Origin of the sequence: Aeromonas sp. QDB54 (assembly GCF_027707385.1) — a bacterium.
Taxonomy (GTDB): Bacteria; Pseudomonadota; Gammaproteobacteria; order Enterobacterales; family Aeromonadaceae; genus Aeromonas; species Aeromonas hydrophila.
Genome location: NZ_JAPCIT010000011.1, coordinates 1 through 57,671, shown reverse-complemented (window position 1 = coordinate 57,671; position 57,671 = coordinate 1). Strand labels below are relative to the sequence as shown.

The 57,671-nt window shown below is 63.4% G+C and carries 44 protein-coding genes and 1 pseudogene (1 of these 45 running past the window's edge); 27 read left to right on the top strand and 18 right to left on the bottom strand.

What is annotated here, in order from left to right; genetic code table 11:
* From grpE to PG881_RS12580, 8 genes are all read left to right on the top strand, one after another.
* Positions 1-474, top strand: the 3' portion of a protein-coding gene (gene grpE, locus PG881_RS12615) for a nucleotide exchange factor GrpE (RefSeq protein WP_011706782.1). The gene continues 102 nt to the left of window position 1, outside the view; the window shows 474 of its 576 coding nt (coding positions 103-576); its start codon lies beyond the left edge, outside the window; it ends in the stop codon at positions 472-474.
* 303 nt (positions 475-777) lie between these two features.
* A complete protein-coding gene (gene dnaK, locus PG881_RS12610; protein WP_011706781.1) occupies positions 778-2,706 on the top strand; it encodes a molecular chaperone DnaK in 1,929 nt (642 codons plus the stop codon).
* A 113-nt stretch (positions 2,707-2,819) separates the two neighbouring features.
* The gene (gene dnaJ / locus PG881_RS12605) at positions 2,820-3,962 is read left to right on the top strand and encodes a molecular chaperone DnaJ (RefSeq protein ID WP_011706780.1); all 1,143 of its coding nucleotides are present in this window, start codon (positions 2,820-2,822) and stop codon (positions 3,960-3,962) included.
* A 263-nt stretch (positions 3,963-4,225) separates the two neighbouring features.
* Positions 4,226-5,716 carry a carbohydrate porin gene (locus tag PG881_RS12600; RefSeq protein WP_270800366.1) on the top strand — a complete coding sequence of 497 codons (1,491 nt, stop codon included), beginning with the start codon at positions 4,226-4,228 and terminating at the stop codon, positions 5,714-5,716.
* A gap of 115 nt (positions 5,717-5,831) precedes the next feature.
* Positions 5,832-6,788 carry an aminoimidazole riboside kinase gene (locus tag PG881_RS12595; protein ID WP_270800484.1) on the top strand — a complete coding sequence of 319 codons (957 nt, stop codon included), beginning with the start codon at positions 5,832-5,834 and terminating at the stop codon, positions 6,786-6,788.
* 83 nt (positions 6,789-6,871) lie between these two features.
* A complete protein-coding gene (locus tag PG881_RS12590; protein ID WP_270800364.1) occupies positions 6,872-8,236 on the top strand; it encodes a sucrose-specific PTS transporter subunit IIBC in 1,365 nt (454 codons plus the stop codon).
* Positions 8,236-9,651: a glycoside hydrolase family 32 protein gene (locus tag PG881_RS12585; protein ID WP_270800362.1), complete on the top strand. Its 1,416-nt coding sequence runs from the start codon at positions 8,236-8,238 to the stop codon at positions 9,649-9,651. Before PG881_RS12590 ends, PG881_RS12585 begins: the two co-directional genes overlap by 1 nt.
* 27 nt (positions 9,652-9,678) lie before the next feature.
* Positions 9,679-10,704, top strand: coding sequence for a substrate-binding domain-containing protein (locus PG881_RS12580; protein WP_029299605.1), 1,026 nt, complete (start codon positions 9,679-9,681; stop codon positions 10,702-10,704).
* A 76-nt stretch (positions 10,705-10,780) separates the two neighbouring features.
* Here the strand turns inward: PG881_RS12580 and PG881_RS12575 are convergent, their stop codons facing one another.
* From PG881_RS12575 to PG881_RS12565, 3 genes are all read right to left on the bottom strand, one after another.
* Positions 10,781-11,509 (bottom strand): MgtC/SapB family protein, encoded by a 729-nt coding sequence (locus tag PG881_RS12575; RefSeq protein ID WP_024945078.1) that lies wholly within the window; start codon positions 11,507-11,509, stop codon positions 10,781-10,783.
* A 203-nt stretch (positions 11,510-11,712) separates the two neighbouring features.
* Positions 11,713-12,087 carry a hypothetical protein gene (locus tag PG881_RS12570; RefSeq protein ID WP_270800356.1) on the bottom strand — a complete coding sequence of 125 codons (375 nt, stop codon included), beginning with the start codon at positions 12,085-12,087 and terminating at the stop codon, positions 11,713-11,715.
* A 416-nt stretch (positions 12,088-12,503) separates the two neighbouring features.
* Positions 12,504-12,689: a YgaP family membrane protein gene (locus PG881_RS12565; RefSeq protein WP_270800354.1), complete on the bottom strand. Its 186-nt coding sequence runs from the start codon at positions 12,687-12,689 to the stop codon at positions 12,504-12,506.
* An 88-nt stretch (positions 12,690-12,777) separates the two neighbouring features.
* On the opposite strand from PG881_RS12565, the gene PG881_RS12560 reads away from it, so the two are divergent.
* From PG881_RS12560 to PG881_RS12540, 5 genes are read left to right on the top strand one after another with little or no spacing between them, the layout of a single operon-like run.
* Entirely contained in the window at positions 12,778-13,095 is a 318-nt protein-coding gene (locus tag PG881_RS12560; RefSeq protein ID WP_011706771.1) for an ArsR/SmtB family transcription factor, read from the top strand.
* Positions 13,092-13,505, top strand: a complete 414-nt coding sequence (locus PG881_RS12555; protein WP_162517969.1) for a YeeE/YedE family protein — start codon at positions 13,092-13,094, stop codon at positions 13,503-13,505. Before PG881_RS12560 ends, PG881_RS12555 begins: the two co-directional genes overlap by 4 nt.
* A 13-nt stretch (positions 13,506-13,518) precedes the next feature.
* The gene (locus PG881_RS12550) at positions 13,519-13,965 is read left to right on the top strand and encodes a YeeE/YedE family protein (RefSeq protein ID WP_045789350.1); all 447 of its coding nucleotides are present in this window, start codon (positions 13,519-13,521) and stop codon (positions 13,963-13,965) included.
* Positions 13,966-14,001: 36 nt separating this feature from the next.
* Positions 14,002-15,051: an efflux RND transporter periplasmic adaptor subunit gene (locus PG881_RS12545; RefSeq protein WP_106553020.1), complete on the top strand. Its 1,050-nt coding sequence runs from the start codon at positions 14,002-14,004 to the stop codon at positions 15,049-15,051.
* The gene (locus tag PG881_RS12540; RefSeq protein ID WP_270800346.1) at positions 15,044-18,241 is read left to right on the top strand and encodes an efflux RND transporter permease subunit; all 3,198 of its coding nucleotides are present in this window, start codon (positions 15,044-15,046) and stop codon (positions 18,239-18,241) included. The genes PG881_RS12545 and PG881_RS12540 overlap by 8 nt, the downstream gene beginning before the upstream one ends.
* Before the next feature lie 60 nt (positions 18,242-18,301).
* On the opposite strand, the gene PG881_RS12535 is transcribed toward PG881_RS12540, so the two are convergent.
* Entirely contained in the window at positions 18,302-20,731 is a 2,430-nt protein-coding gene (locus PG881_RS12535; protein WP_270800344.1) for a diguanylate cyclase domain-containing protein, read from the bottom strand.
* 444 nt (positions 20,732-21,175) lie between these two features.
* Here PG881_RS12535 and PG881_RS12530 point away from each other — a divergent pair, with 444 nt between their 5' ends.
* From PG881_RS12530 to PG881_RS12520, 3 genes are all read left to right on the top strand, one after another.
* A complete protein-coding gene (locus PG881_RS12530; RefSeq protein ID WP_270800341.1) occupies positions 21,176-22,192 on the top strand; it encodes a lipoate--protein ligase A in 1,017 nt (338 codons plus the stop codon).
* 188 nt (positions 22,193-22,380) lie between these two features.
* Positions 22,381-24,075 carry a pyridoxal phosphate-dependent decarboxylase family protein gene (locus PG881_RS12525; protein ID WP_270800339.1) on the top strand — a complete coding sequence of 565 codons (1,695 nt, stop codon included), beginning with the start codon at positions 22,381-22,383 and terminating at the stop codon, positions 24,073-24,075.
* Between the two features lie 227 nt (positions 24,076-24,302).
* A complete protein-coding gene (locus PG881_RS12520) occupies positions 24,303-25,091 on the top strand; it encodes a hypothetical protein (RefSeq protein ID WP_270800337.1) in 789 nt (262 codons plus the stop codon).
* Positions 25,092-25,194: 103 nt separating this feature from the next.
* On the opposite strand, the gene PG881_RS12515 is transcribed toward PG881_RS12520, so the two are convergent.
* From PG881_RS12515 to PG881_RS12475, 9 genes are all read right to left on the bottom strand, one after another.
* Complete coding sequence (locus tag PG881_RS12515; protein WP_270800335.1) at positions 25,195-25,557, bottom strand: copper-binding protein; 363 nt, start codon at positions 25,555-25,557, stop codon at positions 25,195-25,197.
* A 58-nt stretch (positions 25,558-25,615) separates the two neighbouring features.
* A complete protein-coding gene (locus PG881_RS12510; protein ID WP_270800333.1) occupies positions 25,616-28,744 on the bottom strand; it encodes an efflux RND transporter permease subunit in 3,129 nt (1,042 codons plus the stop codon).
* Positions 28,745-28,817: 73 nt separating this feature from the next.
* Positions 28,818-30,335 (bottom strand): efflux RND transporter periplasmic adaptor subunit, encoded by a 1,518-nt coding sequence (locus tag PG881_RS12505; protein ID WP_270800331.1) that lies wholly within the window; start codon positions 30,333-30,335, stop codon positions 28,818-28,820.
* A gap of 283 nt (positions 30,336-30,618) precedes the next feature.
* A complete protein-coding gene (locus tag PG881_RS12500) occupies positions 30,619-31,056 on the bottom strand; it encodes a hypothetical protein (protein ID WP_024945065.1) in 438 nt (145 codons plus the stop codon).
* Positions 31,057-31,237: 181 nt separating this feature from the next.
* Positions 31,238-34,366 (bottom strand): efflux RND transporter permease subunit, encoded by a 3,129-nt coding sequence (locus tag PG881_RS12495; RefSeq protein WP_270800329.1) that lies wholly within the window; start codon positions 34,364-34,366, stop codon positions 31,238-31,240.
* Between the two features lie 9 nt (positions 34,367-34,375).
* Entirely contained in the window at positions 34,376-35,575 is a 1,200-nt protein-coding gene (locus PG881_RS12490) for an efflux RND transporter periplasmic adaptor subunit (RefSeq protein WP_201903570.1), read from the bottom strand.
* Positions 35,576-35,913: 338 nt separating this feature from the next.
* Positions 35,914-36,720: an exodeoxyribonuclease III gene (gene xthA, locus PG881_RS12485; protein WP_041217889.1), complete on the bottom strand. Its 807-nt coding sequence runs from the start codon at positions 36,718-36,720 to the stop codon at positions 35,914-35,916.
* A 111-nt stretch (positions 36,721-36,831) separates the two neighbouring features.
* The gene (locus tag PG881_RS12480; RefSeq protein WP_029304062.1) at positions 36,832-37,794 is read right to left on the bottom strand and encodes an ion channel; all 963 of its coding nucleotides are present in this window, start codon (positions 37,792-37,794) and stop codon (positions 36,832-36,834) included.
* A 54-nt stretch (positions 37,795-37,848) separates the two neighbouring features.
* Positions 37,849-39,495 (bottom strand): tetratricopeptide repeat-containing response regulator, encoded by a 1,647-nt coding sequence (locus tag PG881_RS12475; RefSeq protein WP_024945060.1) that lies wholly within the window; start codon positions 39,493-39,495, stop codon positions 37,849-37,851.
* Positions 39,496-39,818: 323 nt separating this feature from the next.
* Between PG881_RS12475 and PG881_RS12470 the strand changes: the two are divergent.
* Positions 39,819-40,906, top strand: a pseudogene (locus PG881_RS12470) (MFS transporter).
* 189 nt (positions 40,907-41,095) lie between these two features.
* On the opposite strand, the gene PG881_RS12465 reads toward PG881_RS12470, so the two are convergent.
* The gene (locus PG881_RS12465; protein WP_203133376.1) at positions 41,096-42,136 is read right to left on the bottom strand and encodes an FAD:protein FMN transferase; all 1,041 of its coding nucleotides are present in this window, start codon (positions 42,134-42,136) and stop codon (positions 41,096-41,098) included.
* A gap of 329 nt (positions 42,137-42,465) precedes the next feature.
* Between PG881_RS12465 and azu the strand changes: the two genes are divergently transcribed.
* Both azu and PG881_RS12455 read left to right on the top strand, forming a co-directional pair.
* Positions 42,466-42,906 (top strand): azurin, encoded by a 441-nt coding sequence (gene azu, locus PG881_RS12460; RefSeq protein WP_016351438.1) that lies wholly within the window; start codon positions 42,466-42,468, stop codon positions 42,904-42,906.
* Between the two features lie 200 nt (positions 42,907-43,106).
* Positions 43,107-43,310 carry a hypothetical protein gene (locus tag PG881_RS12455; RefSeq protein ID WP_011706750.1) on the top strand — a complete coding sequence of 68 codons (204 nt, stop codon included), beginning with the start codon at positions 43,107-43,109 and terminating at the stop codon, positions 43,308-43,310.
* 25 nt (positions 43,311-43,335) lie between these two features.
* Here PG881_RS12455 and PG881_RS12450 read toward each other — a convergent pair whose 3' ends face one another.
* Positions 43,336-43,893 (bottom strand): HutD family protein, encoded by a 558-nt coding sequence (locus tag PG881_RS12450; protein WP_203133377.1) that lies wholly within the window; start codon positions 43,891-43,893, stop codon positions 43,336-43,338.
* A 282-nt stretch (positions 43,894-44,175) separates the two neighbouring features.
* On the opposite strand from PG881_RS12450, the gene PG881_RS12445 reads away from it, so the two are divergent.
* Entirely contained in the window at positions 44,176-45,144 is a 969-nt protein-coding gene (locus tag PG881_RS12445) for a nucleoside hydrolase (protein WP_203133378.1), read from the top strand.
* 122 nt (positions 45,145-45,266) lie between these two features.
* Positions 45,267-45,602 carry a DUF3634 family protein gene (locus PG881_RS12440; protein ID WP_017410690.1) on the top strand — a complete coding sequence of 112 codons (336 nt, stop codon included), beginning with the start codon at positions 45,267-45,269 and terminating at the stop codon, positions 45,600-45,602.
* A gap of 62 nt (positions 45,603-45,664) precedes the next feature.
* Here the strand turns inward: PG881_RS12440 and PG881_RS12435 are convergent, their stop codons facing one another.
* Positions 45,665-46,864: a c-type cytochrome gene (locus tag PG881_RS12435; protein ID WP_042067417.1), complete on the bottom strand. Its 1,200-nt coding sequence runs from the start codon at positions 46,862-46,864 to the stop codon at positions 45,665-45,667.
* The gene (locus tag PG881_RS12430) at positions 46,861-48,786 is read right to left on the bottom strand and encodes an NAD(P)-binding protein (RefSeq protein ID WP_264098295.1); all 1,926 of its coding nucleotides are present in this window, start codon (positions 48,784-48,786) and stop codon (positions 46,861-46,863) included. The genes PG881_RS12435 and PG881_RS12430 overlap by 4 nt, the downstream gene beginning before the upstream one ends.
* A 636-nt stretch (positions 48,787-49,422) precedes the next feature.
* Here PG881_RS12430 and cyoA point away from each other — a divergent pair.
* The 6 genes from cyoA to PG881_RS12400 all read left to right on the top strand — a co-directional run bounded on the left by cyoA (position 49,423) and on the right by PG881_RS12400 (position 55,824).
* Complete coding sequence (gene cyoA, locus PG881_RS12425) at positions 49,423-50,466, top strand: cytochrome o ubiquinol oxidase subunit II (RefSeq protein ID WP_372240756.1); 1,044 nt, start codon at positions 49,423-49,425, stop codon at positions 50,464-50,466.
* Entirely contained in the window at positions 50,466-52,442 is a 1,977-nt protein-coding gene (gene cyoB, locus PG881_RS12420; RefSeq protein ID WP_024945052.1) for a cytochrome o ubiquinol oxidase subunit I, read from the top strand. Before cyoA ends, cyoB begins: the two co-directional genes overlap by 1 nt.
* Before the next feature lie 4 nt (positions 52,443-52,446).
* Positions 52,447-53,058 (top strand): cytochrome o ubiquinol oxidase subunit III, encoded by a 612-nt coding sequence (locus PG881_RS12415; RefSeq protein WP_011706742.1) that lies wholly within the window; start codon positions 52,447-52,449, stop codon positions 53,056-53,058.
* Positions 53,059-53,388 carry a cytochrome o ubiquinol oxidase subunit IV gene (locus PG881_RS12410; protein WP_005302933.1) on the top strand — a complete coding sequence of 110 codons (330 nt, stop codon included), beginning with the start codon at positions 53,059-53,061 and terminating at the stop codon, positions 53,386-53,388.
* 11 nt (positions 53,389-53,399) lie between these two features.
* Complete coding sequence (cyoE, locus tag PG881_RS12405; protein WP_005302932.1) at positions 53,400-54,296, top strand: heme o synthase; 897 nt, start codon at positions 53,400-53,402, stop codon at positions 54,294-54,296.
* 166 nt (positions 54,297-54,462) lie between these two features.
* Positions 54,463-55,824 carry an MFS transporter gene (locus PG881_RS12400; RefSeq protein WP_203133380.1) on the top strand — a complete coding sequence of 454 codons (1,362 nt, stop codon included), beginning with the start codon at positions 54,463-54,465 and terminating at the stop codon, positions 55,822-55,824.
* Positions 55,825-55,897: 73 nt separating this feature from the next.
* Here PG881_RS12400 and PG881_RS12395 read toward each other — a convergent pair whose 3' ends face one another.
* The gene (locus PG881_RS12395) at positions 55,898-57,580 is read right to left on the bottom strand and encodes an alpha/beta hydrolase (RefSeq protein WP_203133381.1); all 1,683 of its coding nucleotides are present in this window, start codon (positions 57,578-57,580) and stop codon (positions 55,898-55,900) included.
* Positions 57,581-57,671: the final 91 nt, after the last annotated feature.

Here is a 57,671-nt window from a genome sequence, read left to right as displayed (position 1 = left end):
ATTGCCGAGCTTGAGGCACAACTGGATGCCGCCCAGCAAGCCTCCCTCGAGGAGCGCGAGCGTGCCATTCGTGCCGTCGCCGAGATGGAAAACCTGCGTCGCCGTGCGGCCCAGGACGTGGAGAAGGCCCACAAGTTCGCGCTGGAGAAGTTCGCTGCCGAGCTGCTGCCGGTACTGGACAACCTGGAGCGTGCCATCGAGCTGGCCGACAAGGAAAACGAGGCGCTCAAGCCGATGATCGAAGGGGTCGAGCTGACCCTGAAATCCATGCAGAGCTCGGTCGGCAAGTTCGGCCTCAATCCGCTGGATCCGCTCAATCAGCCGTTCGACCCCAATGCCCATCAGGCGATGAGCATGATCGAAAACGCCGAGCTTGCCCCCAACACCGTCATTGCGGTGATGCAGAAGGGTTACGAGCTCAACGGCCGCGTCATTCGTCCGGCCATGGTGATGGTTTCCAAGGCCCCGGCCTGAGCCCCATCGCTGTGCTGAGCCCGCCGCTCGGCGGGCTTTTTATTGGCAAGTGCCCCGGCCGCGTGGTCGCCGGGGGCACAGATAGCCGGTCTTCATCCTGCCAATGGCAATGAATGAAGGCAGGTTTTTTCAGGGCAGGGCTTGAAGCGGCGGCTTGCGACCCCATATAGGATGCAAGGCCACGGCGGCACAAAAAATTTGATGCCGGGAGCTTGAAAGCCAGATTGGCAGCCCCCACCTAGCCGTTAACGCATTAAGGCGAGCCCCTCGCCAGTTTATTCAAAGTATTTGGAGATTCGTCAAATGGGTAAAATCATCGGTATTGACCTGGGTACTACCAACTCCTGCGTCGCTATTCTGGATGGCGACCATGCTCGCGTGATCGAGAACGCGGAAGGCGACCGTACTACTCCGTCCATCATTGCCTATGCCGATGACGGCGAAATCCTGGTTGGTCAGCCGGCCAAGCGCCAAGCCATCACCAACCCGAAGAACACGCTGTTCGCTATCAAGCGTCTGATCGGCCGTCGTTTCGAAGATGACGAAGTACAGCGCGATCTGGAGATCATGCCGTACGCCATCGCCAAGGCTGACAACGGTGACGCCTGGGTAGAAGTCAAAGGCAAGAAAATGGCACCGCCGCAGATCTCTGCCGAAGTGCTCAAAAAAATGAAGAAGACCGCCGAAGATTATCTGGGCGAGCCGGTGACCGAAGCGGTCATCACAGTGCCGGCCTACTTCAACGATGCCCAGCGTCAGGCTACCAAGGATGCCGGTCGCATCGCCGGTCTGGATGTAAAACGCATCATCAACGAACCGACTGCTGCGGCTTTCGCCTACGGCGTGAACAAGGTCAAGGGCGAGCGCAAGGTTGCCGTGTATGACCTGGGTGGCGGTACTTTCGACATCTCCATCATCGAGATCGACGAAGTGGAAGGCGAGACCACCTTCGAAGTACTGGCGACCAACGGTAACACCCACCTGGGTGGTGAAGACTTCGACAACCGCGTCATCAACTACCTGGTTGAAGAGTTCAAGCGCGAGCAGGGCATCGACCTGCGCAAGGATCAACTGGCCCTGCAACGTCTGAAAGACGCAGCCGAGAAAGCCAAGATCGAGCTCTCTTCCGCCCAGCAGACCGACGTGAACCTGCCGTACATTACTGCAGATGCCACCGGTCCGAAGCACATGAACATCAAGGTGACCCGCGCCAAGCTGGAATCCCTGGTGGAAGACATGGTGAAAGACTCCCTGGAGCCGGTCCGTGTCGCTCTGAAAGACTCCGGTCTGGCCGTTGGCGAGATCGACGACGTCATCCTGGTAGGCGGTCAGACCCGCATGCCGATGGTGCAGAAGGCTGTTGCCGACTTCTTCGGCAAAGAGCCGCGCAAAGACGTCAACCCGGACGAAGCCGTGGCCATGGGTGCTGCCATCCAGGGTGCCGTACTGTCCGGTGACAAGACCGACGTACTGCTGCTGGACGTGACCCCGCTCTCCCTGGGTATCGAGACCATGGGTAGCGTGATGACTGCGTTGATCGAGAAGAACACCACCATTCCGACCAAGAAGTCCCAGGTGTTCTCCACTGCCGAAGACAACCAGTCTGCCGTGACCATTCACGTGCTGCAGGGTGAGCGCAAGCGCGCCAGCGACAACAAGTCTCTGGGCCAGTTCAACCTGGAAGGCATCCGTCCGGCACCGCGTGGTCTGCCGCAGATTGAAGTGACCTTCGACATCGACGCCAACGGCATCCTGCACGTCTCCGCCAAAGACAAGGAGACCAACAAGGAGCAGAAGATCACCATCCAGGCCTCCTCTGGTCTGTCTGATGACGAGATCGAACGCATGGTACGCGAAGCCGAAGCCAACGCGGCCGAGGACAAGAAGTTCGAAGAGCTGGTGCAGACCCGCAACCAGGCTGATGGTCTGGTCCACTCCGTCCGCAAGCAGATCACCGAAGCCGGTGAAGCCCTGCCTGCCGACGACAAGACCAAGATCGAAGCCGCACTGAGCGAGCTGGAAAGCGCCATCAAGGGTGACGACAAGGCTGCCATCGAAGCCAAACAGCAGGCACTGCTGGAAGCGTCCCAGAAGCTGATGGAAATTGCCCAGCAGCAGGCTCAGGCGCAAGGTGCCGCCGGTGCTGATGCCGGTCAGTCCTCTTCTTCCGCCAAGGCTGACGACGACGTGGTCGACGCCGAGTTCGAAGAAGTGAAAGACGACAAGAAGTAAGCCCGACCCAGATGGGCGAAGCAGGCTTCGCCCATCGGCTTAGTCAATGAATTTACGGGCGTTGGGTGACCAACGCCCGTCTGCGTAACTGCTGATATAGCAACAGGATAAGTATGTCGAAGCGCGATTTCTACGAAGTGCTCGGGGTATCCAAGGATGCCGACGAACGCGAGATCAAGAAGGCGTACAAGCGTCTGGCCATGAAGTATCACCCTGACCGCAACCAGGGCGATGCCGGGGCCGAAGAGAAGTTCAAAGAGGTCAAGGAAGCCTACGAGATCCTGACCGATGCCAATCTGCGTGCCCGCTATGACCAGTACGGCCATGCCGGCGTGGATCAGAGCCAGGGTGGCGGTGGCCACGGCGGCTTTGGCGGCGGTGCCGATTTCGGCGACATCTTCGGCGACGTGTTTGGCGATATTTTTGGTGGCAGCCGTGGCGGTGGCCGTCGTGGCCCGGCCCGTGGCTCCGATCTGCGCTACACCATGGAGCTGACGCTGGAAGAGGCGGTACGCGGGGTCTCCAAGGAGATCAAGGTGCCGACCCTGGTCCACTGTGAAGTCTGTAACGGCTCCGGTGCCCATACCGGCAGCTCGGCCCAGACCTGCCCGACCTGCCACGGCTCCGGCCAGGTGCAGATGCGTCAGGGCTTCTTCGCGGTGCAGCAGGCGTGCCCGCACTGCCATGGTCGCGGCAAGATCATCAAGGATCCGTGCCGCAAGTGCCATGGCGAGGGTCGCTACCAGAAGACCAAGACCCTGTCGGTCAAGATCCCGGCTGGCGTCGACACCGGCGATCGCATCCGTCTCTCCGGCGAAGGGGAAGCGGGGGAAGCCGGTGCACCGGCGGGCGATCTGTACGTACAGGTACACGTCAAGGAGCACGAAATCTTCGTGCGTGACGGCAACAACCTCTACTGCGAAGTGCCCATCAGCTTTACCGCGGCAGCCCTGGGTGGCGAGATCGAAGTGCCGACCCTGGATGGCCGGGTCAAGCTCAAGGTCACCCCGGAGACCCAGACCGGCAAGATGTTCCGCATGCGGGGCAAGGGCGTGAAGTCCGTGCGCTCCGGCCAGGTGGGGGATCTGATGTGCAAGGTGGTGGTGGAGACCCCGGTCAAGTTGACCGAGTCCCAGAAAGAGCTGCTGCGCCAGCTGGACGAGTCCTTCAGCGGCGCCGCCGCCAAGACCCACAAGCCGAAATCGGAAGGCTTCTTCGAAGGGGTGAAACGCTTCTTCGACGATCTGACCAGCTGATTTTCGCGACCCAGAGATAAAGAGCCGGCCTTGTGCCGGCTCTTTTTTTGTCCCTGTTTTAGCAAGATCCCCGCTTGTTGAGTGGATCCCGATGAGGGATCTTCCTCACAACTTCCGCCAATTCCTGCTGTACGAATGTTATCCCGCTCACACTGTGGCTGAAACGGTTTAGCTGGCATATTGAGTTAGCTAAATTGGTTTAGCTATGCTCTCGTCGTCGATAACAACAGGCCCGACCGGGCAACAGATGACAGGTGAGGACGATGACGATGTGCAAGAACAAGTTGGCGCTGGCGGTAGCGCTGGGATTGGGGATGAGCAGCCCGCTGTGGGCGGCGGATGGCGGTATCGAGGCCCGTCTGGCGGCGCTGGAGGCGCGGGTGCAGGCAGCCGAGGCGCGAGCCACCGCCGCGGAAGCGCGGGCCGATGAGGCCCAGAGCAAGGCAAACGAAGCCCGCGAAACGGCCGTGGTGGCCAAGGCCCAGAGCGAGAAGGTGGACAAGCAGACCGCCGGGGCCCAGGGCTTCGAGTTCCACGGTTATGCCCGCTCGGGCCTCTTGGTCAACGGCAATGGCAACGGGGGCCGCGGCGGCCCCTACGTCACCCCGGCCGGCTCGGTAGGCGGCGCCGTGGGTCGCCTTGGCAACGAGGATGACACCTACATGGAGGCCAACCTGCTGAAGACCCAGACCTTCGCCGATGGCAGCTGGGCCCGCTACAAGCTGATGCTGGCGGACGGGGTGGAGACCAGCAACGACTGGACCGCCAGCGATTCGAGCCTCAACACCCGTCAGGTCTTTGCCGAGATCGGCAATTTGGCGAGCTTCGACGGCCCCTTCAAGAATGCGGTGCTGTGGGCGGGCAAGCGCTTTGACCGGGACAACTTCGACATCCACTGGCTCGACTCGGACGTGGTGTTCCTGGCCGGCACCGGCGGCGGCGTCTACGACGTGCAGCTGGCCGACAGCTGGAAGGCCAACTTCTCTCTCTACGGGCGTGACTACGGCGACATCAGCGCCAGCGGCCTCTCCGACATCGAGAGCTACATCCTCACCATGAACAACCGCGTTGGCAACTGGCAGTGGATGGTGAACGGCCTCTCCGCCAAGGACAACGAGGCACGCACCAACGATGGCGGCGCGGGCCGCGAAGCGGCGAACAAGGGGGCGCACACTCTGCTGGCCTACCACGCCGACAGCTTCTTTGGCATCAACCCCGGCTTCTCCAAGGCGGCCGTGCTGTATGGCCATGGCCTGGGTGCCGAGCTCAAGGGGCTGGGCTCCGACAGCGAGCTGCTGCCGGACGCCGATGCGGTGCGGGTCGCCGTGTTTGGTGCCACCGACCTTGCCCCGCGCTGGCGTATCGCCCCGGCCCTGCTGGCCGAGCAGAGCAAGGATCGTTACGTGAAGGGGGACGAATACCGCTGGGTGACCCTCAATGGCCGGCTGGCCCAGGTGCTGAGCCAGAACGTCGAGCTGGTCTACGAGGCTACCTGGCAGTACATGGACCTGGATCCCAAGGGCTACAAGGGTCGCCAGGCGGTGAGCGGCGACTTCACCAAGCTCACTTTCGCCCCCACCTTCAAGGCGCAGACCGCCGGTTTCTTCGAGCGGCCCGAGTTGCGGGTGTTCGTCACCTGGATGGACTGGTCTTCCGAGCTCGACCACTACGCCAGCAACGATGCCATGGGCCAGAGCAACTTCACCGCCGGCGGTGAATGGAACTTTGGCGTGCAGATGGAAACCTGGTTCTAGTTCGTTATCCCGATCACAAAAATGGCAGCTGGTGCCGGGATCTATTGGTTGGCTAAAACGGTTTAGCTGATAATGCCAGCCAACAGAACAGAATCCGGGTTTGGCAGTCGATCCGATGCAGCAGTGGAGTAGCAAGGTGACGAATCGTGTGTGGGTAATGGGGGATGCGGTGGTGGACTTGATCCCGGAAGGGGAGCGGCACTACCTCCAGTGTCCGGGTGGCGCGCCGGCCAATGTGGCGGTTGGTGTGGCTCGGCTTGGCGGTGAGGCGGCCTTTATCGGCCGGGTCGGTGCCGATCCGTTCGGCCGCTTTATGGCCGACTCCCTGAGCGGGGAGGGGGTGGATATCGCTGCGCTGCGGCTCGATCCTGACCATCGCACCTCTACCGTGCTGGTGGCACTGGATGACGAGGGAGAGCGCAGCTTTACCTTCATGGTGCGTCCCAGCGCCGACCAGTACCTCACTCCGAATGAGTTGCCCCGCTTCGACGCCGGTCAGTGGCTGCTCACCTGCTCCATTGCGCTCGCCAACGAACCGGTGCGCACCAGCTGCCTGCAGGCCATGGCAGCCATCAAGGCGGCAGGCGGGCGGGTCTGCTTCGACCCTAACCTGAGGCCCGAGGTGTGGGGCAACCCGGCCGAGATGCTGCCGCTGGTGCGCGAGGCCATTGCCTTGGCGGATGTGGTCAAGCTGTCGGTGGAGGAGCTGCAACTGCTGAGCGGTCTGGATGATCTGGCGGCGGGGCTCGCCACCATGGCGGGGCCGGCGCTGGTGCTGGTCACCCGTGGGGCGGCCGGTGTGGTGGCCCGTCTGGGTGGCGAGCAGTTGGAGTGGGTAGGGCCCAAGGTGACCCCGCTAGACACCACTGGGGCGGGGGACGCCTTCGTCGCCGGTCTGCTGGCGGCCCTGTCCGGGCGTTCATCGCTGCCGACGCTGGCCGAGCTGCCCGCCATCCTGGCCCAGGCCCACGGCTGCGGGGCGCTTGCCACCACCGCCAAGGGAGCGATGACGGCGCTGCCGACCCGCTCTGAACTGGATAAATTTTTGCGATCAGGCGCAAGCGGCTGTTGAGCTGCGGCTAGAAGCCCGGCTCGACAGCCCCTACTCTCATGTGACTAGGGCCCGCCAGCGTGGCGGGCCATAAGAGGAAGAATATGAATATCAGTGCGATAGCCAAGGATCTGGTGCCCCTGCTCGGGGGCAGGGAGAACATCGTCAGCGCCGCCCACTGCGCCACCCGGCTGCGGCTGGTGCTGGCGGACGACAGCAAGGTGAACAAGGCCGCCATCGACAAGCTGGAGGGGGTCAAGGGGTGCTTCAGCAACGCGGGCCAGATCCAGGTGATCTTCGGCACCGGTCTGGTCAACAAGGTCTATGCGGAGTTCGTGGCGCTGACCGGGACCGGCACCGCCAGCAAGGCGGAGCTGACCGATCTGGCGACGGCCAAGCTCAACGTGGCCCAGCGGCTGGCGCGGACCCTCTCCAACATCTTTGTGCCGATCATTCCGGCCATCGTCGCCTCGGGTCTGCTGATGGGGCTGCTCGGCATGGTGCGCACCTACGGCTGGGTCAACGCCGACAGCGCCCTGTTTGTGATGCTCGACATGTTCAGTTCGGCGGCCTTCATCATTTTGCCGATCCTGATCGGCTTTACGGCGGCGCGGGAGTTTGGCGGCAATCCCTATCTGGGTGCGACCCTCGGCGGCATTCTCACCCACCCGGCGCTGACCAACGCCTGGGGGGTGGCCGGGGGCTTCAAGACCATGGACTTCTTCGGGCTGGACGTGGCCATGATCGGCTACCAGGGCACCGTCTTCCCGGTGCTGCTGGCGGTCTGGTTCATGTCCCACCTGGAGAAACAGCTGCGCAAGCGCATTCCGGACGCGCTGGATCTGATCCTCACCCCGTTTTTGACCGTCATCATCACCGGCTTCGTGGCGCTGCTCTTCATCGGCCCCGCCGGGCGGGTGCTGGGGGATGGCATCTCGTTCGGCCTGAGCGCCCTCTATGAGCAGGCCGGCTGGCTGGCGGGGCTGGTGTTCGGCGGCACCTATTCGCTGATCGTCATCACCGGCATCCACCACAGCTTCCACGCCATCGAGGCGGGGCTGCTGGCCAATCCGCAGATCGGCGTCAACTTCCTGCTGCCCATCTGGGCCATGGCCAACGTGGCCCAGGGCGGCGCTTGTCTCGCGGTCTACTTCAAGACCCGTGACGTCAAGATCAAGGCCATCACGGTGCCGGCGGCCATGTCCTGCCTGCTCGGCATCACCGAGGCTGCCATCTTTGGTGTCAACCTGCGCTACATCAAGCCCTTCCTGGCCGGCTTGTTTGGCGGGGCCTGCGGCGGCGCCTACGTGGTGGCGGCCAAGGTCGGCATGACGGCGGTGGGGCTGACCGGTATTCCCGGCATGGCCATCGTCCAGCCCATGAGCCTCATCCACTACATTGTCGGGCTGGTGATCGCCTTTGGCGCCGCCTTCGTCGCCTCTTACCTGCTCAAGTACAAGGTGGAGTGATGAAGGACGTTGCATTGCTCAACCAGATTGTCCGGTCGCTGCTGGCCGGACAGCTCAAGGCGGCGGCCGATCCCCATCGGCCGCGCTGGCACCTGGCGGCCCCGGTGGGGTTGCTCAACGACCCCAACGGCTTTATCGAGCACGGTGGGCGCTACCACCTCTTCTACCAGTGGAATCCGCTCGGCTGCGAGCATCGCAACAAAAGCTGGGGGCATGTCAGCTCCACCGATCTGTTGCACTGGCAGCACGAGCCAGTGGCGCTGCTGCCCACCGAGGAGTATGAGAGCCACGGCTGCTATTCGGGCTCGGCGGTGAGCGACGAGCAGGGGCGCCTGACCCTCATCTATACCGGCAACGTCAAATACCCGGACGGCAGCCGCACCGCCTATCAGTGTCTGGCCCGCGCCGACGATGAGGGGGGCTTTGCCAAGCTGGGCCCCGTGCTGGAATTGCCTGAAGGCTACAGCGGCCATGTGCGCGACCCCAAGGTGTGGCACGACGGCCGGCAGTGGCTGATGGTGCTGGGGGCCCGCACCCTGGATGACAAGGGCGAAGTGCTGCTCTATCGCGGCGACGCGCTGGATGCCTGGACGCTGGTGGGCCCCATCGCCGGCAGCGGGCGCGGAGGGCTCGGTGAGTTTGGCTATATGTGGGAGTGCCCGGATCTCTTTGCGTTTGGTGAGCGCCATGTGATGATCAGCTGCCCGCAGGGGATTGCCCCCCGGGGAGAGGATTATCGCAACCTCTACCAGTGCGGCTGGCTGGCGGGCGACTTCGACGGCGAGCACTTCGCGCACGGGGATTTCCACGAGCTGGACCGGGGCTTCGAGTTCTATGCCCCCCAGACCACCCAGGATAGCCAGGGGCGGCGCCTCCTGTTCGGCTGGCTGGGATTGCCGGAGGAGAACGAGATGAGCCAACCGACTGTCGCTCACGGCTGGATCCACCAGATGAGCTGCCCGCGGGAGCTGTTCTGGCAAGGCGACTGGCTCTGCCAGCGGCCGGTGGCGGAGCTGGCGGCACTGAAGGGAGAACAGACCCGCTTCGAGGGGGCGCTCGGCGAATTTCCGGGGCTGGCCATCGATTCGGCCTGGCTCGATCTGAGTCTGTGCGGCGAGGGGAGCCTCTGGTTTGGCGCCGTGGCCGAGCTCGTCTGGCAGCCGGGGCGCCTGGTGCTGCGCCGCCTGAACTGGCAGAGCGGGGAGTGGGAGGAGCGATGCTGCTCCTGGCTGGGCGGCGGCATCACCGTCTTGTGCGATCGCTCCAGCCTCGAGTGTTTCGTCGATGGCGGCCGCCATACCCTGTCGGCGCGCTACTTCCCGGGACCGGGGCCGCAGCTTGCGCCGGGTAAACCGGTCGCGGGCGGCAAAATTTGCCTCGATCACTGGCCGCTGGCGGCCTGCCTAGTACAATAGCCCGGTGTCAGTTTGCCGGGAGGCCAGGTGGAGAAGAAGAAACGGATCACGATTGCCCAGATAGCCGAGTTGGCGGGGGTGTCCAAGGCGACCGCCAGTCTGGTGCTCAACGGCAAGAGTGCGGAGTACCGCATCGCCGATGACACCCGCAAGCGGATCCAGGCGGTGGCGGACGAGTGCCACTACCAGCCGAGCTTTCATGCCCGCGCCCTGCGCGAGACCCGCAGTTACACCTGGGGGCTGGTGATCCCCGACCTCACCAACTTCGGCTTTGCCAGCATCGCCCGCGCCCTCGAGGCGCACTGCCGGGAGGCGGGGATCCAGCTGCTTATCGCCTGCTCCGAGGATGACCCTACCCTGGAGCAGCGGGTGGTGGACAATCTCATCAGCCGCCAGGTGGACGGTCTCATCGTCGCCTCCAGCGGCCACAGCGACGATATCTATGCCCGCATTCACGACCGCCTGCCGGTGGTGCAGCTCGACCGCCACATCGGCGAGTCGCGCCTGCCCATGGTGATCTCCGATGCTTGCAAGGCCACCGCCGAGCTGGTGCAGGAGATGGCCGGCCAGTGCGGCGAGGAGATTTACTACTTCGGCGGCCTGCTGGACCTCTCCCCCAGCCGTCACCGGCTGGCAGGCTATGAGCTGGGGCTGCACCGCGCCGGGCTGGAGGCGGACCCTACCCGGGTGCGCCACCGCGACTACCAGCCAAGCTCGGGCTATCAGTTGATGGCCGAGCTGGTGGCCGAGCTCGGCGCGCCCCCCAAGGGGCTCTTCACTGCCTCCTTCACCCTGCTGGAGGGGGTGCTGCGCTACCTCAACGAGGCGGGGCTGATGGAGACGGGTATGCGGCTGTGCACCTTCGACGATCATGACCTGCTCGACTGCATCCCCATGCGCATCGACTCGGTGGCCCAGGATTGTCCGGCCCTGGCCCGGGCGACCTTCGAGCTGATGCAAAAGCTTATTGCGGGCAACCCGCCGCCCCAGACCGCCCAGGTGATCAATCCGCGCATTCGCTGGCGCAGTCAGCGGGCTGCCCGGGTCGCCTGAGCTCCCCGCATCCTGAAGTGCAAAAGCCCCGCCGGCAGTGGCGGGGCTTTTGCATTTTCAATGGCGGAGTCTGGTGTCAGTCGGTGGTACTGGCGCGCCAGAATACCTGCTTGATGTGGGGGTGGATGCCGAGCTTCACCATCAGAGCGTCGAGCTCGTCGCCATCGATGGAGGTGGCCAGCAGCACCGCGGATATTTCCAGATCCCGCTCGCCGAAGGGCTCGATGTCGAGCTCGCTCAACGGGTAGTTGGCCTGCTCCAGCATCTCTTCCAGCCAGTGCAGCACCTCCTTCTGGTACTCGCGCTGGGTGAGGGCGGTCACCCGGTAGGTCACCTCGGTGTCGGTGTTGTCCACCGGACGGCGGTTGATCTGGTTGACCAGCGGGCGCAGCAGGGTGTTGGCGGCCAGCACGAACAAGGCGCCGAGGATCGCCTCCATGGCCAGCCCGGCCCCGCTGGCGGCACCGACCGCCGCCACGCCCCACAGGGTGGCCGCGGTGTTGATGCCGCGGATGTTGCCGGACTCGCGCATGATGACGCCGGCGCCGAGAAAGCCGATACCGGAGACGATGTAGGCCACCACGTGTACCACCCCATAGGTGCCGCCGTGCAGGTCATAGATGCGCTGGGCCAGGTTGACGAACAGGGCCGCGCCCACCGCTACCAGCACGTTGGTGCGCAGGCCCGCGGTGCGCTGGCGATACTGGCGCTCCAGTCCCACCAGGCTGCCCAGCACGAAGGCCAGCAGCAGGCTGGCCAGGGTGTCGAGCAGAGAGATCATGTCGAATTGCTGCCACATTCTCATGGCGTACTCCTTCTGTTGCAGATGGCCTTTCTGAAGGCGGGCGAGGGGACGGTACCCCCGCCAACGGCCCCGTGCGTGCAGGCCATGAGTTGACGAGAAACACGCACGAGGCGCCCGGCCCGTCCATCCAGGATGGCGGGCAGGGCGGTGAAACGGATTGAAAGGGGCCAGCATGGCTGGCCCCGGATATCAGTCGTGCACGATCAATTGAGCACGAGTTCGGGGTCGCGGCGGGGATGCAGCTCCCAGCGAACCGGGTGATGTACTCCCACCTGATGCACGAACTGCACCAGATAGCGACGCTGGGGCGGGGTGCAGTGCAGGTTGAGCACCAGCTCCCGCCCGCCGCTGCGACCGGGTCGCAGGGACTGCAGGGGCTGCAGGCCCGCCGGTTGCAGGGTGTGGTTCACCAGATCCAGCACCTGCTCCATGTCGGCCCGATCCTCGCAACGGATCTGCAGCCGGTAGTGGTGCTGGCGCCGTTTGCCACGCAGCCAGAGCGGCAGCAAGCCGCGGCCCAGTCTGCTCAGCAGGGTGTGAGTCCGGTTGGATACGGACAGAGTTGAAATAAAACGCATAGCAGCCTCCTTGTGGGAAGCAGAAACTATGCAGGCAAGGTGTCATGGCAAAGCCAGGTCACCTGACGTCAAGTGTAAAAAAGAGAAGAGGGGAGTGGATTTCCGCTTCTCGCAGGGCTGCGAGCATGCGGCAGAGAAGACCTGCGGCTAGCTCGCGACCCGGGTACCGACGACGAGGGTCGGTCTACAACTGTCACTTGATGAGTTGCCCACTGATGGTCTCCGCTGTTGATTGACGGCCTGATGGTACTCATCCAGAGCGGTGAGGTAAAGCCTCATCACCCTTTCAGCAACATTTAGATACAAATTTGTCAATAATCGGGGCCGGCTGGCTACCGCCAGGACGATGAAAGGGCGGTGAGCACCCCTCACCGCCCTCGTTCCACCTTCTGCTCTCCCCCTCGTTACTCGTCACGCTATTTCAGCCCCAGCCGCTTGAGGAGCATCGCGGCCGGACAGAAACCGGTGAAGGCACTCTGGATCAGATTGGCCCCGACAAAGACGCTCAGCCAGACAAAGCCCGGATGAACCCAGGTGGTAAGGATCAGCGAGAGCAGCAACATGCAGCCCGCGACGACTCTGACTCCGTTATCTACCGTCATGACCTTCTCCTTAGTTAATTTAGATATTGCTAATTTAGAGTCGCTTTATACAATAGAACTAAATATCAGCAATTGCTAATTTATTCCCATGAGCCAATTCGACGAGATGAACAGACACGCGACAGCCGCCGCCTCCCTGCTCAAGGCGCTGGCTCATCCCGAGCGGTTGCTGGTGCTCTGCCAGCTGGTGGAGGGGGAGAAGGGGGTCGGGGAGTTGCTGGCTCACAGCCAGCTCGGCCAGTCGGCCTTCTCCCAGCAACTGTCGGTATTGAAGCGCCAGGGCCTTATCCGCTCGCGCAAGGTCTCCCAGCAGATCTACTACTCGCTGGTGAGCGAGGCGGCCGTCGATGTGCTGGCGGCGCTGCAAACCCATTTTTGTCACTCAGAAAATAAGGAATCTCGATGATGGAAAGCCAATGGCTGCTCTCTCTGGGCGGCGGCATGCTGGTGGGACTCGCGGCCCTCATTCTGATGCTGTTCAACGGCCGGGTGGCCGGGATCAGCGGTATTCTGGCCGGTGCGCTGCAACACAGGGCGCCCTGGCGGCTGCTCTTCTTGCTGGGACTGGGGGCGGGGGCCTGGCTGGCGCTGAGCCTGGGTTGGGCCAGCATGCCCGCATTCAGCACCCTGCCAGGCTGGCCGCTGGTGCTGCTGGCCGGCCTGCTGGTCGGCATCGGCACCCGCCTTGGCAATGGCTGCACCAGCGGCCACGGCATCTGCGGCATGGGGCGGCTCTCCCTGCGCTCCATCGTCGCCACTCTCACCTTCATGGCGGCCGGCTTCATCACCGTCTTTCTCACCCACCACGTTTTATAACAGGTTGATCATCATGGCATTGTTGACAAGTTTGCTTGCGGGTCTGCTGTTTGGTCTGGGTCTGGCCATCTCCGGCATGATAGATCCGGCCCGGGTCATCGGGTTTCTCGACCTGGCGGGTCACTGGGATCCCAGCCTGGCGTTCGTAATGGGCGGGGCATTGCTGGCGTTCATGCCGGGTTACTTCCTGCTGGTCAAACCGCTCAAGCGCAGCCTGCTGGGGGAACCCATGGCCAGCGTACCGGCCCCCAAACTGGATCGCCGCCTCATCGGGGGCTCGGCCCTGTTCGGCATTGGCTGGGGGCTGGCAGGGATCTGCCCAGGGCCAGGCTTGAGTCTCATTTCCAGCGGCCAGCCCATGGTACTGTTGTTTGTCGCCGCCATGGTGGCCGGGATTTTGCTTGTTGATCGGGTTTGGGTGAAGGTGCGGGAGAAGCGCTGCCACCCCCGCTCGGCCTGAACGGATTGCCCCTGGTGTCGGGGAAGGAGGAATATCATGGAACAGATCCGCTTGCTGGGGGCCACCATGCTGGCCATGACCTCCGCTCTTGTCTCTGCCATGACGCTGTCGACGGCATGGGCTGCCGAGGCAAATAACGATGCGACCCTGACCCTGGTTTCCCGTCAGGTGACCGACTGGCTCACCCTGGATGGCACCGTCAGTGCCATCCATCAGGGGACGGTGGCGGCCCAGACCAGCGGCCGGGTCTCCCGTATGCTGGTGGATGTGAACGATGAGGTCGTCGCCGGGCAGCCCCTGCTCGAGATCAGCGGCAAGGAGCAGTTTGCCGCCGTCACGGGTGCTCAGGCGCGGCTGGCGCGGGCGCAGGCCCAGCAGGTGGAGGCAGAGCGCCAGCTCGCCCGCTTTCAGGCGCTGATTGCCAAAGGGGTGATCACCCGCGCCCAGCTCGACAGTGCCCAGGCGACTGACCGGGCCGCCCGCGCCGAGGTCAATGCCGCCGATGCCGCCCTCACTCAGGCGCGCGAGACCTACGGCTATACCCGCATTCTGGCTCCTTACGCCGGAGTAGTGACCAAGCGGCTGGTGGAGTTGGGGGAGACGGTAGCTCCCGGCACGCCGCTGCTCTCCGGCTTTTCCCTTGATGCGCTGCGGGTGGAGGTAGATCTGCCCCAATCTGCGCTCGCCCTCGCCAGTCAGCCAGCGGATGTGCAGGTGCTGCTGCCAAATGGCAACACCGTTACCCCCCTCAAACTGACCCGCTTCAACTATGCCGACAGCCAGAGCCACGCCTTCAGGCTGCGCCTTGACCTGCCGCCGCAAACCGCGGGGGTGCTGCCCGGCATGTGGCTCAAGGTGCAGCTCAAGCAGGGTGAACGCCAGGTGTTGCAGGTGCCGGAGCAGGCCCTGCTCAGGCAGGGGGAGTTCAGCGGTCTCTACCTCAAACAGGGGGATGGCTGGACGCTGACGCCGGTGCGGGTTGGTCACTGTCAGGGGGCGCAGTGCGACATTCTGGCGGGCGTCCAGAGTGGCGATCAGGTAGCGGCGGATGGCTGGGCTCGCCAGCAGGCAGTGGCCCATGAGTAACGATCTTGACGGCAACAAAAGCAGGTTGGGGCCTGCCGGTCGGCTGGCTGCGCTGTTTCAGGGCTCGGCCATCACCCCGCTGCTGGCGCTGGTGGGGCTGTTGCTCGGTCTGTTTGCGGTGCTGGTGACCCCCAAGGAGGAGGAGCCGCAGATCGATGTCACCTTCGCCGATGTCTATATTCCCTTCCCGGGAGCCACCCCGGCAGAGGTGGAGTCTCTCGTCACCACTCCTGCCGAGCAGGTGGTCTCCCAAATCAAGGGGGTCGATACCCTCTACTCGTTCTCTCGCCCCGATGGCGCCTTGCTGGTGGTGGTGTTCAAGGTAGGGGTGAGCCGCGAGCAGGCCATCGTCGATCTCAACAACCAGCTCGACTCCCATCGCGACTGGCTGCCACAGGGGAGCGGGGTCGGCCAGCCGCTGGTGAAACCGAGAGGGATCGACGATGTTCCCATCGTCAGCCTCACCCTTTGGAGCAAGGAGTGGCAAAAACAGCTGGGCGCCGCCGAGCTGACCCGGGTTGCCCACGAGCTGGAGACCGAGCTCAAGCGACTGCCCGGCACCCGCGATATCTACAGCCTGGGGGGCCAGAACGCCGTACTGCGGGTGATGCCGGATCCGGCGGCCCTCAGCGCCCACGGCATCAGCTGGGGCGAGCTGAACCAGCGGCTTGCCGCCGCCAATCAGGTGGGCAGCGAGCAGGCCGTGGTGCAGGACAACCGGGAGATCAAGGTGCAGGTGGGACAGTTCCTGCAAAGCGAGCAGGAGGCCCGCGAATTGGTGGTGGGGCTGCAGGGCGACAAGCCGGTCTATCTCGGTGATGTGGCTAGCGTGTCGCTCGGGGAGGAGACCCCGGTGCAGCGCAGCTGGATGGGGCAGGGGGATCGCAGTTATCCGGCGGTGACCCTGGCCATCGGCAAGCAGCCGGGCCAGAACGCGGTCGAGGTGGCCAAGCGGGTGGAAGCGCGGGTCGAGAGCCTCAAGAATCGACTCATTCCAGCCGGCGTCGAGGTGACGGTGACCCGGGACTACGGCGTCACCGCCGAGACCAAATCCAACACCCTGATCGGCAAGCTGATTTTTGCCACCACGGCGGTGGTATTGCTGGTGCTGGTGAGCATGGGGTGGCGCGAGGCGCTGGTGGTGGGCGTTGCCATCGTCATCACCCTGGCGCTGACCCTGTTTGCCAGCTGGACGTGGGGCTTTACCCTCAACCGGGTGTCGCTGTTTGCGCTGATCTTCTCCATCGGCATTCTGGTGGATGATGCCATCGTGGTGGTGGAGAACATCCACCGCCATCGTGGCCTGGGCAAGGGGGCGCTCAAGGATCTTATTCCGGGGGCGGTGGACGAGGTGGGGGGGCCGACCATACTGGCGACCCTGACCGTGATCGCGGCCCTGCTGCCGATGGCCTTTGTCAGCGGGCTGATGGGCCCCTACATGAGCCCCATCCCCATCAATGCCAGCATGGGGATGCTCATCTCCCTGCTGGTGGCCTTTATCTTCTCCCCCTGGCTGGCGAGCCATTTGCTCAAGGGGGAGGCGCACGGTGCCCACGGCGAGGCCAAGGCTGGTCTCTTTCACCGGCTGATGACCCCTTTCCTGATGGGCGCAGGCGCCAGGAGGGCCAGGCGCAAACTCTGGCTGGCCATCCTGCTGCTGGTCGCGGGCGCCGCCGCCATGCCCATGGTGCAGTGGGTGGTGCTCAAGATGCTCCCCTTTGACAACAAGTCGGAGTTTCAGCTGATACTCGACATGCCGGAGGGGGCGACCCTGGAGCAGACCGAACGCACCCTGCTGGCGGTCGGGCGGGAGCTCGCCAAGGTGCCCGAGGTGAAGGATTACCAGATCTACGCCGGCAGCGCGGCCCCCATCAACTTCAACGGGCTGGTGCGCCACTACTTCATTCGCAGCGGCGCCAACGTGGGGGATATTCAGGTCAATCTGGTGGACAAGCATGAGCGCCATCGCAGCAGCCACCAGATTGCCCAGTCGGTGCGGGCACCGTTGCAGGCCATCGCCAGCGCGGCGGGGGGCAATCTCAAGGTGGTGGAGGTGCCCCCGGGACCGCCGGTCTGGTCCCCCATAGTCGCGGAAGTGTATGGCCCGACTCAGGCCGCCCGCGAAGTGGCCGCTCGCGCCGTACAGGCCCGTTTTGTGGCGACGCCGGATCTGGTGGACGTGGACATCTATCTGACCGACCCGCAGCCCAAGTGGCGGCTGGTGGTGGATCGCAGCAAGGCGGCCCGCTTCGGGGTCGATCTCGGTGAGCTGGTGGCGACCCTCAACGGGGGCGTGGGCTATCAGGATGCCAGCTGGCTGCAGGGGCGTGGCGCCAAGTATCCGGTACCGATCCGCATCGAACTCGCTCCCGGTGACAAACGGGATCTGGCGGGCGTACTGGCCCTCAAGGTGCGCAGCCAGAGCGGCCAGCTGGTGCGGATCTCCGAGCTGGTGAGCCGCCGCGATGAGGTGGCTCCCGGCTACATCATGCACAAGAACATGCGCCCCATGGTGATGGTGGTGGCCGACATGGGCGGCCATACCGACAGCCCGCTCTACGGCATGTTTAGCGCTGGCGCCGATATCGATCTGCCCCAGTATTACGTGCAGCAGCCCGACAAGCTGGGAGAGGTAGCACTGTTGTGGGACGGGGAGTGGAAGATCACCTACGAGACCTTCCGCGACATGGGGCTAGCCTACGGGGTGGGGATGATCCTTATCTACCTGCTGGTGGTGGCCCAGTTCCGCTCCTATCTGGTGCCGCTTATCATCATGGCCCCCATTCCGCTCACCCTTATCGGGGTGATGCCGGGCCACGCCCTGCTGGGGGCCCAGTTTACCGCCACCTCGATGATCGGGATGATCGCGCTCGCCGGGATCATAGTGCGCAACAGCATCCTGCTGGTGGACTTCATCGAGCAGCAGCGGGCGAGTGGCGTGGTGTTCGAGCAGGCGGTGATCGAAGCGGCGCAGGTGCGGGCCAAACCCATCATGCTGACCGCGCTGGCGGCCATGATCGGGGCCCTGTTCATCCTCGATGATCCCATCTTCAACGGGCTGGCCATCAGCCTGATTTTCGGGATCCTGGTCTCCACCTTGCTCACCCTGGTGGTGATCCCGCTGCTCTACTACAGCCTGATGTCGCGCCCTGGGGTCGCGATCGCGGCAGACGAGCCGGGCGCACAATGACAGAAGGGCCACCTCGGTGGCCCTTCTCGTTTCACACGTTCAGGTGGCTGGGGCGCTGGGTCAGCGTCCTTTCATCAGCGGGAAGTAGCGCCGATCGGCCTGGCTCATGTGGCCGACGACCAGCTCCTGAATGATGAAGTTGAGCAACTCGTCGTTGCCCAGGGTGCCCGCCCTGGCGGCGGTCATCAGCTGGCTGGCTTTTTGCAGCAGCAGCTGGTGGTCTTGCTGGTGGCTGGCCAGCTCCGGATAGCCGAGTTCGGCCAGCATCTGCTCTTCAAAGGCGAAGTGGTGGCGGGCCACGTCGAACAGGCTCTCCATGCATTCCAGGAACAGGGCCGGGTGTTCCTGGTGATCCTTCATGTGTTCCAGCAGCCGGTTGGTCAGCACGAACAGCTGACGATGCTCGGCATTGATGCGGGGATGGCCGCATTCGTGACTGCTCTGCCACACCAGCGAGCCCTGCTCCGGATCCAGCCCGGCGGTGAACAGACAGACCCGGCCCCGCCCTCTGCCCTTGGCCTGGTACATGGCCTGATCGGCGTGGTGCATCAGGGTCTTGGGGTCGGTGCCGTGCTCCGGATAGAGCGCCACCCCTATGCTGCTGGAGATGCGCAGCTCCTGCTCCTCGTCGATGCGAAACGGATGGCGCAGGCTCTGGTGCAGATGGTCGGCCACCGCCAGCGCCTCGTCCCCGGTGTCGGGCAGCAGGATCACGAATTCGTCCCCTCCCAGCCGTGCCACCAGATCCCGCTCCCGCACGCAGTGGCGCATCCGCTCGGCCACCATGTTGAGCAGCACGTCGCCGGTCTCGTGGCCGAAGGTGTCGTTGATCGGCTTGAAGTGGTCGAGGTCGATGAACAGCAGGGCCAGCTGCGCTTCGCCCTCCATGGCCTCCTTCAACCGCTGCTGCAGCAGTCGGCGGTTGGGCAGGTTGGTGAGGGGATCGTAGAAGGCGAGCCGGCGCATCATCTCCTCGCGGGCGGCCCGCTCGGTGATGTCACGGGTCACCCCCAGAATCGCCTCCGGCTCCCCCTGCTCGTTGCCATGCAGGGTGGTGACCGTTTCGGTGGCCACCAGATGTCCCTCTTTGTGACGCAGCTGGGTACGAATGACACAGCGGGTCTGCTCGTGGTCGCCGCGTTGCCAGGCGGCGAGGGAACCGCTCAGCTCGGCGCGCAGCTGCTTTCTGGATGTCTCCGGAATAAGCTGCCTGATGGGGAGGGTCAGCACGTCGATCGCTTCGTAACCGCTGAGCGGCAAGATGGCCGGACTGACGTAGCGAAAGCGCAGGGTGGCGGTGTCCATGGTCCAGATGACGTCAGCGCTGTTCTCCGCCACGAAGCGGTAGTGCTGCTCGCTCTGGGCCAGCTCGCGGGTGAGCCGCTGGCGGTCGCGCGCCTCCTGGCGCAGGCGCAGGTAGAGGTAGCAGAAGATGCCGAGCAGGGTCAGCAGGGAGAAGGTCACCAGCATGGCCACCGCCACGCTCTTGTCGAGCAGCTGGCGCTGCTGGCGGATCCGCTCCCGATCCGGGTTGTAGAGGAAGTGCTCGAGGTCTGGCAGGGCCGAGAGCAGGCCGGCCTCGAGGTAGCTTCTGGCGATCTGCTGCCAGCGCTCCGGCTGCATGTAGCCGGGCTCGACCAGATCTGGCTGCATCAGCTCCCGGGTGGCGCTGGCTTCGAACTCCAGCTGCTCGCGGCCATAACCGCTCGGGTACTGCTCCATGATCCAGTTGATCATCTCGGCCGGATTTTCCATGGCATATCGCCACCCCTTGAGGCTCGCCTGCTGAAAGGCATAGACCCGCTCCGGCCGGTTGTTCAGCTCGCGCTCCGAGGTGAACAGGTTGTCACCGTAGAAATCGAAGTCGATGCTGCGGGGGGAGAACACCCGGTAGGGGATCCCCATCCGGGCCAGATAAAAGGGCTCGGTGGTGCTGTAGGCACTGATGGCGTCCACCTGGCCGGCGAGCAGCGCCTTCAGCCCCTGTTCATAGGGCAGCGTGCTCCAGCTGCCCGGCGGGGCATGGCGATTGAGGTAGATCTGCAGCTCCTGGGAGCCGGGCTCCAGCATCAGCCGTTTGCCCGCCAGATCCGCCGGTTGGCGAATGTCGGGCCGCTCCAGGGTGAGCAGCACCAGCGGGGAATGCTGCAGCATGGAGGCCAGCACCACGATTTGCTGGCCACTGGCGCGTGCCAGCAGCAGATCGCTGCCGCTGACCCCGTACTGGGCATTGCCCGACATCACCTCGTTGACCACATTGGTGCCGGTGACGGCGGGTCGCAAGGTGACATCCAGCCCGGCATCTCGGTAGAAGCCTCTGGCCTGGGCCGCGTAATAACCGGCAAACTGGAACTGATGTTGCCAGGGCAGTTGCACCACTATCTTGTCCACCGCCTTGGATGGCAGGGAGAAAAGGGTACAAAACATCGCTGAACCAAGCATGGGCAGATACCGGAGCAGGCGATGAAGGGAGGAATTTACGACACTCATACTCATTCCTCTCGGGAGACGGGGGTCAGTCCTAGAGTCAAACAATTCCTTGTTGCCCGCAAGGGGGCGAAAGGGCGCTGGAATGGGGGATGCGCAACAGAAAAAAAGATTTCTGTGTCACTCATCACATTTGGCTTTCCTGCTCGGTATTTTTGGCAATTATGCGAATAATTACGGAGCCATATGACCAATAAAAACGGTCGCATTTTAATCGTATTTGCCAGCCGTTTACCTCAATATCAGTGAGTGATTACTTAATTTTCAGCGCAATGCGTCAGCCTGTGTCGCCGTATCAACGGATACATTCATGTTGCTGTCAGATTGTGTCGATCTTTCATTTGTTGCGTTATCAGTCAGTAGCGAGCCAAAACAGGCAGAAGGGGGCCTGATTCTGTCGACCCCGGTGTTATGATAGCGACTCTTCCATCCCGATGAGGCCTTCCCATGTCCCGATTGCGTCTGTTGCTGTCCGACTCTCACGACCCCCTGTTCAACCTGGCGGTGGAGGAGTGCATCTTTCGTCAGATGGATCCGAACCAGCGGGTGCTGTTCCTGTGGCGCAACGCCAATACCGTGGTGATCGGCCGGGCCCAGAATCCCTGGAAGGAGTGCAACACCCGCCGCATGGAGGAGGACGGGGTGACCCTGGCCAGGCGCAGCAGCGGCGGCGGCGCCGTGTTTCACGACCTTGGCAACAGCTGCTTCACCTTCATGGCGGGCAAGCCGGAGTACGACAAGAGCATCTCCACCGCCATCGTGCTGGACGCGCTCACGCGGCTCGGGGTCGAGGCTTTCGCCTCCGGGCGCAACGATCTGCTGGTGGCGACCCCGGACGGTGAGCGCAAGGTGTCGGGCTCGGCCTATCGGGAGACCCATGATCGCGGCTTTCACCACGGCACCCTGCTGCTGGACGCCGACCTCGGCCGGCTCGCCAACTACCTCAATCCCGACCCCAAGAAGCTGGCGGCCAAGGGCATCAGCTCGGTACGCAGCCGGGTGGCCAACCTCTGCGAGCTGCTGCCGGGCATCGATCACCAACAGGTGAGCGAGGCGCTGCAGGAGGCCTTCTTCAGCCACTACGGCGAGCGGGTGCAGCCCGAGCATATCTCCCCTGAGCAGATGCCCGATCTGCCCGGCTTTGCCGACACCTTCGCCCGCCAGCGCAGTTGGGAGTGGAACTTCGGCCATGCCCCCGCCTTCAGCCATCAGCTGGACGAGCGCTTCGGCTGGGGTGGGGTGGAGCTGCATTTTGACGTGGAGAAGGGGGTGATAGGGCGGGCGCAGATCTTCAGCGACAGCCTGGATCCGGCGCCGCTCGATGCGCTGGCCGCGCGGCTGCCCGGCACAGCCTACCGCGCCGATGCCCTCGACGACCTGCTGAGCCAGTGGCGCAGCGAGTTTGCGGCCCGCCAGACCGAGCTGGAGGAGCTCTCTCGCTGGTTGCTGGTGGCGCTGCGCTGACGTTTTTCTCGCCGATGGGGCGGGTGGATCACAAAATCAAAAGAGGCGCCCGAAAGGCGCCTTTTTGCCAGCCGCCGTCCGCCCTCATGCATGACAAAAAGTAGGGGAGGCCATTAGATATTGTCGCTGTTTCAAACGGCGACCCGGGGGTATAAGGACTGCACATTTGCTGTACTAATGGTATAAAAATGAGTGACTTGGTTTATTTGAAAGATGAAGGCGTCAACGCCATCCACCCCGAATTCGAACGTCGTTTTGCCACAGTCAAAGCCAACTTCTTCTCGCGCAACCCCGATCTCTGGCCGGTCTTTCGTGAACCCGGTTTTGCCACCCTCAACGAGTTTCGCGCCCGCGGCCTGGCCCCGGACGCGCGGCTCAATGCCTGGCCCGATGGCCGTGCCCGCCTCGCCGACTTGTGCGAGACCATGCCGGTGCCGGCCACCATGCGCACCCCGGGCGAGCCCATGGCCGAGCTGCTGTTTGCCGGCGCCTTGTCCAAAGACTGGGAGAACCCCTCCAGCGTCGAGAACGTCATCACCATGTCGGCGGATCCCGCCATCTACGGCGCCCAGATGGGGATCCTCGCCAACCCCAACCTGGTCTACTCCGAATATGCCGGAGTGGCCGAGGAGCTGGAGAAGAAGGTGGTGCGCCAGATAGCGCTGCTGGCGGGTTACGACCCGGCCCGCGCCACTGGCATCTTCACCCAGGGGGGGACCTTCTGTAACCTCTACGGCTACCTGCTCGGCATCCGCAAGAGCCTGCCGGAGGCCAAGCACAAGGGGCTCGGCCACTATCAGGATTACCGCATCATCAACTCCCAGGGCGGCCACTACTCCAACATCACCAACCTCTCCCTGCTCGGGGTCGACATCGAGAACAAGACCATCCGCATCCAGGTCGGCGAGAACAACGACATCGATCTCGACCACCTCGAACGCACCCTGACCGCCTGCTTCGCTCTCAAGCACGTGGTGCCTACCATCATGCTCACCATGGGCACCACCGATACCTTCGGGGTGGACCGGGTGAAACCCGTGGTCGAGCTGCGGGATCGCCTCTGCGAGCGGTTCGAGGTGGCGGTCAAGCCGCACATCCACGTCGACGCCGCCATCGGCTGGTCGATGATCTTCTTCCTGGACTACGACTTTGCCGCCAACCCGCTGGCCATCAACAGCGCCACCCTGGCGGGGATCGAGCGCAACGTGAGCCGCTTTGCCGAGCTCAGATACGCCGACTCCTTCACCGTCGACTTCCAGAAGTGGGGCTATGTGCCCTACACCTCCAGCCTGGTGATGATCAAGGAGCAGGACGACCTCAAGGCGATGGAGAACGACCCGGAGAACTTCTCCTATTTTGAGCGGGACATTCAGGGCCAGACCCACCTGCAGTCCACCATCGAGTGCTCCCGCGGGGCGAGCGGCCTGTTCGGTGCCTATGCGGCGCTCAACTACCTGGGGGTGGAGGGGTATCGCACCGTGCTGGCCCACTGCCTGCAAAACGCCAACTACTTCCGCTTCCGGTTAAGCCAGCTCGGCAACGTCAAGCTGGTGGCGCAGGAGAACCAGGGGCCGAGCGTGGGCTTCAAGATCTACAACCCCGAGTGGGTGCAGGACCCCGACGCCGAGTTCGCCTTCGAGCTGGCGCGCAGCCCGGATGCGGCCTACAAGGCGCGCTTGCAGCGCAACACCGACTACCACCGCAGCCTGTTTACCGGGCGTGGCAAGGTGGGGCTCTACACCAACTGGGTGGAGGCCATCGCTCACTCCGACTATGACGCTCGCGGCAAGTACTCCTACATCGCCGGGGAGAAGGCGGTCTTCATGAACCCGGCCTGCGGCCGCGAACAGATCGACGCCTTTATCGACCATATCCGCGGCTGATGGTGCAGCAGTGACGGGGCGCAGGCGGGTTTCCCCCTGCGCCCTGCTTTTTTATACACCAAGCAATTGAATCAAAAGGGCTTGCTTGCGAATGGCCCGGGAAGTGTGAGGCGCTGCACGTTCCTCCCCTCTGTCTCCCTTTCTGACTTTTATCCCCCTGTTTTTTCCGTACGGTATGGACTCCAACGGGTTGATTTTCAGCCGTGGACATCAACAAAGGAGTCGTTATGGACAAGCACAGACGCAGAGTGACCCTGGGGCTGTTGAGTACCCCCCTGATCGCCACCCTGGCCGGTTGCAACAGCAGCAATGACAGCCAGGGGAGTACGGCGGATTTTCGCACCACCCTGACCGACCGGCTGAGCGCCGAGCTGCACGACGAGCAGACGGCCCGCCAGCTGGCCCCCTTCATCGAGGAGGCCTGCTTCAACATGGCCCCATCCCGGGTCGCCATCGACAGCGTCAACTGCGTAATTGCCTTTGCCTTCGGCAACCGCCCCAACGCCTCGGGCAACCCGGATGAACTGGCCGAGCCCGGCCCCATGAACGAGGCGCTGGCCGCCTGCTGCGCGGCCCTCTATCGGCAAAAGCCGGTGCCCATGTACGTGCAATGGGAGATCGCCCGCTTCCTCGACTCGGCCCGCTATCCCGATATCCCGGCCCGGGATGTCATCTCCATCGAGCCTTACTGGGATAATGAAGGCAAGCTGGTCTACCTCAGCACGGACGGGGTGGTGGAGGCCATCGTCAGGGATTATGCCGGTGGAGAGGCCGCCGCCCTCGGCACGGCGGCCGTCATCGGTCACCGCGACCACGTCAAACGCTGCATCATCACCTGCCGTGCCCGCAAGGTGGCGAGCCATGCCCCGGAGGGGATCGAACTGCCCGTCTGGTATGACGAGCAATCCGATCAACCCTGGACCCGTCGCCGCGACCTCTATGTATTGCAGGACATGTCTGTTCAGTTGCTCGGGATAGCTCAGGCGAATATCGCTCAGGCTTATCCGAACGGCTGAGGACGCCGCTCGGCGGATAGTGCAGTAGCGGATGGTGCAGTAGATAGCGCAGTAAAAGAAAACGGCGGGATGATCCCGCCGTCTTTTATTGAAATGACTCCGCTTACTGTTTCTGGATGGCGGTCACGGTGAGCTTGCCGGCCGGGTTCTCGGCGTGAAAGCGCACCGCATCCCCCACCTTCAGATCCTGGATCAGGGCCGGATCGGCCACCCGAAAGACCATGGTCATGGCGGGCATCTTGAGGTTGTCGATCGCCTCGTGCTTGATGCCGACCTTGCCGTTGGCCACGTCGATGCGGCTGATGACCCCCTGGGTCATCGCCATCTCGCCCATCTCGTTCATGCCTTCCATCTGGCTCATCTGGCCCATGTCGTGGCCGGCATGGTTCATCATCTCCTCGGCCTGCAGGCCGGTGTGGGTGGCAAGACCCATCAGCAGGGTCAGGGTCAGCGTCTTGTAGTTCATGGTGTTTCCTCGTCGTTGATTCAGATTCTTGGTTGTGAAAAGGGGCGCTGCCACCGGGTTAGCCGGCGGGTTGGTGTTCGGTCGAGCTCAGGTGCCGGCTGCGCCACAGGTAGTAGGCGGCGGGCAGCACCAGCAGGGTCAGCACCAGCGCGCTCACCATGCCGCCGATCATGGGGGCGGCGATGCGCTGCATTACCTCGGAGCCGGTGCCGTGGCTCCACATGATGGGCAACAGGCCGGCGATGATGGTGACCACCGTCATCATCTTGGGGCGCAGGCGCAGGGCGGCGCCGTGGATCACCGCCCGGTGCAGGCCCGCCTGGTCCGGCTTGCCACTGGCGATGAGGTCATCCCAGGCATGGTTGAGGTAGACCAGCATCAGGACGCCGGTCTCCACCGCCACCCCCGCTAGGGCGATAAAGCCCACTCCGACTGCCACCGAGAGGTTGAAGTCCAGCAGCCAGAGGGTCCAGATCCCGCCCACCACCGCCAGCGGCAAGGTGGTGAGAATGAGCAGCACCTCCTGGAAGCGGCGAAACGCCAGATAGAGCAGCAGCACGATAATGGCGACCGTGAGCGGCACCACGTAGGCGAGACGCGCCTTGGCCCGCTCCATGTATTCGAACTGACCGGACCAGGTGAGGGCGTAGCCCGCCGGCAGCACCAGCTGCTTGTTCACCTCGGCCTTGGCCTGTGCCACGAAAGAGCCGATGTCGCGGCCACGAATATCGACGTAGACCCAGCCGTTGAGGCGCGCGTTTTCACTGCGCAGCATGGGGGCCTCGTCGCTGATGTAGACCCGCGCCACGTCCGCCAGCGCGATGCGCGCACCGCTCGGGGTCACCAGCGGCAGCAGCTCGAGGCTCGCCACCGAATCGCGATAGCTCTGGGGGTAGCGCAGGTTGATGGGGTAGCGCTCGCGCCCCTCGATGGTCTGACCCACCTCCATGCCGCCCACCGCGGTGGCGAGCACCGCCTGTACGTCAGCGATGTTGAGGCCGTAACGGGCCGCCTTGAGCCGATCGATATCCACCTTGACGTAGCGGCCACCGGCCACCCGCTCGGCGTAGACCGATGAGGCGCCCTCCACCTTGCCGACGATCTGTTCCAGCTGCTGGCCGAGCTGCTGGATCACCTTGAGATCGGGCCCCGCAATCTTGATGCCGACCGGGGTCTTGATGCCGGTGGCCAGCATGTCGATGCGGGTCTTGATGGGGGGCACCCAGGCGTTGGTGAGGCCGGGAAAGCGGATGAGAGAGTCGAGCTCTTCTTTCAGCTTCTCCGGGGTCATGCCGGGGCGCCACTGGTCGCGGGGCTTGAGCTGGATGCTGGTCTCCATCATCACCAGATCGGCGGGGTCGGTGGCCGATTCGGCGCGCCCCGCCTTGCCGAACACGTTCTGCACCTCGGGCACGGTACGAATCAGCTTGTCGGTCTGCTGCAAAATCTCCCGCGCCTTGCCCACCGAGATATTGGCCGCGGTGGTGGGCATGTACATGATGTCCCCTTCATCCAGCGGCGGAATGAACTCGGAGCCGAGGTACTTGAGCGGCCAGAAGCCCGCCACCGTCACCACGGCGGCGATGGCCAGGGTGGTTTTCGGACGTGCAAGCACGGCCTTGAGCAGTGGCACATAGCCCTGGCTCAGCCAGCGGTTGAGCGGGTTGGCCTGCTCCGCCAGTACCTTGCCGCGGATGAAGTAGCCCATGATCACCGGCACCAGCGTGATGGCGAGCCCGGCCGCCGCCGCCATGGCGTAGGTCTTGGTGTAGGCGAGGGGGTGGAACATCCGCCCCTCCTGCGCCTCCAGCGCGAACACCGGCAGGAAGCTGATGGTGATGATCAGCAGGGAGAAGAAGATGGCGGGCCCCACTTCTATGCTCGCCTCGGTGATGATGCGCCAGCGGTTCTTGTCGGTGAGCGCCTCCCGCTCCATGTGCTTGTGGACGTTCTCGATCATCACGATGGCGCCATCCACCATGGCGCCGATGGCGATGGCGATGCCCCCCAGCGACATGATGTTGGCGTTGATCCCCTGCAGGTGCATCACGATAAAGGCGGTCAAAATCGCAATAGGGAGGGAGATGACCACCACCAGTGACGAGCGCAGGTGGAACAGGAAGGCGAGGCAGACCAGCACCACCACTGCGAACTCCTCCACCAGCTTGCCGGAGAGGTTGTCGATGGCGCGCTGGATAAGGTCGGAGCGATCGTAGACGGTGACCACCTCCACCCCCTCCGGCAGGCTGCTTTTCAGCTGGGCGAGCCGCGCCTTGACCCCGTCGATGGTGTGCTGGGCATTCTCGCCGTAGCGCATGACGATGATGCCGCCCACCACTTCCCCTTCGCCGTTGAGCTCGGCCAGACCGCGCCGGCTCTGGGGCCCGGTGACCACATCCGCCACGTCGCCCAGCAGCAGCGGGGCGCCGCGCACATTGGTACCGAGCGGGATCTGCTTCAGATCCTCCACGCTTTTCAGATAGCCGTTGGAGCGCACCATGTACTCCGCTTCCGCCATCTCGATGACGGAGGCGCCGGTCTCCTGATTGCCCTGCTTGATGGCGGTTTCGATAAGGGAGAGCGGGATACCGTAGGCGCGCAGCTTGTCCGGGTCGACCCGCACCTGATACTGGCGCACCATGCCGCCGACGGTGGCGACTTCGGAGACCCCCTCCACCGTCTGCAGCTCGTACTTGAGGAACCAGTTCTGCAGCGAGGTGAGCTGGCTGAGGTCATGCTTGCCGGTTTTGTCTACCAGCGCGTACTGATAGACCCAGCCCACCCCGGTAGCATCGGGGCCGAGCTGGGGGCGGGCGGAGGCGGGCAGGTTGGGTGCGACCTGGCTCAAATACTCCAGCACCCGGGCTCGGGCCCAGTAGAGGTCGGTGTTGTCGTCAAACAGCACATAGACGAAGGAGTCGCCGAAGAAGGAGTAGCCGCGCACCGTGGTCGCCCCCGGCACCGCCAGCATGGCGGTGGTGAGCGGGTAGGTCACCTGATCCTCCACCACCTGCGGTGCCTGGCCCGGATAGGCCGTCTTGATGATCACCTGCACGTCGGAGAGATCCGGCAGGGCGTCCACGGGGGTCTGCTTGACCGACCAGAGCCCCCAGGCGGTGAGCATGACGGTCAACAGCAGCACCAGAAAGCGGTTGCCGATGGACCAGCGAATAATCGACGGGATCATGATTTGGCTCCTTGCTCATGTTGTGCAGAGAGCGGAGCTTGGTTGTCAGCAACGCAACAAATGATGGAAGGGATCATTGCTTGGCTCCCATATCGTGCTGGCTATGGTCCATGCCTTCCATCTTGCCCATTTCATCCGACGCAGGGTTGGCGTCGCCGTCAGTAGCGGGTGCTTGCTCCTGATGGATGGTGGTGATGCGGTACTCATCCCCCTCCTGCATCACCTGCAGATGGAGGGTCTGCCCCTCGGCCAGCTTGCTGATGTCGACTCCGTCCGCCACGGTGAACTCCATCTCCATGGCGGGCCACTGCCACTCGGGGATGGGCTGGTGGGAGACCATCAGGGTGCGGTTGGCCAGATCGATGCTTTCAACCTCACCCTGGGTCCACACCTGGGCGGGGCGCACCGCCGTCATGCGCTGGAAGTCAGAATCGATGGCCGATTCGGAGTCGAGCAGGAACTGGGCCGAGCTGACGATGCTGTCCCCCGCTTCAACTCCCTCCCGGATGGCGACCTTGTCACCAAACTGGGGACCCAGAGTGACGGCCACCGACTTGAAGCTGCCATCCCCCAGCGCCAGTACCAGCCTGTCCTGGCTGCCGGTACGGATCACCGCTTCGCTCGGTACCACCAACCGGGGTTCTCCCTGCCCGGTGCGAATGCTCACCTTGGCGAACATGTTGGGTTTCAGAAACTCGTCCGGGTTGGCGAAGCGCAGCCGCACCTTGAGGGTGCGGGTGGCGGCATCCAGGGTCGGGTAGAGGTAATCGACCCGGCCCTGCCAGCTGCGTCCGGGGGCGTAGTCCAGGGTCATGGTGACCGGATCGCCCACCTTCAGCTGGGCCGCCTGGCGCTCGAACACCTCGGCGCTCACCCACACCTGCTTGAGGGTGCTGATGTTAAAGAGGGCCGCGGCGGGCTCCACATACTGGCCCTCGCGCACTTTAAGCTCGGAGACATAACCGCTGCTGGGGGCGTAGATGCGCACCGTCTCTTGCACCTGTCGGCTGCGCTTGAGGGCCGCAATCTGATCCGCCGGTACCTGCAGGGATTTGAGCTTGCCCTCGGCGGCACGCAGCAGCAGGGGGTTGGCGGTGTTGAGCGCCAGCAGGTATTCGTGCTGGGCGTTGACCAGATCCGGGGCGTAGAGCTCGTAAATAAGGCTCCCCTTGCTCACCTGTTGCCCCTCGCTCTTGATGGCGAGGGTGCGGATCCAGCCCGCCATGCGGGCGTTGACTGCCTCCAGCCTGTCCTCGTCATAACCGACGTAGCCCACCGTCTCGATCTGCTGGTGGATGGGGAGCTTCTCCACCTTGGCAAGCCGCACCCCAAGATTCTGCTGGATCTCGGGGATGATGGTGACTGTGCCGGGTGAGCCGCCCTGTTTTTCCTCATAGACGGGGATGAAGTCCATCCCCATGTTGTCCTTGGCGGGGGCATCGCGCTTGTCGCGCGGATCCATGGGGTTGACCCAGTAGAGCGGCGTCTTCTCCTTGGCTGCAGTGCCAGTGGTGGTCTGTTTGGCGGCCCAGTAGCCGCCACCGGCGCCGAGGGCCAGCAGCAGGGCGGACATCAACAGTGTCTTGTTCATGACAAGCCTCCGGCGCGCGGGAGGCGAAGGGGCGGCTGGCACGGCTGCGCGCAGGCAGACCGGGTAACGGGGGTGGATGACATGGTATCTCTTCTCTTCTGTCAGGCCGCCGGTGTGGTGGTGTGCGCGGGCTGGGCATCACCACGAGGCGGCAAACGGGGCGCAGCTGTGTCAGCGCGCACGGCTCCCTGCGAGCGGGCCGGTTTGGCCAGGGCGCAGGGTCAGGCAAGGCGGCAGAAAACGGGCAAACCGAGGCTTGCCGCTGCCGCGAGAGAAGATCTTTCTAGTGGCGCAGCACCGACAACATCAGGTGTCGGCGCGGCCAGGAGGGAGGATGGGTGCCGCGGGATCGCAGGAAGGGATCCCGCAACCAGTTGTCCAGCACGCTGCTTGCCGTCCCGAGGGGCAGCAGCAACAGTGGCAGAGCGAGCAGGGTCAGCAGGGCGGCCAGCAGCGGCAGGCCGGGAGTGCCGGTCGAGGTGAGCCCGCCGTGCATCTGGCACTCCTGGCTGGCGGCATCTTGGGCTCCCGCGTCCGGGCTTGCCCCGTGGCAGGAGAGCCCCTGCATGGCGCTGTCGCTCATGGCCTGATTGCCGTGAGTCATGGCGGCGTTGAGGGCATCCACCCCGTGCCAGCCGATGCAGAGGGTGAGATTGCAGACGAGCATCAGCCCCAGCAACAGCCGGGCAATGCGTTCGATGGGCAATCTCGCTACGAGCATGGGAAAATCCTGACAATGACTATGGGCACTGTAAACCTTACCTTGAGAGCAAGGTCAAGGTATGTGGGCAGCGGGATGGTGGCCGCGTGATCCCGCTCGCGGCTCGGGCCAGGCTGCGAGGTATTGGCCCGCCTGGCGGATAAAAAAAAGCCCCCGCATGGCGGGGGCTGTGACTCACGACTTACGACTTGGGTTGCACCGTCTTGCCGCCGGCGCGTTCCGAGCGCCGCATGATGAGGCGGAAGAACAGCGGAATGAAGAAGATGGCGATGAAGGTCGCCGCCAGCATGCCGCCGATGACCGGCCAGCCGAGGGCATGACGGCTCGCCGCCCCGGCGCCGCTGGAGGTGACCAGCGGCACACAGCCGAGGATGAAGGCGAGCGAGGTCATGACGATGGGGCGAAAACGCAGCCGCGCCGCCTCCAGTGCCGACTCGATGAGGCTCATCCCCTCTTCGTGCTTCATCACCGCGAACTCCACGATCAGGATGGCGTTCTTGGCCGCCAGGCCCACCAGGGTCACCAACCCTATCTGGAAGTAGACGTTGTTGGTCAGACCCACCAGCCAGGTGGCCAGCAGGGCGCCGAACAGGGCGAACGGGACGGCGGTGATCACCGCAAACGGCAGGCTCCAGCGTTCGTACTGGGCCGCCAGGATGAGGAAGATCATCACGATGCCGAAGCCGAACGCGGTGCCCGCACTGCCGGCGGCCGCTTTCTCCTGATAGGCGGAGCCGGTCCACTCCAGCTTGGCGTCGTTGCCGAGGGACTCGTCGGCAACGGCTTCCAGCGCGGCGATGGCCTGGCCGGAGCTGTAACCCGGCGCCGGCTGCGCCATGATCTTGGCCGCCTGGAAGATGTTGAAGCGCTCCACCAGTTCGGGGCCGGTGGCATCACGCACCGTCACCAGGCTGCTGAGCGGAATCATCTCCCCCTTGTCGGAGCGCACATAGACGTTGCGGATGTCGCTCTTCTTGGCGCGGTAGTCCGCCTCGGACTGCAACTGCACCCGGTAGGTACGGCCGAACTGGTTGAAGTCGTTGACATAGACCTGGCCGAAGGTGGCCTGCATGGTGTCGAACACGGCGTTGATGGGCAGCCCCAGCGCCTTCGCCTTCTCGCGATCCAGATCGAGATAGACCTGGGGCACGTTGGCGCGGTAGGTGCTGGTCACGCTGGCGAACTCGGGACGCTGCTTGGCCGCCTCGAGGAAGCGCTGCACCTCGGCCGAGAAGGACTGGGCATTGCCGGTGCTGCGGTTCTGCAGGTAGGCCTCCAGCCCGCCGGTGGTGGACATGCCGGTGATGGGGGGCGGGTTGAAGGAGGCGACGAAGCCGTCCGCCAGCCCCATCAGACTCATGCCCTGGAAGGTCTTGGCCAGGGAGAAGGAGTCCTGCCCGGCACCTTGCCGCTCGCTCCAGTCCTTGAGGGTGATGAAGCTGATGCCGCTGTTGCTGATGATGGCGTTTGAGAGAATGTCAAAGCCCGAGAAGGTGATGACGTCCTTCACGTTGGGGTTGGCCATCGCCATCTGGTCGAAGTCGTTCGCCACCGCCTGGGTGCGGGTGAGGGAGGCCGCATCCGGCAGCATGACGGCGGAGAGCAGGTAGCCCTGATCTTCGTTCGGTACCAGTTCGCCCGGCACCTTCATCAGCAGGCCGTAGATGGAGACCAGGATGAAGGCGATGATGGTGAACGCCACCCCGACTCGGCGGTTGAGGAAGGCCACCCCGCGCACGTAACGGCGGGTGAGACCGTCGAAGGCGTTGTTGAACCAGACGAAGAAGCGGGCCGGCTTGTGGTGGCCCTCTTTGAGCAACACGGCACAAAGGGCCGGCGACAGGGTCAGCGCCACCAGACCGGAGATGGCTACCGACACCGCCACCGTGATGGCGAACTGCTTGTACATCACCCCGGTCATGCCGCCCATAAAGGCGACCGGCAGGAACACGGCGCACAGCACCAGCACGATGGCGACCACCGGGCCGGAGACCTCCTGCATGGCGAGGATGGCCGCCTCTTTGGGCGAGCACTTCTTCTCCTGCATGATCCGCTCGACGTTCTCCAGCACCACGATGGCGTCATCCACCACGATACCGATGGCGAGCACCATGCCGAACAGGGTCAGCAGGTTGATGGAGAAGCCCAGCACCAGCATGCCGGCGAAGGTCCCGATCAGCGATACCGGCACCGCGATACAGGGGATCAGGGTGGCGCGGAAGTTCTGCAGGAACAGGTAGACCACCACGAACACCAGCACGATCGCCTCGAACAGGGTGTGTACCACCTCTTCGATGGAGATCTTCACGAACTCGGTGGTGTCGTAGGGGATCTGGTATTCGATGTCCTGCGGGAAGCGCTCCTTGAGGCGCAGCATGGTGGCGTGCACCTGATCGGCCACCGCCACGGCGTTGGCGCCCGGCTGCAGATAGGTGGCGATACCGATGGCCGGCTTGCCGTTGGCCTTGGCCAGCAGGTCGTAGTCCTTGCCGCCGAGCTCGACCCTGGCCACGTCCTTGACCCGGATCTTCGAGCCGTCCGGCATGGAGCGGATGATGATGTTCTGGAACTCGCGCACATCCTCCAGCCGTCCCTTGGTCTGCACCGTGTAGGTGAAGTCGATGGGAGCCGTGGTCGGCTGGGCGCCGATCTTGCCGGCCGCGAACTGGGTGTTCTGCTCGCGGATGGCGCCGATCACGTCGCTCGGGGTGAGCTCGAGCTGGGCCAGTCGATCCGGCCTGAGCCAGATGCGCATGGCGTAGTCGGTGCCGCCGAACAGGGTGGTGTCACCGACCCCGGGAATCCGCTTGAGCTCGTCGATGATGTTGAGCAGGGCGTAGTTCGACAGGTAGGTGGTGTCGAAGGTGCCGTCAGGCGATTGCAGGGTCACCACCTGCAGGATCGAGGTCGATTTCTTCTTGACCGTCACCCCCTGCTTCTTCACCTCTTCCGGCAGCTGGGCCATGGCGGCCGAGACCCGGTTGTTGACGTTGATGGTGGCCTGATCCGGATCGGTGCCGATCTCGAAATAGACGTTGAGGTTCATCTGGCCGTTGGAGGCCGACCCCGACTGCATGTAGAGCATCCGCTCCACGCCGTTGATCTGCTGCTCGAGCGGCGCGGCCACCGTCTGGGAGATCACCTCGGGGGTGGCGCCCGGATAGAAGGCAGTGACCGACACCACCGGCGGGGTGATCTGCGGGTACTGCTCGATGGGGAGCGATCGCATCGCCGCCAACCCGCCCAGCACTATGATGATCGAAATCACGCTGGCGAAGATGGGACGCTCGATGAAGAACTTGGAAAACATACGAACTCCTTACTTGGCCGCGGCCTGGCCGACCATCTTGCCGGTGATCGCCTTCATCTCTTCGGCAGAGACGGGCTTGACCACGGCGCCGGGACGGGCCTTCATCAGCCCCTCGACGATGTAACGCTCACCGGGCTCGAGGCCGCTGTCGATCAGCACGCCGCTGTCGACCACGGAACCCAGCTTGACCGGGCGGGGCACTACCTTGTTCTCTTTGTCCACCACCATCACCATGCGGTCGGCCTGGGACTGGACGATGGCGCGCGGCGGCACCAGGATGGCATTTTTGCGGGTACCCAGATCGATGGTCATGCGCACGAACTGGCCCGGCAACAGCACGCCGTCCTTGTTGTCGAAGATGGCGCGGGCCCGGATGGTGCCGGTTTGCGGGTCGACCCGGCTGTCGGAGAAGTTGAGCTTGCCCGCCTCGGGATAGACGGAGCCGTCCGCCAGCCGGATGTGGGTGCGCCAGTTGGTGGCATCCTTGGCCTCAATCAATCCCTTTTTCACCGAGTTCTCGAAGTTGAGGCGATCCTGCTCCGAGTAGGAGAAGTTGACGTAGAGGGGATCGAACTGGGTGATGGTGGTGAGCAGGCCGTTTTCGCCGCTGGTGGAGATGAGGCTGCCCTCGGACTGGGAGCTCTTGCTCGCCATGCCGTTGATGGGGGCGGTGACCTGGGTGTAGCTGAGGTTCAGTTCGGCCTCTTTCACCTTGGCCTGGGCGGCCTGATGGCTGGCGATGGCCGCCTCGTAGTTGGCGATGGTGTCGTCATAGTCCTTGCGGCTCACCACCTGGCGCTTGAACAGCGGGATGATGCGATCCCGGTCGGCGCGGGCCTTGTTGAGGCGGGCCTGCTCCTGGGCCAGGGTGCCCTTGGCCTGCTCCAGCGCCACCTTGTAGGGCTCGGGGTCGATCAAGAACAGCGCCTGACCGGCGGTGACCGGCTGCCCCTCGATGTATGTGCGCTTGAGCAGGATGCCGCTCACCCGGGAACGCACGTCAATTTCGCGAAAACCTGCGGTCTCGCCCACCATCTCGGTGGTCATCGGCACGTCGGTCAGCTTGACCTCGGCCACCACCACGGGCACCGGCGGCAGTGCCTGGGCTCCGGTGGCCGGCTCATCACCACAGGCGGTCAGTGCGCTGGCCAGTGCCAGGGCGATACAGCCGCGCTTGAACATCTCTTCCCTGACGTATTGCACCTTCATCATCACACTCCTGTGGGATGGTGCGCGATTGCCGCGCCCAGCCTTTTTCTTCATGAACATGGTTAACTGCATGGTTACAAATTTAACTCATTGGATTACTGACAGTTTTCTAATGATAGAGCACGAATATTGAACCCAGGCTGCTCGACACTGAAAGTTGTCGGTGTCGATCGCGCAGTGGCGGAGGGGGCCGCGACAATTTGTGTCAGTCTGGCAGACCCTGCATCGTGACCTTGCTGGGGAGCAGGAGATCCGGAGGGAATTATAAGAAGGAAAAAGCGGGGGAAGTGGGGGCTTGGTCACAGAGGGGGCTTCAAATGCCCCCTCTGTTGTCGTTATCAGGCGAAGCAGGCCCAGATGGGGGCGTGATCCGAAGGCTTGTCGATGCCGCGCAGCTCGTAGTCGATACCGGTCTCGGTCACGGTGTCCTTGAGGGCGTCGGAGGCCATGATGAGATCGATGCGCAGGCCCCGGTTCTCGTCAAAGCCCCTGGAGCGGTAGTCAAACCAGGAGAAGCGCTCGCACTCGGTGGGGTTGGCGGCGCGGAAGGTGTCGGTCAGGCCGAACCCTTTCAGGCGCTCCATCCATTCGCGCTCGATGGGCAGGAAGGAGCACTTGCCGTCCCGCAGCCAGCGCTTGCGATTGGCCTCGCCGATGCCGATGTCGAGATCGGTGGGGGAGATATTCATATCCCCGATCAGCACCAGCTGATCGCCCGGGGTGTGGTGGGTCTCCAGATAGTGCTGCAGATCCTCGTAGAACTTCTGCTTGGCCGGGAACTTGGTCTCGTGATCCTGGCTTTCACCCTGCGGGAAGTAGCCGTTCATCACCTTGATGAGGGAGCCGTCTTCGCGCTCGAAGGTGGCCATGATCATCCGGCGCTGGGCCTCTTCGTCGTCGGTGGGGAAGCCTTTCTCCACCTTGACCGGCTTCTGCTTGCTCATGATGGCCACCCCGTAGTGGGCCTTCTGGCCGTGAAACGCCACGTGATAGCCCATGGCCTCCACGTCGGCCAGCGGGAAGGCCTCGTCGTGTACCTTGATCTCCTGCAGGCCGATCACATCCGGCTGATGCTTGTCGATGATGGCTTGCAGCTGGTGCAGGCGGGCGCGCAGGCCATTGATATTGAAAGAGATGATCTTCATGTCCGGGATGCTCATGTCATTTTTATAAGTGGCTATTGGACTAGGAATCCGCCGTGGATGCAAGTGAAGGCGAGGGGCCACATCCGGGGCGGTCCGCCCGCCGCAGCGGGCTCAGCGGGTCATCTTCTTGACAAACACCACCACAAACAGCGCCAGCGTGAAGCTGCCGGTGAAGGCCTCGAAGGCGGCGAAGAGCCTTGAGAGGCCGATGGGGGTGAAGTCGCCATAACCCAGGGTGGTGAAGGTCACCACGCTGTAGTAGAGGCACTCCAGCAGGAAGATGGCGTTCTGCTCAACAGGGGCGCCGGGCCGGTAGATGAGGTGGTTGCCGTTGAAGCTCAGGCCAAAGAAGAAGTAGAAGATGCTGCAGATGAAGATGAGCAGCAGAGAGAAGAGTACCACCCGCATGGGGGCCTCGCCGTAGCCGCAGAACAGATCGACGATCCAGGAGGTGAAGCGCTGGCTCGACCAGAACGGCAGCTGCAGCCGGCGCATGGTGAGCTCCTGCTGGATGTAACGGCCGGACATGGTGAAGATACCTTGCGCTTCCGAGGCCTTGCGCAGATCGCGATAGGTCTCTTCGGCCTCTTTGAGCCAGATGCGGGCCTGCACCGGGTCGCGCTCCTTGCGGCCGCGCCGCTCCTGCATCAGCCGCTTGCCGGTATCCAGGTTGTCGAGGCGGGTATTGTGCCAGCGAATGCCGAGCAGGTTGACGTCGTCGAGGGTGGCGCAGTGCAGATTCGCTTCGCTGAGATCCGCCTTCATCAGGCTGCCGCCCTTGATGCGAATGCCGTAGAGGTGGGCCCCCTGCAGGTTGGCGCGGTAGAGGTTGCACTGCTCCAGCAGGAATCCCTGCGGGGCCCCTTTTTTCACCAGGTTGAGGCCCGCCAGATTGGCGCGGGCCAGCTGCAGGCCGTGGCACAGCCCGCCCTGCTGGATGTAGTGCTCCAGTTCGCGGGCGGTGTGGGGATCCTGATGATTGGCGTGGGGATCGTGCCAGCGGCACAGATCATGGTCCCCCGCCTCTTCGCTGCAGTGGCGACCGTCCGCCACCAGATATCGACACATGGCCATCGCCGCTCTCCTCCCTTTGCCGAGTCAGTATCAGCATAGGCGAGCGGGCCCTGGTCAGCTGAGCTGGGTAAACTCCTGACGCAGCTTGCGAAAACGATCCTGCTGGGCCGGATTGAGGGGGATGCCGTCCAGCACCTCCAGGGTCTCCTTGCACTCGGCGCCAAACTCCGGGCTCTTGCGATTTTTCTGCATCAGCTGCAGCAGCACCTGGATCTTGTTGAGGGCGGCGCCGGTATTGGCCGGGGCCCGGCGCAGCGCCTCGCGAAAGTGGCCGAGCGCCTGCTCCAGCTCGCCGCTCTGATAGGCCTTGATGCCCAGTTCGTTGAGCTGCTGGTAGCGCTGGCGACGCTCAAGCACCGTCTTGTCGTCGCGGGTGGCCTGGATGCAGGTGGTGAGCAGCCGATCCTCGTCTTCGGCCAGCAGCGCCTGCAGGCTCTCGGCATATTCGAACTCGCCGAGCTGATAGAGGGCGAGGATGGTCTCGCCCAGTAGGCTGGGGGGCATGGTGGCCGGCTGATCGAGCCAGTTCTGGTTGGCGCGGTAGAGCATCTTCTTGCCCTTGAGCAGCTCCCCCAGGGCGATCTGCACCCGAGCCTGGCAGATCTGCTCGAACACCGGGTAGTTGAACTCCGACATCATCAGCGAATCGCGGATGCGCGACAGGGCCGAGTTGACCTGCTTTTGCAGGTTGGCGATGTGGTAGATGTCGTTGCTGTTGAGGGCGTAGAGGGTCAGCGACTGGATATAGGCCCCCAGGTAGTGGGGGGTGCGATGGATGGAGTTGCGCGACAGGTCAATGAGGGAGAGCAACACGTCCTTGGCCTGGGCGTAGTCGTGGCGCAGCAGGCACACCTCCGCCAGCCGGCGGGAGAGCTGCACCGACTGGGGCGAGATGTCGACCGCCCGCTTGAGCTCCTGCTGGGCCTGTTCGTCGTTGCCGAGCGCGAGCTGGGACTCTGCCAGCCAGAGGTGGGCCTCCACCATCAGCGGGGTGTTCTTGAGGGTGGCCTGCAGGTGGCTCACCGCCTCTTCGTTCAGCCCCAGGGTATGGCACGCCTTGCCGAGGGTGAGCCGGGCCCAGCTGTTCTCCTGGCCGGCCAGCAGCTGGCGCATCAGGCTGCGGGCCTCCTTGGCCTGGCCCAGCTTGAGCTGGGTGTCGGCCTGCAGGCAGCGGCAGAAGTTGGCAAAGCGCGGCACCGCGTCGGCCCGCTCGGCGCAGGCGGCGAGCAGGGTGGGCAGATCCTCTTTGGCAAGGGCGCTGAACACGCTCTCCAGCGCCTGACGGCGGGCGAGGGCGCGTTTGAGACGAAACGAAAACTGCTCCTGAGAGAAGGGCTTCATCAGGTATTCGTCGGGCTCGGCTTCCAGCGCGCTCAGCACCATGGCGCGGGAGCTGTCACCGCTCACCATGATCACCACGCTCTGGGGCGGAATGAGCTTCTGATCCCGCAGGCTCTCCAGCAGCTGGCGGCCGTTCTCGCCGACCCCCAGCTCGTAATCGAGCAGGTAGATGTCAAAGGTCTCTTTCTGGCAGCGCCGTCTCGCCTCTTCGGCAGAGTTGGCATAGGTGATGCGGCTGATGCCGATGTTGATCAGCATCGCCTTCATCATCACCTGAAAGGAGCGCTGTTCGTTGACCAGCAGGATGCGCTTCGGTTTGGGTGGGGCTTTTTTCTCTGGCTCGGATTCCGGTGTCTGCATCTGTCTGGTCAGGGCGCTACGGGCGGATAACAGAAGTGTGCCACCAAAGCGCGCAGACAGGCAATTGAACATGGGGCGCTGCCGCGGTTTTTCCGCCAAGCCCCGCCATTCATGGCTTCTGCCTGACCAAATAGGGGGGAACTGGGGGAGGGTAGGTGGCGAACGCCTGCCTGACCTGAACGATGAAGCCGCCCACCGACCGGTGCTGAGCTCGTCCCTGCGGCGGTTTTTTTCAGGGCGGGGATTGTGCGCTCAGGTGTCTTTTGATACCACTGAATGCTTTCCCCTGCGGATCAGCTGCCATTGCGCGACAAGGAGTTCCCATGCGCCTGCCCCCCTTTCCTCCGCTGGTCTGGATCGTGATCTTGGGCACCTTCATGGTGCGCACCAGTTTTTTCATGGTCTGGCCCTTTCTCTCGATCCTGCTCTACCGGGAGTATGGTCTCTCGGCGTCCGGCATCGGGATGCTGCTGGGCGGCGCGGCCGTGCTCTCCTGCCTCATCGGCTTCTACGTCGGCTGGCTCTCCGACCGGCTCGGCCGGCGCACCATACTGCTGCTCGGCTGCGTTCTGTCGTGCGGCGCCTACCTGCTGCTCGGGTTCGGCCACTCCCTCTGGCTCATCGCCCTCGGGGTGTTTGGCTCGGGTCTCTCCTATGCCTTCATCGACACGCCGGGCAAGGCGCTGATGGGGGACCTGCTGCCCGAGAAGGCGCAGCGGGAGCTGGCTCAGCACCTGCGCTACTTCCTGCTCGGTTTTCGCCGCGAGTGCGCTGGCCGGCCGGATGCGGGGCTCACCCTGGGGCCATGCTCAGGGTGGTAGGGCGGGATCGGGCCTTCATGCTGTTTATCCTCGCCAACCTGCTGATGATGCTGGTCTACGCCCAGGTGGAGTCGCCGTTGATCCAGTACCTGACCCGCGCCGGCGCCCCCGAGGTGGAGACCCTGGTGGCCCTGCTGGTGGCCACCAATGCGCTGACCATCATCACCCTGCAGTTTCCGCTGCTGCACCTGACCCGGCGCTGGCGGGTGAGCCTGCGGCTGCAGTTCTCCATCCTGCTGATGGCGTCCGCCCAGGTGCTGTTCGCCCTGTCGAGCCCGGCCCTGCTGTGGCCCTGGCTGGTGGCGGTGTTCTTGCTGAGCGTGGGGGAGGCGGTGCTGTTCCCGCTCTTCAACGTGCTGATCGACGAGATGGCGCCGGCCCACCTCAAGGGGAGCTACTTCGGGGCCAGCGCCCTGGCCGGGCTCGGCTGGGCGCTCTCGCCCCTGGTGGGGGGCTGGCTGTTGCAGGTGTGGGGCGGCCCGGCCCTGTTTGCCGTGATGACCGCGATTTGCGTGCTGGTGTTTCTCCTCTATGGGGCGGGCAACCGGGTGGCGCGCCCGTCCGCCGACTCGGCCGGCTGCGGGGAGTAGCATGAAAGCAGCCGGTCGGCGGTCACTGGCCTGATGCCGGGGAGGGCGCACCTGCGCCGGGCCGAATGACCCAAACGGCAGGTAGCCCCGGCGCCTTGGCGCACTCCCATCGACTAGTGCCGACGTGAAGACAAGGAGGCCCCGCAGTGCGGGGCCTCTTTTTATGACGGCTGGTTTATAGCTGCTGATTTATGGTTTTTTGGCCACCAGGTAGGGGGCGAACTGGGGAGTATGGCTGGCGGCGAAGCCCTGCTCGGTCTTGACGATGAGATAGACCGCGAGACCGTGCGCTTTGGCAAAGGCCATCGCCTGCTCCGGCCCCATCACCATGAGGGCGGTGTCGAGGGCGTCGGCCTCGAGCGCGGTCGGGGTGATGACGCTGGCGGAGACCAGCTTGTGGCTGATGGGCTGGCCGGTGGCGGGGTCGATGATGTGGGAGTAGCGCTTGCCGTCGAGCTCGTAGTAGTTGCGATAGCTGCCGGCGGTGCTGAGGGCCATGCCGTTGGGGATCACCACGTCCGAGAAGGCGCCGGGCTGGTCGGACGGCTCGACGATGGCCACCCTCCATGGCTTGCCCTTGGCGTTGTTGCCCTTGCTGCGCACGGCGCCGGCCACCTCGATGAGGTAGTTGTGCACCCCTTTTTGCTCCAGCAGGCCGGCAATCTCGTCAGAGGCTGCCCCTTCGCCCAGGGTGGAGAGATCGAGGTAGAGATCGGGGATGCGCTTGCCGAGCAGGAAGTGATCCCCCTCGGGCACCAACGTCAGTCGGTCGATGCCCACCTTGTGGCGGGCGCTGGCGATCTGCTCGGCGCTGGGCCGTTTGACGGGCCGCTTGTCCGGCCCGAATCCCCACAGGTTGACCAGCGGGCCCACGGTGACGTCGAGCTTGCCTGCGGTGAGATGGCCGGCGTCGATGCCCTGCTGCACGATGTTGGCCATGGTGGCGGGAATGGCCATGGGGGGCTGGCCGCTGCCCTGATTGAAGCGGGAGATGAGGGAGTTCGGGTCGTAGGTGGAGATCTCGTGATTCATGCGCACCAGCAGGGCATCGACCTCTTGCTGCAGCGCCGGCTCACCGCCCGGGAAAGGGTCGCTCAGGGTCACCGCGTAAAAGGTACCCATGGTCTTGCCCTGAATGCGGGTCTGGATCGGGGCCGGCTGACAGGCGGTCAGCATCAGCAGCAGGGTCAACAACAGGCCACGGTGGGCCGGGCGAGCAAGAAGCGACATGACGGATCTCTTTGGCTGAAACGGATGGCACGGAACGCAAGCGTGCCGGGGTCGCCAGCTTAGCCAAGGGGGCGACGGCGGGCGAGTCGCGGCTGGACAAAAGTGCGGGGGATAATTAAACAAAGAGTGGTTAGTGCGTGGCAGAGCCGGTTCGTCCAGACAAAAAATGGGGGCAATCTGGTGACCTGACCCGCAGCTTTGCGCTAAAGACATAGCTGAATGACGACAGTTGAGTAGAATAAGGTCGATTTTGACAGCATGTTTGCCAGCCATGGTGCGAGCCCGCAGGCAATTGTGTTGCCATCTATTGCCAATCAAAGGAGAGGATGATGAAAAAGGCGATTACCCTGCTGTTTCTGAGCACCCTGGCGGCCCCGGCTCTGGCCGATGAGTGCGCGTTGGTCATCGAAGGCAATGATGCCATGCAGTACAACCTCAAGGAGATGAGCGTCCCGGCCACCTGCAAAGAGGTCACCGTGACCCTGAACCATACCGGCAAGATGCCGGTGACCGCCATGGGCCACAACTGGGCGCTGGCCAACACCGCCGACTATCAGGCCGTGGCCACCGCGGGCATGAGCGCCGGTGCCGACAACAACTACCTGCCCAAGGATGACCCGCGCGTGCTGGCCCACACCAAACTGGTGGGCGGCGGCGAGAGCACCAGCGTCACCTTCAAGACCGACGGCCTGGCCGGCAAAGATCTCACCTTCTTCTGCTCCTTCCCCGGCCACTTCGCCATGATGAAGGGCACCTTCAAGGTCGGCTAAGCACAGCTTGTCGACCCAGAAGCCGGGCATTGCCCGGCTTTTTTGTGGCCGCTTGCGGCGATTTTGGCGTCAGTTGGATGCCGGTGCGTGCGCTATGGCGCGCCGTTTTATGATCCGGCGCCAGGTGAGCGGGGGAGTGAAAGGGTAAGATGGGCGCCTTTCGGGCCTGCTGGGCCCGCTCGAGAGGAACCAAGGTCGTCATGAAAGCCATGAAATGGGTGATCAGCGGTTGTCTGCTGCTGGTATGCGCCATCGCGCTGGCGGCGGAGCCGCCGGTCAAGAAGAGCAGAAACGGCATCTGCCATCCCCAGGGCGGCACCTATTACAGCCGCACCAAGCACTACACCCCCTATGACTCCATGCAGGCCTGCCTCGACAGTGGCGGACGGGCACCCAAACGCTGACTGATGTCAGGCCAGCACCTGCCGCCTACTTGGGCAGCAGGGTAAAGAAGGCGATGGCGCTCTTCTTCTGGCAGTCGAAGTGGATGCTCTGCTCGCCGCTGATCAGCAGGGTTTCGTTGACCGCCATGGGGTGGCCCGCCGCTGCGAGCTGGCCGCTCAACAGGTAACAGAGATAGGTCTTGTCCGCTTCCAAGGTGAGGGTGAGCGGGAAGGGCAGGTTGAGCACCCGCACATTGGCGCTGAGGCGGGCCGGATCATAGATGAGCCCCAGATCCGTCACCTCTTTTTTCAGCAGTTCGCAGTGGGTGTCGTCATCCCCGCTGAAGTGGGCCGCCTCGAAGGTGGCGTAGGGGTGGCCGTTGAGCACGAAGCCGGCCCCGCTGATGGGTAGCAGGATGCGCTGATAGCCGGGAAATTTCGAGAAGGGGCCGGCCCCCTTGATGGGCGCCGAGCTCAGCCGGTAGGCAAAATCGAGCTTGTCGAGGCTGGCGCCGGCAGGGGAGATGAGGATCTGGGCTGTGGTGCCCTGCTTGTTCTTCCAGGGCATCTTCAGCTGGTCGGACTCTTTTATCAGGGTGATCAATGGCGCCTCGGCAGGTGGTGAGCGGGGTTAATCGTGTGGCCAGTGATACCACCCAACCCGCCGCTCCACAAGGTTGCCGCCGTCGCTGGCCATCCGCTTGCCCACTATTTCGCCGATGCCACCCGCTTCGCCCCTCCTGGTCCCTTGCCGCGTCGTCATCCCTGTATGAAATGCCGCCACTTGGGCAAGGCGGGCAAGGGCAAAGCCTCAGGCTGTGATCCCGGCGCTGTTAAAGCGGCGGCGGCTCGCTACACTGGCTGCTCTGTTGCCCAAGGAGGCCCCATGACTCACAAGATCATTCTGGATACCGATCCCGGTATCGATGACGCCATGGCAATTCTGTTTGCCGAAGCCCATCCCGCCATCGAGCTGCTCGCCATCACCACGGTATTTGGCAATGCCACCATCGAGGACGGTACCCGCAACGCCCTCTGGCTCAAGCAGCAATACGGCATGAAGGCGGACGTGGCGCAGGGGGCGGCCGCCCCGCTGCGGCGCGAGCCGGTGGGCCCGACGACCGTGGTGCACGGGCCGAGCGGATTTGGTGACGTGACGGCGGGGGAGGTGGCCCTGGCGCCGGATCCCCGGCCGGCCTGGCAGTATATCGTCGAGGCGGTGAAGGCCGCCCCCGGCGAGATCACCCTGGTCACCATAGGTCCGCTCACCAACCTGGCACTGGCGCTGCAAGAGGCCCCTGAGATCACCGGCCTGGTGAAGCAGGTGGTGGTGATGGGGGGCGCCTTTGGTGTCAACGGTCATCGCGGCAACGTGACTCCCTATGCCGAGGCCAACATCCACGACGATCCGGATGCCGCCGACCGGGTATTCACCGCCGACTGGCCGGTGGTGATCATCGGGCTGGACGTGACCCAGCAGAGTTTCTTCAGCAGCGCCTATCTGGATGCGCTGCGCGACGACGCGGGTGAGCCGGGGCGCTTCCTGTGGGATGTCAGCCGCTTCTATCTGCGCTTCTACTCGGAGCGGATCGGGCTCGACGGCTGCCACGTGCATGACCCGTCCGCCATCGCCTACGTGATCGATCCGACCCTGTTCACCCTGCGCGAGGGGCCGGTGCGGGTCATCAACGAGGGGCCCGCCATCGGTCACACCCTGCAGAAATTTGACGGCAAGTCCCACCCCCATGACGGCTGGGCCGATTATCGTGCCCAGCAGGTCGGGGTGGCGGTGCGGGATCAGGCGCTGCTGGCGCTCTATCGGGAGACGCTGGTGGCCTGGGGCCGCAGCCGCTAGGGGAGCTTGGCGAGCAGGGTGCCTTGCGGCCGGGATTGAGGCGCGGCTGTGATCCGCGCCAAACAATCGGGGGTCAGTTGCGGCTTATACTGTCCGCAACCGTGTGAAGAAGGAGAAACAGGATGGCCTGGTTGTCGTTGCTGGTGGCGATCGCCCTCATCTGGTGGTTGATGAAGCTGGGGCGTGGCGCCCTGTTCGAGATCCGGCTTGCGCCAGGCAAGGTGCAGGTCAAGCGGGGCAAGGTGTCGCCGGCGTTCATCGAGCAGGCCAGGCAGATCCTGCGTCACGAGACGGTGCGCGGGCGCATCCTGGGTCAGCGCGATGGCGACGGGGTCAAGCTGGTCTTCTCCCGCTCCATTCCCGAGCCGGTAGCCCAGCGCTTTCGCAACATTTTCCCCTATGGCGATTACCGGCTGGGGGCGGTGCCGCTCTCCGGCTCCAAACCGCGCAAGGGGTGAGTCGTCACTCACATAGCAAACGGGCCTCCACTGGGGGCCCGTTTCGTTATGGTTGGCGCAAGTTATTGGTGCAGGGCGCGCTGGGCCTTGACCGTCTCCGGCTTGATGGCCACCCCTTCATTGCCCCAGGAGGCGCGCAGGGTGTTGACCAGCTCGGCGATCTGCTGATCGTTGAGGGTCCAGCCATAACCCGGCATGTGGTAGCCGATGTTGCCCTGGGTGACCGGGGTCTCGGCGCCGTGCAGCAGCACGTTGAGCAGGCTGCTCGGGTCCTCGGCCAGCACGGTCTGGTTGCCCACCAGCGAGGGGATCACGTGGTCATTGCCCTGGCCGTTGACTCCGTGGCAGGTGGAGCAGTACATGGCGTAGTCCGCCTTGCCGCCGGCGCTGGCGTAGGCCCGGTTGCCCTTGCTGGCCGCCGCGTCTCCGCCGAGTTCGGTCAGGTAGGTGGCGATGCTGGCCAGATCGGCGTCGCTGAAGTACTGGCTGCTGTGCGTGATCACTTCCGCCATGGGGCCGCTGACGGCCTGATGCTGGCTGCGGCCGGTTTTCAGCAGGTCGATCAGCGCCTGCTTGTCGTAGCGGGTGCCGCGAATGTTGGGGGCATACCAGCCATCCAGGGTGGCGCCGCTCAGATAGAGGGGATCTGCCTCGGTCAGGGCTTTTTCCTGCATGCCGAGCCCGCGCGGGGTGTGGCAGCTGCCACAGTGGCCCGCCCCCTGCACCAGATAAGCGCCGCGATTCCACTCCTCGCTCTTGCCAGCTACCGGGGTAAAGCGACTGTCATCGTGATAGACCCAGTTCCAGCCGTTGAGCGGCCAGCGCATGTTGAGCGGCCAGGGGATGTCGCTCTCCTTGTTGGCAACAGCCTGCGGCTGCACATCCTGCATCAGGTAGTGGTAGAGGGCGGTGAGATCCTCGTCGCTCATCTTGGCGTAGGCGGTGTAGGGCATGGCCGGGTAGAGGGGATCGCCGCTGCGGGTGATCCCTTCGCGCATCACCTTGATGAACTCGGGCAGGCTGTAGTTGCCGATGCCGTGGGTCTTGTCGGGGGTGATGTTGGTGGCATAGACGGTGCCGATGGGGGTGGGGAAGCCCTTGCCGCCGGCGAGCGGCTTGCTCGCCTCGCTGGTATGGCAGGCGGCGCAGTCACCCAGCTTGGCCACGTATTCGCCGGCCGACATGGCAGGCGCGGCCTGCAGGGTGAAGGCGGGCAGGGCCAACAGCACGGCGCTGGCTGTCAGGGTCAGGGAACGGATCATTTGGCACCTCCCTTGTGCATGGCAACCAGCTCGTTGACGGCGCGCCAGGCCTGATCGATGGCGGAGTGGGCGTAGGGGCTCCAGTCCGAGTCGGAGTTGGCGATGGTGATGTTGCCGACCGGCTGGCGACCCAGCTCGATCCACTTGTCGCACTGCTCCTCGTCATCGAACAGGGTGTTGGTGATGTAGGAGTAGCCGTGGGACCAGCGGTTGACCGTGATGGCGAGGATGTCCTGCTCATGGTTGAAACCGGCGCCGCCCAGCATCCCCTGCAACTGTTCGCGGATCATCTGCTCGTGCTGCTCGAACGGCATGCCGAGGATCATGGCGCGCCCCTTGCGGGACTGCTCGCGGGCCGACAGACCGCTGCCAGGCAGGGTCGGCACGTAGACCATGTGCAGGCACATGGGCTGATCCGGGTTCTTGGGATGCTCGTAGCCGCCGAGGTTGACCGGGTAGTCGAGCTTGACCCGGCTGTAGGGGGCGGCGGGAGAGTAGACCTCGTGCACCCCCAGCTTGACGAAGGACTGCCAGTTCTTGATCACCACCTTGGTGTAGACCAGCGGCGCCTTGACGTTCTGGCGCAGCGCCTCCTTCTGGGGCTCCGCCATCTCGGGCACCATGTAGGGGATCATCATGTTGTAGCCGGCCATGATGGACTGCCTGGCCCGCACCCGGTGCAGTTTCCCCTCCTTGATGTAGGTGACGTCCACTCCCTGTTTGCCGTCTTTGAGCGGCACGTTTTTGGCCTGCAGTGCCGTGCTGCCAAGGCGCAGCTGCACCTTGTGCTCGGGCAGGTCGAGCTTGCTGTAGTCAAACTTGGCCAGCACCACGTCCTGCATGGTGTGGCCGGGGGCTACCTGCGGGATGAGCTTGCGCACCATCAAGCGGGTCAGGCCGGCGTTGCCGTCCGGGAAGTGGAAGATGTAGGGATCGTCGAGCTCCGCCTGCTCTTCGGCATCGAGCGGGGTCAGGTTCATGCCGCCGAAACCGGGCAGGGCGCACAGGCGTGCATCGGCGCAGGCGGTGGCGTCGATGCCGACCGCCTGGAAGTCGTTAGTGCGTTGCTGGAAGTAGGTGATGGCCCGCTCGCTCAGGCCCACCTTGTCGCGCAGGAAGGTGGTGTAGCTGTTGCGGGTCATCCAGAGGTCTTTTTCCGCCTGAGTCATGCCGCTCAGGTAGTCGGTCTTCTCCTCATGCAGCGCCAGCAGGGCCGCCTTGTCACTCTCATCGAGCGGGAAGTCGCCGATGAACTCTGCCAGCGGCCGGCCGTTCAGGCGATCGCGCGGGATGTCGTCGGCCACGTTGTGGCCCGGGTCGCCGCTCACCACCTTGTTGACGCCAAAGTGCTTCTCGTCGAAGTAGACGCCGCGGCTCAGGCCCAGATCCGGGTAGAAGGTCTGCTGGAAGCCTTTGGCCAGCTCGTCGATGTTGACCTCCAGCGTCTTGAGCAGCCCCAGTGCCACCGGGCTGTAGACAGAGCGCGGTGATTGCAGGGATTCGCTGCCGCCGTAACCCAGCCGCAGGCCGTCGGGAGTGGCGAACTCGTTGCGCTTGGCGTGGCCGCCGAAGTCATCGTGGTTGTCGAGCAGCAGGATCTTTTTGTCCGCGCCGAGCAGTTGCTGATAGAAGCAAGCCGCCGCCAGACCGCTGATGCCGGCGCCGACGATCACCAGATCGTATTCGCCCTCGAGGGGAATGTTGGCAAAGTCATACTGCTTGCCGTCGCGGGCGATGCTGTGGGCCGGTTCGAAGGAGCCCGGGTGGTTGCCGCGCAGGCCGGTGAGGGCGGGCGGGTAGACCAGCGTTTTTTCAGCCAGCGCCGTGCCGCCTTCGGCCGCTTGCAGCAGCTTGATGGGGGCAACCCCGGCCGCAATGGTGATGGCGACGCCGTTGAGAAAGTCTCTGCGTGTGATGCTCATGGCAATCCCTGTGTATGAAGAGTCGAGTGAGAAATGGGATAAGGTTGAATTCGTGACTGGCGAGTAACGAAGGGGCGCAACCTACCGCCATATCCGGATGGAGTCCATGGGTTTGATAATAACTTATTAAACAAAATGATGGACCCTGTGATCGGCCAGGTCGTATGAGACGTATGTGGTGTGCATGTTTGCGGGTAAAGCCGCACCAACATCATGGAATTAATTGAAATTTAATTTGATTAATTATGGTTAATTTCGAGTCCCGTTATTGTTCGGCCCTGAGCGGCCAAATGTGCACGGATTTCAGCCCGGAATTTCGCCGGCTAGCCACAAAGGGGTGTCATTTGTCCTTGTTAAGTAAAGGGTTAAATCACGGAGTGTCTGTTTAATAAACAGATACAGGGTGAAATGGCACCAGCTGGCGATGAAAGGGGGTCGAGGTGGTTTTGATAATTTTCATGACGTCAAGGCATTAACATGCAACACACAGAAATCGCAATCCACACACAAGTGAAAGATTAATTTTTCATGTTGTTCACATCCCCCCCGGTTGAAATAGAATGCTGCGTTTTTCTTACAACTTTAGCCCTGCGAAGATGAGGACATTGCATGAGACCTTTTGATGTAAAGAGGGGCTTGGGCGCTTTGCTGTTGCTCGCGACTGCCGGCTTGCTGAGCGGCTGCGACATGGCTCTGATGAGCCCCAAGGGACAAGTTGGTCTGGAGCAGAAGTCACTGATACTGACCGCACTCGGCTTGATGCTGATCGTGGTGGTGCCGGTGATCGTGATGGCGGTGGCGTTCGCTTACAAATACCGAGCGTCCAACACCAAGGCCACCTATGCACCGGACTGGGCCCACTCCAACAAGATTGAAGCGGTCGTCTGGACCGTACCCGTCATTATTGTCGCCATCCTGGCGGTGATCACCTGGAAAACCTCCCATTCTCTGGATCCCTACAAACCGTTGGAATCCGAGGTGAAACCGATCCAGGTCGATGTCATCTCCCTTGACTGGAAATGGTTGTTTGTCTATCCGGAACTGGGCATCGCCTCGGTCAACGAGCTGGCATTCCCGGTCAACACCCCGGTCAATTTCCGGGTGACGTCCGACACCGTGATGAACTCCTTCTTCATTCCCCAGCTGGGCGGCCAGATCTACGCCATGGCGGGCATGCAGACCAAGCTGCACCTGATCGCCAACGAGGCAGGCCAGTACAAGGGCATCTCGGGCGGCTACAGCGGCGCCGGTTTCTCAGGCATGAAGTTCAACGCCATCGCGACCCAGGATCAAGCCGGTTTCGACGCCTGGGTTGCCAAGGTGAAGGCCTCCTCCAAGGCGCTCAACACCATGGATGAATTCAATGCCCTGGCCAAGAAGAGCGAAAACCACCCGGTGGAGTATTTCGCCAGCGCCGATCCCAAGCTGTTCGTCAACATCATCAACAAGTTCATGGGTGACATGAAGCACGGCGAGCATGCCGCCATGCAACACGGCGAAAAGCAGGCCGCGATGTCCCATGACGAGTCCATGAGCCACGAGGGGATGGAGCATGATGCCTCCATGAACCACGCAGGCATGGAGCACGGCGACGCCATGCACCATGAGGCCCAGGGCGAGCAGATGGACCACGCCGGCCACATGCCGGCCGACAAGACTGTGAAAGCGGGTACTAACTGATGTTTGGAAAATTAACACTCGACGCTATTCCGTACCATGAACCCATCATCATGGTCACGATAGCCGGTATCATTCTGGGGGGCCTGGCCGTCGCCGGGCTCATCACCTATTTCGGCAAGTGGCAATATCTGTGGAAAGAGTGGCTCACCTCGGTGGACCACAAACGCCTCGGTATCATGTATCTCATCCTCGGCATGGTGATGCTGCTGCGCGGCTTTGCCGATGCGGTGATGATGCGTACCCAGCAGGTCATGGCCTCAGCCGGTGGCGAGGGCATACTGCCACCGCACCACTACGACCAGATCTTCACCGCCCACGGCGTCATCATGATCTTCTTCGTGGCGATGCCGCTGGTGATCGGTCTGATGAACATCGTGGTGCCGCTGCAGATCGGTGCCCGTGACGTCGCCTTCCCCTTCCTGAACAACCTGAGCTTCTGGTTCACCGCCGCTGCCGTGGTGCTGATCAACGTCTCCCTCGGGGTCGGTGAATTCGCCCAGACCGGCTGGCTGGCCTATCCGCCCTTGTCGGGGCTGGAGTTCAGTCCGGGGGTCGGGGTCGATTACTGGATCTGGAGTCTGCAGATCTCGGGTCTGGGAACCCTGCTGACCGGCGTGAACTTCTTCGCCACCATCATCAAGATGCGCGCGCCTGGCATGACCATGATGCGCCTGCCGGTGTTCACCTGGACCGCCCTGTGCGCCAACGTGCTGATCATCGCCTCCTTCCCGATCCTGACTGTCACCATCGCCCTGCTCACCGCAGACCGCTACCTGGGTACCCATTTCTTTACCAATGACATGGGTGGCAACATGATGATGTACATCAACCTGATCTGGGCCTGGGGTCACCCCGAGGTGTACATCCTGGTACTGCCGGTATTCGGGATCTTCTCCGAAGTGGTGGCGACCTTCTGCAAGAAGAAGCTGTTCGGTTACACCTCGCTGGTGTGGGCGACCATCGCCATTACCGTGCTCTCCTTCATCGTCTGGCTGCACCACTTCTTTACCATGGGGTCGGGCGCCAACGTGAATGCCTTCTTTGGCATCACCACCATGATCATCTCCATCCCGACCGGGGTGAAGATCTTCAACTGGTTGTTCACCATGTACCGCGGTCGCATCGAGTTCACCTCGCCCATGCTGTGGACCGTCGGTTTCATCATCACCTTCACCGTGGGTGGCATGACCGGGGTACTGCTTTCCGTGCCGGCCGCCAACTTCGTGCTGCACAACAGCCTGTTCCTGATTGCCCACTTCCACAACGTCATCATCGGCGGCGTGGTGTTCGGTTGCTTCGCCGGTATCACCTACTGGTTCCCGAAAGCATTCGGCTTCAAGCTGGATGACGTCTGGGGCAAGCGTGCCTTCTGGTGCTGGATCACCGGCTTCTTCGTCGCCTTCATGCCGCTCTACGTACTGGGCTTCATGGGCATGACCCGTCGCGTCAGCCAGAACATCGATCCCGAGTTCCACGGCTGGCTGGTGGTGGCTGCCTGCGGCGCCGGCCTTATCGCGTTGGGCGTACTGTGCCAGGTGATCCAGATCGTGGTCAGCATCCGCGACCGCGAGAAGAACCGCGACCTGACCGGCGATCCCTGGGGCGGTCGTACCCTGGAGTGGTCCACTTCCTCACCGCCCCCCTTCTACAACTTCGCCATCGAGCCGAAGATCAAGGGACTGGATGCGTTCTGGGAAGCCAAGCAGGACGGTTCCGCTTATCAGCAGCCCAAGCACTATGACCCGATCCACATGCCGAAAAACTCCGGTGCCGGCGTCATCATCGCCGCCTTCAGCACCCTGTTTGGCTTTGCCATGATCTGGCACATCTGGTGGATGGCCATCGCCGGCTTCGTCGGCATGATCGCCACCTGGATCATCCACAGCTTCAACGACGACGTGGACTACTACGTGCAGGTTGACGAGATCGAGCGGATCGAGCGTCAGCATTTTGAAAATATCAACAAGGTGGCTTAATTCCATGGCGACTGACGTTCTACATCACACCCAGGGTGCCCATGAGGATGGGCACCACGATGCCGGTGCCAACAAGGTATTCGGCTTCTGGATCTACCTGATGAGTGACTGCATCCTGTTCGCGACCCTGTTCGCGACCTATGCGGTCCTGGTCAACGGCACTGCCGGCGGTCCGAGCGGCAAGGACATCTTCGAACTGCCGTTCGTGTTTGCCGAAACCATGCTGCTGCTGCTGAGCTCCATCACCTTCGGCTTCGGCATGCTGGCCATGAACAAGAACAAGGTAGCGGCGGTGAACACCTGGCTGTTCATCACCTTCCTGTTCGGCGCCGGCTTCATCGCGATGGAAATCTATGAATTCCATCACCTGATTGCCGAGGGCTACGGTCCGGATCGCAGTGGCTTCCTCTCTGCCTTCTTCACCCTGGTGGGCACCCACGGTATCCACGTGACCAGCGGTCTTATCTGGATCATCGTGATGATGGTGCTGGTCGCCAAGAAGGGGCTGACCGATCGCAACCGTACCCGTCTGATGTGCCTGAGCCTGTTCTGGCACTTCCTCGACGTGGTGTGGATCTGCGTCTTCACCGTGGTCTATCTGATGGGGGTCATGTAAATGAGTCATTCCGTTGACAATCACGGCGCCAGCCACGGCAGCGCCAAGAGCTACCTGATCGGCTTCGTGCTGTCCCTGATCCTGACCGCAGTGCCGTTCTGGATGGTGATGGACGGCTCCGCCTCCCACACCACTGTGCTGGCCACCGTGGTCGGCATGGCGGTGGTGCAGATCTTCGTGCATCTGGTCTACTTCCTGCACATGAACACCTCGTCCGAGGAGCGCTGGAACCTGGTGGCACTGATCTTTACCGTGCTCATCATCGCCATCGTGGTCGTGGGTTCCCTGTGGATCATGTACAACCTCAACATCAACATGATGGTTCACTGAGCAGGTTGGCAATGATGATGAAGCAATACCTGCAAGTGACCAAGCCGGGCATCATCTTCGGTAACCTCATCTCGGTTATCGGAGGGTTCCTGCTGGCCTCCAAGGGGAGCCTGGATGTGCCCCTGTTCATTCTGACCATGGCTGGTGTATCACTGGTGGTCGCCTCCGGTTGCGTGTTCAACAACTACATCGACCGGGACATCGACTGCATCATGGAGCGCACCAAGAACCGTGCTCTGGTGAAGGGTCTGATCGCCCCCGGCGTATCACTCTGGTACGCCACCGCGCTCGGCATTGCGGGCATTGCACTGCTCTACTTTGCGGCCAATCCGTTGGCCGCCTTGCTGGCGGTGCTGGGCTTCATTGTCTATGTGGGGGTCTACAGCCTCTACATGAAGCGTCATTCGGTCTACGGCACCCTGGTCGGCAGCCTCTCCGGCGCCGCGCCGCCGGTCATCGGCTACTGCGCGGTGAGCGGTCAGTTCGACTCGGGCGCCTTGATCCTGCTGGCGATCTTCAGCCTGTGGCAGATGCCGCACTCCTATGCGATCGCCATCTTCCGCTTCAAGGATTACCAGGCGGCCAACATCCCGGTACTGCCGGTGGTGAAGGGGATCCCGGTGGCCAAGCTCCACATCACCCTCTACATCCTGGCCTTCATGGTGCCGACCCTGATGCTGTTCCTCGGCGGTTACGCCGGTTACAAGTATCTGGTGGTGGCCACCGCGGTCAGCGTCTGGTGGCTGGGGATGGCGCTGTCTGGCTACAAGGCGGCGGTGGATGACTCCCTCTGGGCGCGCAAGCTGTTCATGTTCTCCATCGTCACCATCACTTGTCTCAGCGTGATGATGTCGGTGGACTTCCAGCCGGAGGCCGAGCCTGCGGTGCTGGTGAGCATGCTGCCCTGATAGTGTGAGTTGTGCCCCTAAATACATGAAATCCAGAGCCGGGAACCTTCCCGGCTCTGTTATTATGGGGCCGCCCCGTCGGGCACTTTTCCCTTGTGTCGGGTGTGGCATGGCGCGTGTCGGCCACCCCTTGAGTCTTCCTTTTCCCTGACCTATCGAGGCCATCATGAATGATTTCACCATGACGAGGGGCGAGCGCAGTGCCACCTGGGCGCTCGGCTCCGTCTTCTCGTTGCGCATGCTCGGCATGTTTATGGTGCTGCCGGTGCTGACCACCTACGGCATGTCGCTGGCGGGTGCTTCCGAGGCGCTCATCGGCCTGGCCATCGGCATCTACGGCATGACCCAGGCGCTGTTCCAGATCCCGTTCGGCCTGCTCTCCGACAAGGTGGGCCGCAAGCCCCTCATCGTCGGCGGTCTGCTGATGTTTGCCCTCGGCAGCGTGATCGCGGCACTGACCCACTCCATCTGGGGCGTGATCCTCGGTCGCGCTCTGCAGGGCAGCGGCGCCATCTCGGCCGCCGTGATGGCGCTCTTGTCGGATCTCACCCGCGAGCAGAACCGCACCAAGGCGATGGCCTTCATCGGGGTGAGCTTTGGCATCACCTTCGCCATCGCCATGGTGACCGGCCCCCTCATCACCCATGCGCTGGGGCTCTCCGGCCTGTTCTGGCTGATTGCCCTGCTGGCGCTGGCAGGCATCGCCGTCACCCTCTGGCTGGTGCCGACCCCGAGTGGCCACCTGCTCAATCGCGAGTCCGGCATGGTGAAGGGGGGGATGCGCACCGTGCTGACCAACCCGCGCCTGCTCAAGCTCAACTTCGGCATCCTCTGCGTGCACACCCTACTGATGTCGAGCTTCGTGGCGCTGCCACCGCTGCTGGAGCGCGCCGGTTTGCCCCGCGACAGCCAGTGGCAGGCTTATCTGGTCACCATGCTGATCGCCTTCGTCAGCGTGGTGCCCTTCATCATCTATGCCGAGAAGCGCAGAAAGATGAAGCGGGTGTTCCAGATCTGCGTGCTGGTGATGCTCATCGCCGAGCTGGTGCTCTGGCAAAGCGGCCTGCAGCTGTGGGGCCTGCTCGCCGGCCTGCAGATCTTCTTCATTGGTTTCAACGTGATGGAGGCGCTGCTGCCCTCTCTTATCAGCAAGGAGTCACCCCCCGGCTACAAGGGCACCGCTATGGGGATCTACTCCACCAGCCAGTTCATCGGGGTGGCCATCGGCGGCAGCCTCGGCGGCCTGCTCTACAGCCTGGGCGGCGGCGCCCTGGTGTTTGGCGGCTGCGCCGCGCTGGCCCTGGTCTGGCTCGGGGTCAGCCTGACCATGGCCGAGCCCCCCTATGTGAGCAGCCTGCGCATCGTGTTGCCGGAAGGGGTGGAGGCCGACGCGGCGCTCGAGCAGAAGATCCGCGCCTGCGAGGGGGTGAGCGACGTGCTGCTGGCCGCTGCGGAGCGCTCCGTCTATGTGAAGGTGGACAGCAAGCGCCTGAGCCGGCGCGATCTGGAGTCGCTGGTCGCCGCCTGAGGACGCTTGCCTGCATGAAAAAGCCCGCCAATTCGGCGGGCTTTTTATTGGGAGGTGCTCAGTATGACAGGGCTCAGTCGGCCAGGCAGCGCTGCTCGGCGGGCAGGCTCGCGCCATCCCCCAACAGCAGGGTGCTGAGGGCCGCCTGGGCGCAGCGGGAGCTGTTGAGCTGGCCATGCCGGTTGCTCTGCTCTACCTGCACCAGGCGGGCGGCGCTGCCAAAGGCGGCCTGCATCTGGCGGGCACCGGCGAAGGGGGTATTGGGATCGTACTCGGCGCCGAGCACCAGGGCCCTGGCATCATCCGGCAGCTTTATCTCGCCGGCGCCGTAGCTGGCGATGGGCTGGCGCGGATAGGGCCAGTCGGCGCAGGTGTTGAAGCTGTTGGCCAGCAGCAGGGCGCCGGCCCCCTGGAAGGCGGCATCTTCCGGGTCCAGCATTTGCCAGCCATAGGGCTCGCTGTTGTCGGTACAGTGGATGGCGCTGAAGAAGGGCATCTCCAACAGCGCCGGATAGGGTTTTTCGTCGGCCTGCTCCTTGGCGAGGCGGGCCAGCAGGGGGCCGGCATCGTCCTGCTGCCAGAAGACGAGCTGATCGTCGCGCTGGCTGCCGCTGATGGCATCGCTCAGCACCGCCACCCAGCTGGCGCGGTCGAGCACATTGCCCTGGTTGTCCACATAGCGGCCGTTGTCGCGAACCTGGCGGGTCACCACCATGCTGCGCTGCAGCGCCTGATCCCCGAAGCGCCAGGCCAGTATGCGATTGGCATTTTCGGCATCGCCATGGAGGATGGCCGGGTAGCGGCTCTCGGCGGGGGACATCGGTGAGTCGACTACCAGATTGGCCACGTGGCTCGGGTAGCGGGCGGCATAGAGGGCAGCCAGGCGTGTGCCGTAGGAGAAGGTGATGGGGGTGATCCGCTCGCGCCCCAGGTGCTGGCGCAGGCGCTCCATGTCCTCGACCACGGCCCGCGAGCCCAGGTGCGGCGCATGCAGCCGCAGCGGCTCGTCGCAGCGCGCCAAGAGGGCCGTGCTGAAGGCCTTGCCCTGATCCGCCCCGCTCTGGAGCGCCGGCAGGGCGCCCTTGTCCCGGCTGGCGAACAGTTGGGCGAGCTGCGCCGGGCTCATGTCCGGCCGCACGCCTTGCTTGTCGGTCAGCAGACAGCTGCGCAGTTCGTGGCCGAGGGCGCTGTAACCGGCCCCGCGGGGATCCAGGGTGACGATGTCGTAGTGCTCAAGGATGGCGGGGTTGGCGCTGCGCAGCAGGTCGAGTAGGAGGCCGAGATCCGGGGTGGCCGAGGTGGGGCCGCCTGGGTTGTAGAACAGGGTGCCGCGATAGTCGCCGCTGGCGCGATAGTGCAGATAGAAGATATCCAGGGTGTCGCCCTTGACCGTGCGGGTCTCCTGTTTGACATGGGGTCGGACGGGTTTGTCCGACCAGGAGGAGAAGCGGGGGCTGTTGTCGGCGAAGAGGGAACTGTCGGCGCGTGCAGCGGATCGCTTTTCCCACTTGGTCTCCTTGATCTGGACCCACTCCTTGTCGTAATCGAGCGGCACCGTCAGGTAGTGGCAACTGACCTGACTGGCGGGAATGGCGATGCCGTCCTCCTGCCAGCCCTGGCGCAGCTGTTGGCAGACCTGACCGGCGTCATAGCCGGCGCGAATATGGCGGGCCTGGAAGGGCTCTTCTTTCTTTTCCAGATTGCAGCCTGCCAGCAATGCCGGTGCCAGCAGGGTCATGAGCAGCGTGTATTTCATTGTCTATTTCCATTCCTGATTACCCATGATTAGCAGTCAGTTACCACGAACTATACTGATCTTACGTACAGTTATCGAGGTGCGAGATCAT

Bases quoted from the DNA above. Each gene is read 5' to 3' on its own strand.
- dnaK (WP_011706781.1), top strand. From the start codon at position 778: ATGGGTAAAATCATCGGTATTGACCTGGGTACTACCAACTCCTGCGTC.
- dnaJ (WP_011706780.1), top strand. From the start codon at position 2,820: ATGTCGAAGCGCGATTTCTACGAAGTGCTCGGGGTATCCAAGGATGCC.
- PG881_RS12600 (WP_270800366.1), top strand. From the start codon at position 4,226: ATGACGATGTGCAAGAACAAGTTGGCGCTGGCGGTAGCGCTGGGATTG.
- PG881_RS12595 (WP_270800484.1), top strand. From the start codon at position 5,832: ATGCAGCAGTGGAGTAGCAAGGTGACGAATCGTGTGTGGGTAATGGGG.
- PG881_RS12590 (WP_270800364.1), top strand. From the start codon at position 6,872: ATGAATATCAGTGCGATAGCCAAGGATCTGGTGCCCCTGCTCGGGGGC.
- PG881_RS12585 (WP_270800362.1), top strand. From the start codon at position 8,236: ATGAAGGACGTTGCATTGCTCAACCAGATTGTCCGGTCGCTGCTGGCC.
- PG881_RS12575 (WP_024945078.1), bottom strand. From the start codon at position 11,509: ATGAGAATGTGGCAGCAATTCGACATGATCTCTCTGCTCGACACCCTG.
- PG881_RS12570 (WP_270800356.1), bottom strand. From the start codon at position 12,087: ATGCGTTTTATTTCAACTCTGTCCGTATCCAACCGGACTCACACCCTG.
- PG881_RS12565 (WP_270800354.1), bottom strand. From the start codon at position 12,689: ATGACGGTAGATAACGGAGTCAGAGTCGTCGCGGGCTGCATGTTGCTG.
- PG881_RS12560 (WP_011706771.1), top strand. From the start codon at position 12,778: ATGAGCCAATTCGACGAGATGAACAGACACGCGACAGCCGCCGCCTCC.
- PG881_RS12555 (WP_162517969.1), top strand. From the start codon at position 13,092: ATGATGGAAAGCCAATGGCTGCTCTCTCTGGGCGGCGGCATGCTGGTG.
- PG881_RS12550 (WP_045789350.1), top strand. From the start codon at position 13,519: ATGGCATTGTTGACAAGTTTGCTTGCGGGTCTGCTGTTTGGTCTGGGT.
- PG881_RS12545 (WP_106553020.1), top strand. From the start codon at position 14,002: ATGGAACAGATCCGCTTGCTGGGGGCCACCATGCTGGCCATGACCTCC.
- PG881_RS12540 (WP_270800346.1), top strand. From the start codon at position 15,044: ATGAGTAACGATCTTGACGGCAACAAAAGCAGGTTGGGGCCTGCCGGT.
- PG881_RS12535 (WP_270800344.1), bottom strand. From the start codon at position 20,731: ATGAGTGTCGTAAATTCCTCCCTTCATCGCCTGCTCCGGTATCTGCCC.
- PG881_RS12530 (WP_270800341.1), top strand. From the start codon at position 21,176: ATGTCCCGATTGCGTCTGTTGCTGTCCGACTCTCACGACCCCCTGTTC.
- PG881_RS12525 (WP_270800339.1), top strand. From the start codon at position 22,381: ATGAGTGACTTGGTTTATTTGAAAGATGAAGGCGTCAACGCCATCCAC.
- PG881_RS12520 (WP_270800337.1), top strand. From the start codon at position 24,303: ATGGACAAGCACAGACGCAGAGTGACCCTGGGGCTGTTGAGTACCCCC.
- PG881_RS12515 (WP_270800335.1), bottom strand. From the start codon at position 25,557: ATGAACTACAAGACGCTGACCCTGACCCTGCTGATGGGTCTTGCCACC.
- PG881_RS12510 (WP_270800333.1), bottom strand. From the start codon at position 28,744: ATGATCCCGTCGATTATTCGCTGGTCCATCGGCAACCGCTTTCTGGTG.
- PG881_RS12505 (WP_270800331.1), bottom strand. From the start codon at position 30,335: ATGAACAAGACACTGTTGATGTCCGCCCTGCTGCTGGCCCTCGGCGCC.
- PG881_RS12500 (WP_024945065.1), bottom strand. From the start codon at position 31,056: ATGCTCGTAGCGAGATTGCCCATCGAACGCATTGCCCGGCTGTTGCTG.
- PG881_RS12495 (WP_270800329.1), bottom strand. From the start codon at position 34,366: ATGTTTTCCAAGTTCTTCATCGAGCGTCCCATCTTCGCCAGCGTGATT.
- PG881_RS12490 (WP_201903570.1), bottom strand. From the start codon at position 35,575: ATGAAGGTGCAATACGTCAGGGAAGAGATGTTCAAGCGCGGCTGTATC.
- xthA (WP_041217889.1), bottom strand. From the start codon at position 36,720: ATGAAGATCATCTCTTTCAATATCAATGGCCTGCGCGCCCGCCTGCAC.
- PG881_RS12480 (WP_029304062.1), bottom strand. From the start codon at position 37,794: ATGGCCATGTGTCGATATCTGGTGGCGGACGGTCGCCACTGCAGCGAA.
- PG881_RS12475 (WP_024945060.1), bottom strand. From the start codon at position 39,495: ATGCAGACACCGGAATCCGAGCCAGAGAAAAAAGCCCCACCCAAACCG.
- PG881_RS12465 (WP_203133376.1), bottom strand. From the start codon at position 42,136: ATGTCGCTTCTTGCTCGCCCGGCCCACCGTGGCCTGTTGTTGACCCTG.
- azu (WP_016351438.1), top strand. From the start codon at position 42,466: ATGAAAAAGGCGATTACCCTGCTGTTTCTGAGCACCCTGGCGGCCCCG.
- PG881_RS12455 (WP_011706750.1), top strand. From the start codon at position 43,107: ATGAAAGCCATGAAATGGGTGATCAGCGGTTGTCTGCTGCTGGTATGC.
- PG881_RS12445 (WP_203133378.1), top strand. From the start codon at position 44,176: ATGACTCACAAGATCATTCTGGATACCGATCCCGGTATCGATGACGCC.
- PG881_RS12440 (WP_017410690.1), top strand. From the start codon at position 45,267: ATGGCCTGGTTGTCGTTGCTGGTGGCGATCGCCCTCATCTGGTGGTTG.
- PG881_RS12435 (WP_042067417.1), bottom strand. From the start codon at position 46,864: ATGATCCGTTCCCTGACCCTGACAGCCAGCGCCGTGCTGTTGGCCCTG.
- PG881_RS12430 (WP_264098295.1), bottom strand. From the start codon at position 48,786: ATGAGCATCACACGCAGAGACTTTCTCAACGGCGTCGCCATCACCATT.
- cyoB (WP_024945052.1), top strand. From the start codon at position 50,466: ATGTTTGGAAAATTAACACTCGACGCTATTCCGTACCATGAACCCATC.
- PG881_RS12415 (WP_011706742.1), top strand. From the start codon at position 52,447: ATGGCGACTGACGTTCTACATCACACCCAGGGTGCCCATGAGGATGGG.
- PG881_RS12410 (WP_005302933.1), top strand. From the start codon at position 53,059: ATGAGTCATTCCGTTGACAATCACGGCGCCAGCCACGGCAGCGCCAAG.
- cyoE (WP_005302932.1), top strand. From the start codon at position 53,400: ATGATGATGAAGCAATACCTGCAAGTGACCAAGCCGGGCATCATCTTC.
- PG881_RS12400 (WP_203133380.1), top strand. From the start codon at position 54,463: ATGAATGATTTCACCATGACGAGGGGCGAGCGCAGTGCCACCTGGGCG.
- PG881_RS12395 (WP_203133381.1), bottom strand. From the start codon at position 57,580: ATGAAATACACGCTGCTCATGACCCTGCTGGCACCGGCATTGCTGGCA.